Annotated in this window: 49 protein-coding genes (1 of these 49 cut by a window edge); 32 read left to right on the top strand and 17 right to left on the bottom strand. The window is 66.5% G+C overall.

Translation table 11 applies throughout. The features are described 5' to 3' along the window. Positions 1-773 carry the 3' portion of an AraC family transcriptional regulator gene (locus AUP43_RS17925; protein ID WP_232315212.1) on the top strand. The gene continues 43 nt to the left of window position 1, outside the view, so 773 of the gene's 816 nt are visible here — the last part of the coding sequence; its start codon lies beyond the left edge, outside the window; its stop codon occupies positions 771-773. Here the strand turns inward: AUP43_RS17925 and AUP43_RS17920 are convergent, their stop codons facing one another. The 3 genes from AUP43_RS17920 to AUP43_RS17910 form a co-directional block, all read right to left on the bottom strand. Next, positions 774-1,241 (bottom strand): RidA family protein, encoded by a 468-nt coding sequence (locus tag AUP43_RS17920; protein ID WP_067560240.1) that lies wholly within the window; start codon positions 1,239-1,241, stop codon positions 774-776. A gap of 30 nt (positions 1,242-1,271) precedes the next feature. Continuing rightward, positions 1,272-1,892, bottom strand: a complete 621-nt coding sequence (locus AUP43_RS17915; RefSeq protein ID WP_067560238.1) for a DUF2062 domain-containing protein — start codon at positions 1,890-1,892, stop codon at positions 1,272-1,274. A gap of 279 nt (positions 1,893-2,171) precedes the next feature. After that, the gene (locus tag AUP43_RS17910; protein ID WP_067560236.1) at positions 2,172-5,891 is read right to left on the bottom strand and encodes a vitamin B12-dependent ribonucleotide reductase; all 3,720 of its coding nucleotides are present in this window, start codon (positions 5,889-5,891) and stop codon (positions 2,172-2,174) included. A gap of 337 nt (positions 5,892-6,228) precedes the next feature. Between AUP43_RS17910 and AUP43_RS17905 the strand changes: the two genes are divergently transcribed. Genes AUP43_RS17905 through AUP43_RS17885 form a run of 5 tightly spaced genes read left to right on the top strand, consistent with a single transcriptional unit; the run spans position 6,229 to position 8,366 of the window. Then, positions 6,229-6,600, top strand: a complete 372-nt coding sequence (locus AUP43_RS17905) for an NADH:ubiquinone oxidoreductase subunit NDUFA12 (protein ID WP_067560234.1) — start codon at positions 6,229-6,231, stop codon at positions 6,598-6,600. Between the two features lie 31 nt (positions 6,601-6,631). After that, a complete protein-coding gene (mlaD, locus tag AUP43_RS17900) occupies positions 6,632-7,222 on the top strand; it encodes an outer membrane lipid asymmetry maintenance protein MlaD (protein WP_084462907.1) in 591 nt (196 codons plus the stop codon). Positions 7,223-7,264: 42 nt separating this feature from the next. Next, positions 7,265-7,591 carry a type II toxin-antitoxin system HigB family toxin gene (locus tag AUP43_RS17895; RefSeq protein ID WP_067560232.1) on the top strand — a complete coding sequence of 109 codons (327 nt, stop codon included), beginning with the start codon at positions 7,265-7,267 and terminating at the stop codon, positions 7,589-7,591. Continuing rightward, positions 7,578-7,955, top strand: a complete 378-nt coding sequence (locus AUP43_RS17890; RefSeq protein ID WP_067560230.1) for a helix-turn-helix domain-containing protein — start codon at positions 7,578-7,580, stop codon at positions 7,953-7,955. Before AUP43_RS17895 ends, AUP43_RS17890 begins: the two co-directional genes overlap by 14 nt. A gap of 30 nt (positions 7,956-7,985) precedes the next feature. Beyond that, positions 7,986-8,366 (top strand): DUF2155 domain-containing protein, encoded by a 381-nt coding sequence (locus AUP43_RS17885; RefSeq protein WP_067560229.1) that lies wholly within the window; start codon positions 7,986-7,988, stop codon positions 8,364-8,366. On the opposite strand, the gene aat is transcribed toward AUP43_RS17885, so the two are convergent. The 6 genes from aat to AUP43_RS17855 all read right to left on the bottom strand — a co-directional run bounded on the left by aat (position 8,327) and on the right by AUP43_RS17855 (position 13,589). Beyond that, on the bottom strand, positions 8,327-8,977 hold the full coding sequence (gene aat / locus AUP43_RS17880) for a leucyl/phenylalanyl-tRNA--protein transferase (RefSeq protein ID WP_067560228.1): 651 nt from the start codon (positions 8,975-8,977) through the stop codon (positions 8,327-8,329). The two genes, AUP43_RS17885 and aat, sit on opposite strands and share 40 nt — an antisense overlap. Before the next feature lie 21 nt (positions 8,978-8,998). Next, positions 8,999-10,348 carry an acetyl-CoA carboxylase biotin carboxylase subunit gene (gene accC / locus AUP43_RS17875; RefSeq protein ID WP_067560226.1) on the bottom strand — a complete coding sequence of 450 codons (1,350 nt, stop codon included), beginning with the start codon at positions 10,346-10,348 and terminating at the stop codon, positions 8,999-9,001. A 22-nt stretch (positions 10,349-10,370) separates the two neighbouring features. Then, on the bottom strand, positions 10,371-10,826 hold the full coding sequence (gene accB / locus AUP43_RS17870) for an acetyl-CoA carboxylase biotin carboxyl carrier protein (protein ID WP_067560225.1): 456 nt from the start codon (positions 10,824-10,826) through the stop codon (positions 10,371-10,373). Continuing rightward, on the bottom strand, positions 10,827-11,282 hold the full coding sequence (gene aroQ, locus AUP43_RS17865; RefSeq protein ID WP_084462906.1) for a type II 3-dehydroquinate dehydratase: 456 nt from the start codon (positions 11,280-11,282) through the stop codon (positions 10,827-10,829). 84 nt (positions 11,283-11,366) lie between these two features. Beyond that, positions 11,367-12,152: a DsbA family protein gene (locus tag AUP43_RS17860; RefSeq protein ID WP_084462905.1), complete on the bottom strand. Its 786-nt coding sequence runs from the start codon at positions 12,150-12,152 to the stop codon at positions 11,367-11,369. 87 nt (positions 12,153-12,239) lie between these two features. Continuing rightward, positions 12,240-13,589: a M48 family metalloprotease gene (locus AUP43_RS17855; RefSeq protein WP_067560223.1), complete on the bottom strand. Its 1,350-nt coding sequence runs from the start codon at positions 13,587-13,589 to the stop codon at positions 12,240-12,242. A gap of 99 nt (positions 13,590-13,688) precedes the next feature. Between AUP43_RS17855 and AUP43_RS17850 the strand changes: the two genes are divergently transcribed. Beyond that, the gene (locus tag AUP43_RS17850) at positions 13,689-15,272 is read left to right on the top strand and encodes a gamma-glutamyltransferase (protein WP_084462904.1); all 1,584 of its coding nucleotides are present in this window, start codon (positions 13,689-13,691) and stop codon (positions 15,270-15,272) included. A gap of 23 nt (positions 15,273-15,295) precedes the next feature. Beyond that, positions 15,296-16,450: a pyridoxal phosphate-dependent aminotransferase gene (locus AUP43_RS17845; RefSeq protein WP_067560219.1), complete on the top strand. Its 1,155-nt coding sequence runs from the start codon at positions 15,296-15,298 to the stop codon at positions 16,448-16,450. Between the two features lie 65 nt (positions 16,451-16,515). Here the strand turns inward: AUP43_RS17845 and AUP43_RS17840 are convergent, their stop codons facing one another. After that, positions 16,516-19,500, bottom strand: coding sequence for an Rne/Rng family ribonuclease (locus AUP43_RS17840; protein ID WP_067560217.1), 2,985 nt, complete (start codon positions 19,498-19,500; stop codon positions 16,516-16,518). A 505-nt stretch (positions 19,501-20,005) separates the two neighbouring features. Here AUP43_RS17840 and AUP43_RS17835 point away from each other — a divergent pair. The 8 genes from AUP43_RS17835 to AUP43_RS17800 all read left to right on the top strand — a co-directional run bounded on the left by AUP43_RS17835 (position 20,006) and on the right by AUP43_RS17800 (position 29,619). Further along, positions 20,006-21,283, top strand: a complete 1,278-nt coding sequence (locus tag AUP43_RS17835; RefSeq protein WP_067560216.1) for an N-acetylmuramoyl-L-alanine amidase — start codon at positions 20,006-20,008, stop codon at positions 21,281-21,283. A gap of 235 nt (positions 21,284-21,518) precedes the next feature. Then, positions 21,519-23,945 carry a penicillin-binding protein 1A gene (locus tag AUP43_RS17830; protein ID WP_067560215.1) on the top strand — a complete coding sequence of 809 codons (2,427 nt, stop codon included), beginning with the start codon at positions 21,519-21,521 and terminating at the stop codon, positions 23,943-23,945. A 63-nt stretch (positions 23,946-24,008) separates the two neighbouring features. Beyond that, positions 24,009-25,125 (top strand): peptide chain release factor 2 gene (gene prfB, locus AUP43_RS17825; RefSeq protein ID WP_157089417.1). Its coding sequence is split into 2 segments (ribosomal slippage): positions 24,009-24,077 and positions 24,079-25,125, totalling 1,116 coding nucleotides; the frame shifts between segments, so codons are not numbered across the junction. A gap of 73 nt (positions 25,126-25,198) precedes the next feature. After that, on the top strand, positions 25,199-25,528 hold the full coding sequence (locus AUP43_RS17820) for a hypothetical protein (protein ID WP_067560213.1): 330 nt from the start codon (positions 25,199-25,201) through the stop codon (positions 25,526-25,528). Between the two features lie 96 nt (positions 25,529-25,624). After that, the gene (locus AUP43_RS17815; protein WP_067560212.1) at positions 25,625-26,776 is read left to right on the top strand and encodes an extracellular solute-binding protein; all 1,152 of its coding nucleotides are present in this window, start codon (positions 25,625-25,627) and stop codon (positions 26,774-26,776) included. Between the two features lie 73 nt (positions 26,777-26,849). After that, complete coding sequence (locus AUP43_RS17810) at positions 26,850-27,941, top strand: ABC transporter ATP-binding protein (protein ID WP_067560211.1); 1,092 nt, start codon at positions 26,850-26,852, stop codon at positions 27,939-27,941. Beyond that, positions 27,938-28,822, top strand: coding sequence for an ABC transporter permease (locus AUP43_RS17805; RefSeq protein WP_067560210.1), 885 nt, complete (start codon positions 27,938-27,940; stop codon positions 28,820-28,822). Before AUP43_RS17810 ends, AUP43_RS17805 begins: the two co-directional genes overlap by 4 nt. Next, complete coding sequence (locus AUP43_RS17800; protein ID WP_067560208.1) at positions 28,819-29,619, top strand: ABC transporter permease; 801 nt, start codon at positions 28,819-28,821, stop codon at positions 29,617-29,619. Before AUP43_RS17805 ends, AUP43_RS17800 begins: the two co-directional genes overlap by 4 nt. 4 nt (positions 29,620-29,623) lie before the next feature. Here AUP43_RS17800 and AUP43_RS17795 read toward each other — a convergent pair whose 3' ends face one another. Further along, on the bottom strand, positions 29,624-31,084 hold the full coding sequence (locus tag AUP43_RS17795) for an amidohydrolase family protein (protein ID WP_067560206.1): 1,461 nt from the start codon (positions 31,082-31,084) through the stop codon (positions 29,624-29,626). A gap of 113 nt (positions 31,085-31,197) precedes the next feature. Here AUP43_RS17795 and AUP43_RS17790 point away from each other — a divergent pair, with 113 nt between their 5' ends. The 5 genes from AUP43_RS17790 to AUP43_RS17770 all read left to right on the top strand — a co-directional run bounded on the left by AUP43_RS17790 (position 31,198) and on the right by AUP43_RS17770 (position 37,574). Then, positions 31,198-31,707, top strand: coding sequence for a CREC-EF hand family protein (locus AUP43_RS17790; RefSeq protein ID WP_067560204.1), 510 nt, complete (start codon positions 31,198-31,200; stop codon positions 31,705-31,707). A gap of 113 nt (positions 31,708-31,820) precedes the next feature. Next, positions 31,821-32,498: a DUF3047 domain-containing protein gene (locus AUP43_RS17785; RefSeq protein ID WP_067560202.1), complete on the top strand. Its 678-nt coding sequence runs from the start codon at positions 31,821-31,823 to the stop codon at positions 32,496-32,498. 109 nt (positions 32,499-32,607) lie between these two features. Beyond that, positions 32,608-34,308, top strand: coding sequence for a thiamine pyrophosphate-binding protein (locus AUP43_RS17780; RefSeq protein WP_067560201.1), 1,701 nt, complete (start codon positions 32,608-32,610; stop codon positions 34,306-34,308). Positions 34,309-34,507: 199 nt separating this feature from the next. After that, positions 34,508-35,524, top strand: a complete 1,017-nt coding sequence (locus AUP43_RS17775) for a TAXI family TRAP transporter solute-binding subunit (protein ID WP_067560199.1) — start codon at positions 34,508-34,510, stop codon at positions 35,522-35,524. A gap of 85 nt (positions 35,525-35,609) precedes the next feature. After that, entirely contained in the window at positions 35,610-37,574 is a 1,965-nt protein-coding gene (locus AUP43_RS17770) for a TRAP transporter permease (RefSeq protein WP_067560197.1), read from the top strand. Between the two features lies 1 nt (position 37,575). Here the strand turns inward: AUP43_RS17770 and AUP43_RS17765 are convergent, their stop codons facing one another. Continuing rightward, positions 37,576-38,496, bottom strand: coding sequence for a VOC family protein (locus tag AUP43_RS17765; protein WP_067560195.1), 921 nt, complete (start codon positions 38,494-38,496; stop codon positions 37,576-37,578). Between the two features lie 109 nt (positions 38,497-38,605). Between AUP43_RS17765 and AUP43_RS17760 the strand changes: the two genes are divergently transcribed. The 4 genes from AUP43_RS17760 to AUP43_RS17745 all read left to right on the top strand — a co-directional run bounded on the left by AUP43_RS17760 (position 38,606) and on the right by AUP43_RS17745 (position 42,360). Further along, positions 38,606-38,860, top strand: a complete 255-nt coding sequence (locus tag AUP43_RS17760; protein ID WP_067560193.1) for a type II toxin-antitoxin system Phd/YefM family antitoxin — start codon at positions 38,606-38,608, stop codon at positions 38,858-38,860. A 2-nt stretch (positions 38,861-38,862) separates the two neighbouring features. Next, positions 38,863-39,270, top strand: coding sequence for a type II toxin-antitoxin system VapC family toxin (locus AUP43_RS17755; RefSeq protein WP_067560191.1), 408 nt, complete (start codon positions 38,863-38,865; stop codon positions 39,268-39,270). A gap of 49 nt (positions 39,271-39,319) precedes the next feature. Next, the gene (locus AUP43_RS17750) at positions 39,320-40,396 is read left to right on the top strand and encodes a CobW family GTP-binding protein (RefSeq protein WP_067560189.1); all 1,077 of its coding nucleotides are present in this window, start codon (positions 39,320-39,322) and stop codon (positions 40,394-40,396) included. A 101-nt stretch (positions 40,397-40,497) separates the two neighbouring features. Continuing rightward, positions 40,498-42,360, top strand: coding sequence for a hypothetical protein (locus tag AUP43_RS17745; RefSeq protein WP_067560187.1), 1,863 nt, complete (start codon positions 40,498-40,500; stop codon positions 42,358-42,360). A gap of 8 nt (positions 42,361-42,368) precedes the next feature. On the opposite strand, the gene AUP43_RS17740 is transcribed toward AUP43_RS17745, so the two are convergent. Beyond that, complete coding sequence (locus AUP43_RS17740; protein WP_198154963.1) at positions 42,369-42,725, bottom strand: response regulator; 357 nt, start codon at positions 42,723-42,725, stop codon at positions 42,369-42,371. 238 nt (positions 42,726-42,963) lie between these two features. Here AUP43_RS17740 and AUP43_RS17735 point away from each other — a divergent pair, with 238 nt between their 5' ends. The 3 genes from AUP43_RS17735 to AUP43_RS17725 all read left to right on the top strand — a co-directional run bounded on the left by AUP43_RS17735 (position 42,964) and on the right by AUP43_RS17725 (position 47,016). Continuing rightward, positions 42,964-44,829: a potassium/proton antiporter gene (locus tag AUP43_RS17735; protein ID WP_084462901.1), complete on the top strand. Its 1,866-nt coding sequence runs from the start codon at positions 42,964-42,966 to the stop codon at positions 44,827-44,829. 125 nt (positions 44,830-44,954) lie between these two features. Further along, positions 44,955-46,085, top strand: coding sequence for a zinc-dependent alcohol dehydrogenase family protein (locus AUP43_RS17730; protein WP_067560183.1), 1,131 nt, complete (start codon positions 44,955-44,957; stop codon positions 46,083-46,085). A 16-nt stretch (positions 46,086-46,101) separates the two neighbouring features. After that, positions 46,102-47,016, top strand: a complete 915-nt coding sequence (locus AUP43_RS17725; RefSeq protein WP_067560181.1) for an NAD(P)-dependent oxidoreductase — start codon at positions 46,102-46,104, stop codon at positions 47,014-47,016. 123 nt (positions 47,017-47,139) lie between these two features. On the opposite strand, the gene AUP43_RS17720 is transcribed toward AUP43_RS17725, so the two are convergent. The 4 genes from AUP43_RS17720 to AUP43_RS17705 are packed head-to-tail and all read right to left on the bottom strand — an operon-like array spanning position 47,140 to position 53,858. Next, complete coding sequence (locus AUP43_RS17720; RefSeq protein WP_067560179.1) at positions 47,140-49,218, bottom strand: hypothetical protein; 2,079 nt, start codon at positions 49,216-49,218, stop codon at positions 47,140-47,142. Between the two features lie 16 nt (positions 49,219-49,234). Further along, a complete protein-coding gene (locus tag AUP43_RS17715; RefSeq protein ID WP_067560176.1) occupies positions 49,235-51,964 on the bottom strand; it encodes a DUF4159 domain-containing protein in 2,730 nt (909 codons plus the stop codon). After that, positions 51,961-52,821, bottom strand: coding sequence for a DUF58 domain-containing protein (locus AUP43_RS17710; protein WP_067560174.1), 861 nt, complete (start codon positions 52,819-52,821; stop codon positions 51,961-51,963). Before AUP43_RS17710 ends, AUP43_RS17715 begins: the two co-directional genes overlap by 4 nt. A gap of 8 nt (positions 52,822-52,829) precedes the next feature. Then, positions 52,830-53,858, bottom strand: coding sequence for an AAA family ATPase (locus AUP43_RS17705; protein ID WP_067560172.1), 1,029 nt, complete (start codon positions 53,856-53,858; stop codon positions 52,830-52,832). A gap of 115 nt (positions 53,859-53,973) precedes the next feature. Between AUP43_RS17705 and AUP43_RS17700 the strand changes: the two genes are divergently transcribed. The 4 genes from AUP43_RS17700 to AUP43_RS17685 all read left to right on the top strand — a co-directional run. After that, complete coding sequence (locus AUP43_RS17700; protein ID WP_084462900.1) at positions 53,974-54,606, top strand: DUF1285 domain-containing protein; 633 nt, start codon at positions 53,974-53,976, stop codon at positions 54,604-54,606. Next, positions 54,561-55,214: a CoA pyrophosphatase gene (locus AUP43_RS17695; RefSeq protein WP_067560170.1), complete on the top strand. Its 654-nt coding sequence runs from the start codon at positions 54,561-54,563 to the stop codon at positions 55,212-55,214. The genes AUP43_RS17700 and AUP43_RS17695 overlap by 46 nt, the downstream gene beginning before the upstream one ends. Before the next feature lie 6 nt (positions 55,215-55,220). Next, complete coding sequence (locus AUP43_RS17690) at positions 55,221-55,511, top strand: hypothetical protein (protein ID WP_067560168.1); 291 nt, start codon at positions 55,221-55,223, stop codon at positions 55,509-55,511. A gap of 4 nt (positions 55,512-55,515) precedes the next feature. Further along, on the top strand, positions 55,516-56,806 hold a 1,291-nt coding region (locus tag AUP43_RS17685; protein ID WP_067560166.1), incomplete at its 3' end, for a CCA tRNA nucleotidyltransferase.

Raw genomic sequence — 56,806 nt, 5'->3', positions numbered from 1 at the left:
CAACCGTCGCTATCGAGGGGCTGGAGGATGTACCGCGCCCGGTGGTCGCCCTGCCGCTGGACTTTCCCGACGGCCACCGCATCCCGCCGCATATCCACAAGCGCGCGCAACTGATCTATGCCGAACGCGGGGTGATGACGGTCTCGGTGGCGCAGGAGGGCGGCGGGCTGTGGGTGATCCCGCCGCAGCGGGCGCTCTGGATGCCGGCCGGCATTCTGCACCGCATCCGCATGACCGGCGACGTGGCGATGCGCACGCTCTATATCGACCCGGCCGCCGCGCCGACGCTGCCGGGCGATTGCCGGGTGGTGACGGTTTCCAGCCTGCTGCGGGAGCTGGTGCTGGCCGCCATGCGGGTGCCGCCGCTGTATGACGAGGCGGGGCCGGAGGGGCGGCTGATGGGGGTGATCCTGGACCAGCTCCGCGTGCTGCCAATCATGCCGCTGCATCTGCCGATGCCGGGCGACAGGCGGCTGGCCGGCATCTGTACGGCGCTGCTCGACGATCTGGCGGATAACCGGCCGCTGGAGGCCTGGGGCCGGCAGGCCGGGGCCAGCGTCAGCACGCTCGGCCGGCTGTTCCGGGCGGAGACCGGCATGGGGTTCGCCGCCTGGCGCCAGCAGGCCCGGCTGGTGCGCGCGCTGGAGCTGCTGGCGGCAGGCCGGCCGGTGACGCAGGTGGCGCTGGATCTGGGCTATGACAGCGTCAGCGCCTTCATCGCCATGTTCCGGCGCGCCTTCGGCGTGCCCCCGGCCCGCTATTTCCGGGATTGATCAGGCGAGTTCGAAGACGGCTTCCACCTCGGTGGCCACGTTGCGCGGCAGCACATTGGCGCCGACCGCGAAGCGGGCATGGCGACCGGCATCGCCGAACACATCGACCATCAGGTTCGACGCGCCGTTGATCACCTCGGGCTGATCGCCGAAATCCGGCTGGCAGGCGACGAAGCCGCCCAGCTTCACCACGCGCGCGATGCGGTCGAGATCGCCGCCGGCGGCCGCCTTGGCCTGGGCGATCAGGTTCAGCGCGCACAGCCGGGCCGACTCCTGGCCCTGCTCGACGGTCAGATCGACGCCGACCTTGCCCTTGAACTTGATGTCGCCATTCAGCACCGGAATCTGGCCGGAGACGAAGATCAGCTTGCCGCTGACCACATAGGGCACGTAGTTGGCGGCAGGCGCGGCGGCGTTCGGCAAATCGATGCCGAGTTCTTTCAGGCGCGCCTCGATACGTCCGGACATAGCGGAATTCCTCTTCTTGTGGGGCGGGCGTCAGCGCTCGCTATGCAGCGGACCGTAATCCCGACCGGGGCGGCTTTCCAGCCCGTCCTTCACCTTTTTCGCCAGCGCCGATTCGCGCTTGGCGGCTTGGCGTGAGGCGCGGGCGGCGCGATGCCGGATCACGAAAGCCAGTGACCATTTATACCCGAACCAGCCGAACACCACGACGAAAGGCAGGCAGCCGATCAGCATCGACTGGCCCCAGCTCGTCAGCACATCGATGAAATGCAGGGTGGAATCCCACCAGGACAACGTTTCCGCGATGGCGGTCTCAGATTCGTACTGATTGGCGAAGCTGTCATAGGCCGCGACCGTGTGCCAACGGCCGAGCAGCAACTCACCGGTCACGTAGAAAAGATAGTAGGAGGGGATCAGCGTCGCGACATTGGTGATCCAGGTCCAGGCCGCCGCGACGATCAGGCTGAAATGCCAATTGAAGAAACGCTTGGCGACCCACCAGGTGATCAGCACGGTGAACATCTGCATGCCGATCAAGGGGGTGAAGGCCCAGGCGAGGCCCACGCCGACAGCGCGCGCGGTATATTCCGGCGGATGGGTGTGGCTGATGCGTTTGATCGGGATGACGAGCTTCATCCGCGCCAGGCGCGCCATTCTCGTCAGCCAACCCTGCTTGCGGCGGCTCGGCAGGTTCCGTCTCCCCTAATATCGAGTGCGCGACGCGTTCAGCGTTCCTTACTCATCAAGATAGGGGATGACGCTACGGGTGCAATTACCCTTTTGTATTGATTTTTATAATTTTCTTATAAACGAGCGGAATTATCGGGCGGTAGGCAAAAAAGAGGGGATCGCCGTTTTGGCGATCCCCGTCAGTGACGACAGAGGAGGCTTTCCTTTGCAGGGGCTCTGTCGGGCGCGGCGGTCAGCCGCCGGTCAGGAACAACCGGTGGTGCCGCCGCAGGTGTCGCATTTCAGACAGGTGCCGTTGCGCACCAGGGTGAAATTGCCGCATTCCGGGCAGCTATCGCCCTCGTAGCCCTTCATCCGCGCCTCGCGGATGCGTTCGAACTTGGCGTCCACCGCTTCCATCACTTCCTCGGTCACTGCGACCGCCGTGGTGCGGGTGGTGGTGGTGGCGAGGCCGCCATGATCGTGCCCATGCCCGTGGGCATGATGGTCATGGGCGTGACTTTCCGGGGCGTGATAGCCGTTGGTGCCGTTCGCCTTGGCCTGGCTTTGGCCCTGAATGCCGCCGGCCAGCACCACCAGATTATTGCGCACGAAGCCCCGGCTGGTGACCCGCTCCACGGCGGCCAGTGCCTCGTTGGCGGCTTCGGTGCGCGCGCCGTCGCCGGTGCCGCGGCCCACCGTGTCCGGCATCAGGTCGGCCGGGGTGGCGTGCGCCAAATCGTTGCGGCCGAGATAGCTGATCGCCAGCTCCCGGAAGATATAATCCAGGATGGAGGTCGCCATCTTGATCGTGTCGTTGCCCTCGACCATGCCCGACGGCTCGAAGCGGGTGAAGGTGAAGGCGTCGACATACTCGTCCAGCGGCACGCCGTATTGCAGGCCGATGGAGATGGCAATGGCGAAATTATTCATCAGCGAGCGGAAGGCAGCGCCTTCCTTGTGCATGTCGATGAACACCTCGCCCAGCTTGCCATCCTCATACTCGCCGGTGCGCAGATAGACCTTGTGGCCGCCGACCATCGCCTTCTGGGTATAGCCCTTGCGGCGGCCGGGCAGGCGGTCGCGCTTTGCCTTCTCGTAAATGACGCGCTCCACCACCTTCTCGACGATCTTCTCGGCGATGAGCGGCGCGCGGGCGGCGGCGGGCTGCTCCAGCAGCTCCTCCATCTCCTCCAGATCCTCGGCGTCCAGCAGGGCGGCCGAGAGCGGCTGGGACAGCTTGGAGCCGTCGCGATACAGCGCGTTCGCCTTGATGCCCAGCTTCCAGGACAGGAAGTAGGCGGCCGCGCACTCCTCGACCGTAGCGTTGTTCGGCATGTTCACGGTCTTGGAGATGGCGCCGGAGATGAAGGGCTGGGCGGCCGCCATCATGCGGATATGGCTGTCGACCGACAGGAATCGCTTGCCGATGCGCCCGCACGGGTTGGCGCAGTCGAACACCGACAGATGCTCCGGCTTCAGGCCCGGCGCGCCTTCCAGCGTCATGGCCCCGCAGCAATAGGTGTTCGCCGCCTCGATATCGACCTTGGAAAAGCCCAGCGAGGCCAGCATGTCGAAGCCGACATCGTTCAGCTGCGCGGCGTTGAAGCCCAGCGCCTGCTGGCAGAATTCCTCGCCGAAGGTCCATTTGTTGAAGGCGAACTTGATGTCAAAGGCGCTGGTCAGCGCCGCTTCCAGCTTCTCCAGCGCTGCGTCGGTGAAACCCTTGGCCTTCAGCTTGGCGTGGTCGATGCCCGGCGCGCTGTTCAGCGTGCCGTGCCCGACGGCGTAATTGATGATCGCCTCGATGGCTTTTTCGCCATAGCCCAGCGTCTTCAGGGCTTCCGGCACCATGCGGTTGATGATCTTGAAATAGCCGCCGCCGGCCAGCTTCTTGAACTTTACCAGCGCGAAGTCGGGCTCGATGCCGGTGGTGTCGCAATCCATCACCAGGCCGATCGTGCCGGTCGGCGCGATCACCGTGGCCTGGGCGTTGCGGAAGCCATGCGCCTCGCCCAGCGCCAGGGCGTCGTCCCAGGCGCGGCGGGCGGCGCGGATCAGCGCCTGTTCCGGGCAATTGGCGGCGTCCAGCGGCACCGGCGTGACTTCCAGCCCCTCATAGCCGGCGGCCTCGCTATGGGCCGCCCGGCGATGGTTGCGGATGACGCGCAGCATGTGCTCGCGGTTCGGCGCGTAGCTCGGGAAGGCCCCCAGCTCCTGCGCCATCTCGGCCGAGGTGGCGTAGGACCGGCCGGTCATGATCGCGGTCAGCGCCCCGCACAGCGCGCGGCCCTCGTCGCTGTCATAGCCGATGCCCATGGCCATCAGCAGGCCGCCGATATTGGCGTAGCCCAGGCCCAGCGTGCGGAATTCGTAGGAAAGCTGCGCGATCTCCTTCGACGGGAATTGCGCCATCAGCACGGAGATTTCCAGCGTCACCGTCCACAGCCGCACCGCATGCTCGTAGCCGGCGATGTCGAAGCTGCCGTCTTCCTTGCGGAAGGTCATCAGGTTCATCGACGCCAGATTACAGGCCGTGTCGTCCAGGAACATGTATTCCGAGCACGGGTTCGAGGCGTTGATGCGGCCGCTGGCCGGGCAGGTGTGCCATTCGTTGATGGTGGTGTCGTACTGCACCCCGGGATCGGCGCAGGCCCAGGCGGCGTAGGAGACGCGCTCCATCAGCTCCTTGGCGCGCACGGTCTTGTGCACCTTGCCGTCGATCCGGCGGATCAGGTTCCAGTCGCCATTCTGCTCGACCGCCTTCAGGAAGTCGTTGGTCAGGCGCACGGAATTGTTCGAATTCTGGCCGGAGACGGTCAGGTAGGCGTCCGAATCCCAATCGGTGTCGTAGGTGCGGAACTCCATCTCGGTGAAGCCCTGCTGCGCGAACTGGATGGTGCGCTGGATGTAGTTTTCCGGCACCAGGGCGCTGCGCGCCTCGAAGATGGCGCGCTTCAGGGCGCGGTTCTGCTTCGGGTCGAACCGGGCGTCGGTATCGCCCTCATGGCAGGCCTTCATGACCGCCGTCAGATGCTTCTGGTTCACCTTGGAGCCGGTGACCAGGGCGGCCACCTTCTGCTCCTCGATCACCTTCCAGTCGATATATTTCTCGATGTCGGGATGATCGATATCGACGGTCACCATCTTGGCGGCGCGGCGGGTCGTGCCGCCCGACTTGATGGCGCCCGCCGCGCGGTCGCCGATCTTAAGAAAGCTCATCAGGCCGGAGGATTTGCCGCCGCCCGACAGCTTCTCGCCCTCGCCGCGCAGCTTGGAGAAGTTGGTGCCGGTGCCGCTGCCATATTTGAACAGCCGCGCCTCGCGCACCCACAGGTCCATGATGCCGCCCTCATTCACCAGATCGTCGGCGACGGACTGGATGAAACAGGCATGCGGCTGCGGATGCTCATAGGCGGAGTTCGACTTCACCAGCTTGCCGGTCTTGAAGTCGACATAGTGATGGCCCTGCGCCGGGCCGTCGATGCCATAGGCCCAGTGCAGGCCGGTATTGAACCATTGCGGCGAGTTGGGCGCCGCCATCTGGGCGGCCAGCATGAAGCGCATCTCGTCGAAATAGGCGCGGGCATCCTCTTCGGCGTCGAAATAGCCGCCCTTCCAGCCCCAATAGGTCCAGGTGCCGGCCAGCCGGTCGAACACCTGCTTGGCGCTGGCCTCGTGCGTGGTGCGGGCCTCCGCCTCCAGCTTCGCCAGCTTCTTGTCGTCGGCTTTCTTGCGCCACAGCCAGGAGGGAACGGAATTCTCCTCCACCGCCGTCAGGATGGTGGGGATGCCGGCCTTGCGGAAATATTTCTGCGCCAGGATATCGCAGGCCACCTGGGACCAGCCAGCCGGCACCTCGATATCCTTCAACTGGAACACCACCGAGCCGTCCGGATTGCGAATCTCGCTGGTGGTGGTGCGGAAGCTCAGCGCCGCATAGGCGTCCTGACCGGCTTTCGTGAAACGGCGTTCGATCTTCATAAATCCCCCTCGGGTGCCTTGGGCGCCATCGCTTCCATCCGTGCCGTTGGAAGTGCGCGCCCGTGGCGCTATGTCGGTTTGAGGGGGCCGTCAGCCCGCCCCTGGTGTGAGAAGTCGTCGCCGGTGGGGTTCGTGACCCTATATCTAGCGGCGGAAAGCAAGTGTGCCACAAGCCGTGGCGCATTCAACATCATTTTGTGGGTTGACAGTTTTTTAACACATTGACTGGTTTGTCATCTGCGGAAACCCGGCCGCCCTGCCGCGCCGCACTGGACGGATGCGCCTCAGGGTGCAATATTCCCGGCTTCGTTTTTGGCTTAGCGACGGACCCAGCATCATGGCCGATATCGGCACGCGCTTTTTTACCTGGCTGAATGGCGAGAAGGTCGGCGAAGACCAGTTCGGTAATCTCTATTACGTGGCGAAGAAGCGCGCCTCGGATAAGGCCGCCGGGCAGCGCGAGAAGCGCTGGGTGGTCTATAAGGGCGAGCCGGAGGCCTCGAAGGTGCCGCCGGCCTGGCATGCCTGGCTGCATCACACCATTAAGGATCTGCCGGGCGAAGCCGACCTGCGGGCCCAGCCCTGGCAGAAGGAGCACCAGCCAAACCTGACCGGGACCGAACTGGCCTACCGCCCGCCCGGCCATGTGCTGAAGGGCGGCAAGCGCGACCGGGCGACCGGCGACTACCAGGCCTGGCGTCCGGAGTGAGCCGGATCGCGGACGCAGCGGGAGAGTTTCGATGAATCGCAGCCTGATCGAAACCGTCATGGGCGGCGTCGTGCTGCTGGTGGCCGGCATGTTCCTGCTGTTCGCCTTCTCGGCCGCCGATCTGCGCGCGGTCAGCGGCTATACCGTCACCGCCAATTTTGACCAGGCGGGCGGCATCAATACCGGCGGCGATGTGCGCATCAGCGGCATCAAGGTCGGCACCATCGTCGGCCAGCGGCTGAATCCGGAAACCTATCTGGCCGAGATGACGCTGAGCATCGACCCCTCCGTGAAGCTGCCGCGCGACACCATCGCCAAGATCGCCAGCGAAAGCCTGCTGGGCGGCAGCTATCTGCAGCTCCTGCCGGGCGGCGAGGAGGAGATGATCGAGGCCGGCGGCCGCATCATCTACACCCAATCCTCCGTCGATGTGCTCGATCTGCTCGGCCGCTTCGTGTTCAGCGCCAGCACGGGCCAAGGTGGGGGCCAGGGTGGCGGCCAGGGCGGCGAGAGCAGCCCGTCGCCGCAAGGTGGCGCGGCACCCGCAGCGCCGCTGGCCCCGGCGCCTTCCCCCGCACCTTCCTCGGGCGGCGATGCGCCCAAGGGTCCGCTGTCGCAGTAAGCGGCGGCTTGTACCCGTTTTGGGTACATGATATTTTAAGCCATGCGAATCATTGCTCGTAGCACGCTTCGCGCTTTCAGCGATTCGCGCCTCGGGCAGCGCGATCATGCGGCCGTGAAGGCGGCGCTGGAGGCTTGGTTCGCCGAGGCGAAGCAGGCCACATGGCGGAACAGCGCGGACATAAAGCGCGTTTACGCCCATGCCAGCATCGTGTCGGCGGACCGTGTGGTCTTCAACATCAAGGGCAATGATTATCGGCTGGTGGCGGCCATCGATTACGAACGATCCATCGTCTGGATTAAATGGATCGGCAGCCATGGCGATTATGACCGGCTCGATGTGAAAAAGGTGGAGCATGGATCGGATTAGGCCGATCAGGACATCGGCGGATCATGCCGCATTCCTGGCCGAGATTGAGACTCTCTGGGGCGCGCCGGCCGGCAGCGCGGAGGGCGACCGGCTTGATGTGCTAGCGACGCTAGTCGAGGCCTATGAGCAGGCGCATTTTCCGATCGATCTGCCGGACCCGGTTTCCGCGATCCTGTTCCGGTTGGAACAGCAGGGGCTCGGCCGTAAGGCGCTGGAGCCTATTCTAGGGTCTCGGCAGCGGGTCTCCGATCTGATGGCGGGGCGTCGGGGCCTTTCTCTCGCCATGATCCGGCGCTTGCATGAGGAACTGGCAATTCCGCTGGAAATTCTCGTCAAGCCCATCGCCCCTTCCAAGGCAGCCTGATTTTTCCTATCACCGTTCGGATGTTCCCCCATGAAGCGGCTGGCTTTCGCCCCCCTGTTCCTCTGCCTTGTCTCCGCCGCCTCGGCGCAGACGCAGCCGCGCTATAACGACTTCCCCGTCGCGGTGCTGCAGGGGCTGGACAAGGTGACGGCGCGGGTGTCGACCTTCGAGGCTCCGGTGGGGGAGGATGTCAGCTTCGGTTCGCTGCACATCGTCACCCGAACCTGCAAGAAGCGGCCGCCGGAGGAAACGCCGGAGAGCGCCGCCTTCCTGGAAATCTACGACCAGAAACCGGGCGAACAGGCGCAGACGCTGTTCAGCGGCTGGATGTTCGCGTCCAGCCCGGCGCTGAACCCGCTGCATCACGCGGTCTATGATGTCTGGGTGATCGACTGCAAGAAGGCGGGGTAGTGCGCGCGCATCGAGCCGGTGGGGAAATCCGCCGGCCGGATGATCGCCTCGGCCAGCTGCTGCTTGTAGAGGTCGCGCGGAATCTCGATGGTCCCGAAGCGGGTCAGGTGGCTGGTGACGAATTGCGTGTCCAGCAAGGTGAAGCCGCCCATCCTTAACCGCACCACCAGATCGACCAGCGCCAGCTTCGAGGCGTCGGTCGCGCGGCTGAACATGCTCTCCCCGAAGAACGCGCTGCCCAGGGCGAGGCCGTACAGCCCGCCGACCAGCCGGTCCTCCTGCCAGGTTTCCACCGAATGGGCCAGGCCCATGCGGTGGAATTCCAGGAACAGCCGGATGATCTCGTCATTGATCCAGGTATCGCGCCGGCCATCGGTCGATTCCGCGCAACCCGCCAGCACGCCGCGAAAATCGGTGTTGCAGCGCAGCTCGAACTGGCCCTTGCGGATCGTCTTCAGCAGGCTGCGCGGCACATGGAAGCGGTCCAGCGGCAGCACGCCGCGATTCTTCGGGTCGATGAAGAACAGCTCCGGATCGTCCCGGGATTCGGCCATCGGAAACACGCCGATGGCGTAGGCCTGCAGGATCAGCTCCGGAGTCAGGTGGATCATGCGGCGGTCATCGCCTGTCGCTCAGTCCCGCTTGCCGCCATCCATCCAGCGTTCCAGCCAATGGATGTCGTAATCGCCGTCGATGAAGGCCTTCTCGGCCAGCAGCCTGCGGTGCAGCGGGATGGTCGTCTTGACGCCGCCGATTACATATTCCTCCAGCGTCCGGCGCAACCGCATCAGGCATTCCGCCCGGTTGCGGCCATGCACCACCAGCTTGGAGACCAGCGAATCGTAATAGGGCGGGATCGAATAGCCGCTATACAGCGCCGAATCAACCCGCACGCCCAAGCCGCCGGGGGCATGGTAATCCGTCACCTTGCCCGGCGAGGGCTGGAAGGTTAGCGGATCCTCGGCATTCACCCGGCATTCGATGGCGTGGCCATAGAATTTGATGTGGCTCTGGTCGAAGCCCAGCTTCGCGCCGGAGGCGACGCGAATCTGCTCGCGCACCAAATCGATGCCGGTGATCATCTCGGTGATCGGGTGTTCGACCTGCAGGCGGGTATTCATCTCGATGAAGTAGAATTCCCCGTTTTCGTACAGGAATTCCAGCGTGCCGACGCTGCGATAACCCAGCGTCTCGATGGCCTTCACCACCACGGCACCCAGCTTCTCGCGCTCGGCCGCGTTCAGGGCGGGGGAGGGGGCCTCCTCCAGCACCTTCTGGTGGCGGCGCTGCAGCGAGCAGTCGCGCTCGCCCAGATGCACCGCATTGCCGTGATTATCGGCCAGCACCTGCACCTCGATATGGCGCGGCTTATCGAGATACTTCTCGATATAGACCTCGTCATTGCCGAAGGCAGCCTTGGCTTCCGACTTGGCGAGATGTAGCGCCTCGGCGAGCTGGTCGGCCGAGCGCGCGACCTTCATGCCGCGCCCGCCGCCGCCGCCGGTCGCCTTGACCAGCACGGGATAGCCGATCTTGTCGGACAGGGCGCGGGCCTGTTCCTCGCTGGTGATCGCCCCGTCGGAGCCGGGCACGCAGGGCACGCCGGCATCGATCATCGCGCGCTTGGCGGTGATCTTGTCGCCCATCATGCGGATATGATCGGGCGACGGGCCGATGAAGGCGAAGCCATGCGCCTCGACGATCTCCGCGAAGCCAGCGTTTTCCGACAGGAAGCCGACGCCGGGATGGATCGCGTCCGCCCCGGTGATGGTCGCCGCCGAGATAATGGCCGGGATATTCAGATAGCTCTGGCCGGGCGGGGGCGGGCCGATGCAAACGCTCTCGTCGGCCAGGCGTACATGCATGGCGTTGGCGTCCGCCGTCGAATGGATGGCGACGGTCTGGATGCCCATCTCGCGGCAGGCGCGGTGGATGCGCAGCGCGATTTCGCCGCGATTGGCGATCAGGATTTTTTCGAACATTGCGATCCGCTGGTCCCGCCGGCTACTCGATCACCATCATCGGCTCGCCGAATTCGACCGGCTGGCCGTTTTCGATGAGGATGCGGGTGACGGTGCCGTCGCGCGGGGCGGGAATCGGGTTCATGACCTTCATCGCTTCCACGATGGCGATGGTCTGGCCCTTGCGGACGCTGGCGCCATTGGTCACGAAAGGCTCGGCCCCCGGCTCCGGCGTCAGATAGGCGGTGCCGACCATCGGCGAGGGCACGGCGCCCGGATGGTCCACCGCCGGGGCCGCCGCGGGGGCGCCTGGCGCGGCGGCCGGTGCAGGCGCGGCCGCGGGGGCGGCGATGCTGTGCACGGCGGCCGGGGCGGGTTTCGCCACGCGGATGCGCATATCGTCGGTCTCGTACTCGATCTCGCCGAGGCCGGTTTCGTTCAGCAGCGCCGCCATCTCGCGGATCATCGCTGCATCGATCTTGTGTTGCTCGTTCGACATTTACTCGTCCGTTTGGCCGATGAGACGCGCCATCGCCTCCAGCGCCAGCACATAGCCCTGACCGCCGAAGCCGCAGATAACCCCTGCCGCGATCGGCGAGATGTAGGAATGGTGCCGGAAGCTCTCGCGCTTGTAGATATTCGACAGATGCACCTCGATCACCGGCAGTTCCGCCAGCGTCAGCGCATCCAGGATCGCCACCGAGGTGTGGGTGTAGGCCCCGGCATTGATGATGATTCCGTCGGCGCTGTCCCGCGCCTCGTGAATCCAGGAAACCAACTCGCCCTCATGGTTCGACTGGCGGAAATCGACCGCCAGCCCGAATTCCGGCGCGGCCGCCCGGCACGAATCCTCAATGTCGCCCAACGTCTCGGAGCCATAGATGGCCGGCTCCCGCACCCCCAACATATTGAGGTTCGGTCCGTTCAGGATCAAGATTTCGGGACTCTCGGTCACGCGCGACGCAGCTCTCGACTGGTTTCGGAATGCAGGGCGTTTATAGCATGCCTGCCGCCAGAGGCAACGGCGGGCATGTGCGGGCTACAGCTTCGCGCGGGCCTCGTCGATCAGCTTGCGGAATTGCTCCTCGTTGATCGCACCGGGGGCGAGGTTGTCGCCGATGACGAAAGCCGGGGTGCCGCTGATCTCAAGCTGCTCGGCCAGTTGGTAGTTGCGGCGGATCGCCTCTTCCACCGCCGGGGCCTGCATGTCGGCTTTCAGCTTCTCGATATCCAGGCCGGCATCGCCCGCGATCTTGAAGATCGTCTCCTCGTTCAGCCGGCCGCGATGGCCCATCAGCTTCTCGTGCAGAACGCCGTACTTGCCTTGCGCCTGGGATGCGAGCGCTGCGCGGGCGGCGATAACGGAGGGATCGCCCAGGATCGGGAATTCCTTCATCACCACCCGGATATCCGGGTTTTGCGCCAGGATTTTCGCCAGCGTCGGCTTCACGGTCTTGCAGTAGCCGCATTGATAATCGAAGAACTCCACGATGGTCAGCGCGCCGTCGGGATTGCCCATCACCGGGTCGCCGGCCTGGCGTTCCAGGGCCGGACGCAGCGCTTCCATGGTGGATTGGCGGCGATCTTCGGCGGCGGCCTGCTCGCGGGCGTTCAGCGCCGTGGCGACCTCGCGCAGGATTTCCGGATTGGCCAGCAGATAGTCGCGCATGATCTGCTCAATGGCTTGCTTCTGCGCCGGATCGAAAACCGGGGCGGGCTCGGTTGCGGGAGTGGCGGCGGGCGGCGTCTGTTGCGCCAGCGCGGGCGCCAGCGCTGGCGACAGGCCCAGGCTCAGCAGGAACAGGCAGAAAGCGAGACGGCGCATCGGCAAATCCTTTGTGGCGGACCGCCGGTGCGGCGGGAGGAAGCTGGAATATGCGGGCTCGAACTTCCCCTGTCCATATCCGCAGGCTTAGTCATCGTCGGTCTTGCGCGCGGCGTTCTCGATATCCTGGGCGCGCAGCCAGCCGGGGGAGCCGACGGGCAGCAGCGCCTGGGCGCGCTGGGATTGGTGGCGGGCGTCGGTCTTGCGGCCCAGCAGCAGCGCTTCCTCCGCCAGCGCCAGGCCGGCCAGACCGATCTCGCCCAACCGGCCATGGGCGATGGCGAGCTGGCGCCAGCCCCGGCTGAATTCCGGCTCCTGGCGCATCGCCTCCTGCAACTCGGCCAGCGCCTGGCGGGTCAGCGGCTCCTGGTTCAGCGCCAGCAGGGTCTCGGCATGGCCGACACGGGTGAGCGGGGCGTTCGGGTTCAGCTTGACCGCCCGGCCATAGGCTTCCGAGGCCTCGCGCGCGCGGCCATTCTCATAGAGCATCTGGCCCTTAAGCTCGTTGAAGTAGGGATCGTCCGGATTTTCCGCGATCAGCGCATTGATCGCGGTCAGCGCGCGCGGCAGGTCCGGCGTGCGGTAGTAGGCGATGGCCCGCGCATAGCGCGCCGGCAGGCTGGTGTCGCTCTCCGGGTAGATCATCAGCGTGCGGCCGGGCTGCTGCATGAAGCCGTGCAGCTTCGCCACCATGCGCTTGTGGCGCATCGCGAAGCCGGGCGGCAGCGGCGCGTCGGCATAAGGGGAAGTGGCCAGATGGTTGCGCACGAAGGCCAGACGCTCGCTGGTCAGCGGGTGGCTGCGCACATAGGGCGACTGGCGGGCCGTCAGCAGCATTTCCTGGCCGCTGAGCTTGTCCAGGATTTGCAGCATGCCGCGCGAGGATTGGCCAATCGAATCGAGATATTTCGTGCCGGCTTGGTCGGCCGCCTGCTCCTGCGTGCGGCTGTAATTCAGCAGCGACCGGCGCACCATCTCGGTGCCGCCCGCGCCCAGCACGGCCGCGGCCCCGCCCTCGCCGGAAGCCGCCGCCGCCACGCCGCCCAGCACCATCGCCAGAATCTGCGCGATGGAGGCGCTGCGCAGCTGCTCCTGCAGCCGCGCCAGATGCCCGCCGGCGATATGGCCGGTTTCGTGCGCGATGACGCCCATCACCTCATTGGCGCTTTCCGAGCGCACCAGCAGGCCGGTATTCAGGAACAGATTCATTCCGCCGGCCACGAAGGCATTGATGTCGTCGTTATTGACGATATAAATCCGGATCGCGCCGGGCGAGAGGCCGGCGGCGGCGAACAGTGGCGTCGCATAGTCGCGGATGGTATTTTCGATTTCGCTGTCGCGGATCAGGCTCATGCCCGCGGCATCGGCGCGCATCGGCGTAAGCGCCACGCCCAACGAAGCGATCAAGGCGATCAGGCCACGAGCTATGTTAGACACGTAAGATTTCTCCCGGCCCGCATTCGTCTCTGCAACGGCCCCTACCTTCCGCTAAGTAGGCGGCCAGCCCGTTCCCGTCAACGAAAGGTTCCGAGCGTGATGTTCCCTGCGACCGCGAGACTTTACCCGAAAGTCGCGGCCCTGGTGCCCTTGCTTGCGATGCTGGCGGCCTGCGGCAATCCGGAGACTGGCGCGCGGCGGGTGAACCCCGATTTCATCGGCGGCGCGGTGTCGGAGGAGCCCCGCTCGGCGCTGATCGCCCGCGAGGTTCTGGCCGGCGGCGGTTCGGCCGTGGATGCGGTGGTGGCGGGGTATTTCGCCATGGCGGTAACGCTGCCTTCCTCGGTCGGGTTGGGCGGCGGCGGTTCCTGCGCGGTGTATGATCGCGACAAGCGGACCGGGGAGATCATCGAATTTCCCGCCCTGGCCGCGTCCTCGGCGCCGAATGCGGTGGCCATTCCGGCCGCCCCGCGCGGGCTGTACGCGCTGCATGCGCGCTATGGCGTTACTCCCTTCACCAATCTGATGATCCCGGCCGAGCGGCTGGCGCGCTTTGGCGAGCCGGTTAGCCGCAAGCTGGCCAACGACATCGCCTTCGCCAGCCGCGTGCTGCCGCAGATTCCCGATACGCGCGAGATGTTCGCTCCGAACGGCCGGCTGGCGGTGGAGCGGGACATGCTCACCCAGTTCGACCTGGCGGCGACGCTGGGGCGGCTGCGCAGCGTCGGCATCGGCGATCTGTATAACGGCCAGATGGCGCGCGACCTCTCGCGCATGATCGAGGCCAGCGGCGGCGCACTGCCCTATGAGGCGCTGCGGGACTATGTGCCGACCTGGCGGCCCAGCCCGGGGCTGAAGGCCGGCAACAACACGCTGGTGATGGCCAGCACCGATACCGTCTCCGCCGCCTATGCAGAAACGGTGTGGCGCATGCTGACCGAGGTGCGCGCCTACGAGTCCGCCAGCGCGGAGGAACAGCCGCATCTGCTGGCCGAGGCCTCGATGCGCGCGCATGCCGCGATCGCCGCCCTGATCCGCGATAGCGGCACCGTTCGCGCGCTGACGCTGGCGGAGGCGCGCTCTGCCATGGCCGGCTACGATCCGGCTCGTCATCAGCCGGCGGGCACGCCGCCGCTCTCCGCCCCGGCGGAAGGCGGGCCGGGGGCGGCCAGCATCCTGGCCTACGATTCGGCCGGGCAGCTCGTCTCCTGCGCCTTCACCATGAACGCGCCGTTCGGCACGCTGCGCAAGGCGCCGGGCCTGGGCTTCCTGGTGGCCCCGCCGCCGGCCCCGCCGGGCCGCTCCGCGCCGGTCGGCCACGGCATCGTGATGTTCAATGAGAACAGCCGGAACGGCTATTACCTCGCCGCCGGCAGCGGCGGCTTCCCGGCCAGCCTGGCGATTCTGCGCGGCACGCTGGACGTGCTGGACGGCATGGATGTCGCCCAGGCGATATCCCGTCCGCGCCAGCATGTCGGCGGCGCGCCCGATGCGGTCTGGGTCGAGCCCGGCATGCCCGAGGCGGTGACGCAGAGCCTGACCCGACGCGGCTACAGCGTCGATCAGGGCCGCCATTTCGGCCGTGTCCAGGCGGTGCATTGCCCGGTCGGCCTGCCCAATGATTATAGCTGCACGCGGGTGCCCGATCCGCGCGGCAATGGCCTTGCCGTCAGCGGCGACTGATTTTACCCCCGAAAGGATTACCGATGGCTTTGAAGATCGCCCGGCGCGGGCAGATCCCGCCTTTTATCGTGATGGATGTGCTGCGCGCCGCCAATGAGCGCGCGGCCGCCGGCGAGGATGTGCTGCATCTGGAGATCGGCCAGCCCTGCACCGGCGCGCCGCAGGGTGTCATCGCCGCCGCGAAGCGGGCGCTGGACGGCGACCTGCTGGGCTATACCGACGCTTTCGGCATCCTGCCGCTGCGCCAGCGCCTAGCCGGGCATTATCGCGACCAGTATGGGGTGGCGGCCGATCCGGCGCGCATCGTCGCCACGCCGGGTTCCTCCGGCGGCTTCATCCTGGCTTTCCTGGCGGCGTTCGAGCCGGGCGACCGGGTGGCGCTGGCCGCCCCCGGCTACCCGGCCTATCGCAACATCCTGATCGCCTTGGATATCGAGCCGGTGGAAATTCCCGCCGGGCCGGAAACCGGCTATCAGCCGACGCCGGAACTGCTGGAGAAGGCGCGCGAGCAGGGCCGCATCGACGGGCTGATCGTCGCCAGCCCGGCCAACCCGACCGGCACCATGCTGACGCCCGATGCGCTGCGCGACCTCGCGGTCTATTGCCATGACGAGGGCATCCGGCTGATCTCCGACGAGATTTACCACGGCATCGAATATGAGCAGCAGGCGACCACGGCGCTGACCTACAGCGACAGCGCCGTGGTGGTGAACAGCTTCTCGAAATATTTCTCGATGACCGGCTGGCGGCTCGGCTGGCTGGTGTTGCCGGAGGATCTGCTGCGGCCGGTGGAATGCCTGGGGCAGAATCTGTTCATCAACGCCTCCACCCTGGCGCAGCACGCCGCCTGCGGCGCGTTCGACTGCCGCGAGGAGCTGGATTTGAACGTCGAGCGCTACCGTCTCAACCGCGACATCCTGCTCGACGCGCTGCCCAAGGCCGGCCTGACCGAGCTGTCGCGCGCCGACGGGGCGTTCTACGTCTATGCCGATGTGGCCCGGCACACCAATGACAGCGCGGAATTCTGCCGCCGCCTGCTGGCCGAAACCGGCGTCGCCATCACGCCGGGCATGGATTTCGATCCGTTGCGCGGCAACCGCTTCGTGCGGCTTTCCTTCGCCGGCTCGACCGAATCGGTGGAAGACGCCGCCGCCCGCATCGCGCGTTTCATGCGGTAGAGCCGTCTCGGCGCATAGATGTCCTGAAAGAGAAAGGGCGGCTCCGAGGAGCCGCCCTTTTCGTGTTAGCTGACGATCCGGTTCCACCAGCCGCGCTTGGCGGGGGCGTTCGGCTTGGGTTCGGGCGGGGTGCCGATAACCTGAACCCCGGGCTGTGCCGCGACGGGCTCCGGCTCGGCCGGCGCCTCGACTTCCGGCTCGGCCCCGGGCGTCTCGGCCATGGGGGTTTCGGCCGCAGGAGTTTCGGCGACGGGCGTTTCCGGCGCGGCTTCCGGCTTCTTCCGGCTGCGGCTGCGCTTCGGCTTCGCGGCCGCGGCGTCTTCGGGGCTTGTCTCGGCAACCGTCCCGGCTTCCGCCTCACCCGCGGGCGCCGGCTTCTTCCGGCTGCGGCTGCGCTTCGGCTTCGCGGCCGCGGCGTCTTCGGGGCTTGTCTCGGCAACCGTCCCGGCTTCCGCCTCACCCGCGGGCGCCGGCTTCTTCCGGCTGCGGCTGCGCTTCGGCTTCGCGGCCGCGGCGTCTTCGGGGCTTGTCTCGGCAACCGTCCCGGCTTCCGCCTCACCCGCGGGCGCCGGCTTCTTCCGGCTGCGGCTGCGCTTCGGCTTTTCGGCTGCCGCTTCCGGCTGCGGCGCGGCATCCGCCTCGGCGGCGACCGGTTCCGCTTCGGCCGGAGCCTCGGCGGTCACGGTTTCCGTCTCGACGCCGGCCGCCTTGCCACGGCCGCGACGGCTGCGCTTCGGCTTGGCCGGGGCCGCTTCCGCCTCCTCCGCCACGCCGGCGGGCTGGGCTGCGGCGGCCGCAGCCTCGGCCGCCTCGGCGGCGTCCAGCTCGGCATCCTCGCGATCGGCGGCCTCGATCTCGGCCGCCGTCATCTCGCCATCCTGGCCGCCACGACGCCGCCGGCGGCCGCCACGGCGACCGCGCCGACGCCGCTTCCGCTGGCGCTCTTCCTCGCTATCCTCGGGATTGTCGGCGTTATTGTCCGGGCGTTCGCCGCCGGACGCTTCTGCCGTCTCAGCCGAGTCGGTCGAGGCTTCGGCGTCGCTATCCTCGTCCCCCTGATCGGCATCGCCCTGGAGCTGCGACTGGTCGCCGGCCCCATCGCGGGAACCTCGGCCGCGCCGCCGACGGCGGCGACGGCCGCCCTCGCGACCCGAATCGCGCTCGCCCTCGCGACCCGAATCGCGCTCGCCCTCGCGACCCGAATCGCGCTCGCCCTCGCGACCCGAATCGCGCTCGCCCTCGCGACCCGAATCGCGCTCGCCCTCGCGACCCGAATCGCGCTCGCCTTCGCGGTCCGAGCTGGCGGCCGCCTGGTCCTGGGCGTCCTCCTGCTCGGCGATCTCCTCGATATCCTCGTCCTCATCCTCCGCCACTTCGGCGGCGGCGGCTTCGGCCGCTTCCGAGCGGGCGGCCTCGGCCTTCAGCGCGGCCTGCTGCTCTTCCGTGGTGCGGGTCTTCACCCGTTCCAGCCGGAAGTTCGGCGGGATCAGCGAATCATCGTTGCCGATGGTGACGGCGAAGCTGTGCCGCTCCTCGATCTGCGCCAGCGCGGCGCGCTTCTGGTTGAGGATGTAGAGCGCCACCGGGGTGGGCACATAGACCGCGATCTCGGAGGCGCGCTGGCGGATGCCTTCCTCCTCGATAGCGCGCAGCACATGCAACGCGGTCGAATCGGTGGAGCGGATATGGCCGGTGCCGCCGCAATGCGGACAGATCAGGTTCGAGGTTTCGAACACGCTGGGCCGCAGCCGCTGGCGCGACAGTTCAAGCAGGCCGAAATGGCTGATCCGGCCGATCTGGATGCGCGCCCGGTCGACCTTCATCGCCTCCTTCAGCTTGCGTTCCACCGCGAGCTGGTTGCGATTCTCCTCCATATCGATGAAGTCGATCACGATCAGGCCCGACAGGTCGCGCAGCCGCAGCTGACGGGCGACTTCCTCGGCCGCTTCCAGATTGGTGCGGTAGGCGGTCTCCTCGATGTTCCGCTCGCGCGTCGAGCGGCCGGAGTTGACGTCGATGGCGACCAGCGCCTCGGTCTGGTTCAGCACGATGTAGCCGCCGGACTTGAGCTGCACGCTGGGGCTGTGGATCGCGTCGAGCTGGTTTTCGACCTGGTAGCGCTGGAACAGCGGGATCGAGGGATCCTTATATTGCTGCACCTTCTTGGCGTGGCTGGGGATCAGGTCCTTCATGAAGGCCTTGGCGATCTTGTAACCTTCGTCGCCCTCGACCTGCACTTCCTCGATCTCGCTGCCATAGATGTCGCGCAGCGCGCGCTTGATGAGGTTGCCCTCCTCATAGATCAGCGCCGGCGCGTTGGATTGCAGCGTGAGGTCGCGAATGTCGCTCCACAGCTTGATCAGGTAGTCGAAGTCACGCTTGATCTCCGCCTTGGACCGCTCGGAGCCGGCCGTGCGGACGATCACCGCCATGCCTTCCGGCACCTCCAGATCCTCGACGATCTTCTTCAGGCGCTTGCGGTCGCCGGCATTGGTGATCTTGCGCGACACGCCGCCGCCGCGCGAGGTGTTCGGCATCAGCACGCAATAGCGGCCGGGCAGGGAGAGATAGGTGGTCAGCGCAGCGCCCTTGGTGCCGCGCTCCTCCTTGGTCACCTGCACCAGCATGATCTGACGGCGCTTGATGACTTCCTGAATTTTATACTGGCGCGACAGGCGCGGACGCCGACGAGCGACATCCTCGACATCGTCGCCGCCCAGAATCTCGACATTGTCGCCGTTGCCGCTGCCGTTTTCCTCGCGCTCCGCCTCCATCTCGCTGATCAGCGCGGCGCGGTCGGCGATGGGGATGCGGTAATAATCGGGATGGACTTCGTTGAAGGCCAGGAAGCCGTGGCGGTTGCCGCCATACTCCACGAACGCGGCCTGCAACGACGGTTCCACCCGGGTGACCCGGGCGAGGTAGATATTGCCTTTGAGGGGGCGTTTGGCGGCGGTTTCGAAATCGAATTCTTCGAGACGATTACCGCTGAGCACGACCATCCGGGTTTCTTCGGAATGGGTCGCGTCGATAAGCATACGCTTCGTCATATATCCTTCTCCGCGCGCGCCTGGGCTAACCGATGTCCGGATTGCGGATCGTCGGCGCCGGCGCGGCAAAATGACCTGACCCTAATGGGTCCGAGATGGGGCCACCGGCCCTTGCAGCCTCTCCCCGAACGGCGCTTTTCAGCGGCCAGTAGAGGGGCGGCAATGAAACCGTTCCGGCGGGCAAGCACGACGGATGGCCCCTGGGTTCCACATTTTCTTCGCTTTGTTGTCCTGAGCGCCTCGCATCGGGGCCAATAGGAGGCGGTGTTAATCACCTCGGCCGGACCGTCCGATCACGCGACGCCGTCAACTCCAGGGCGGATCGACAGACAGCGAGAATTTGCAACCCCACCATAATCCTCTGGCGCGTCAGGAACAACGTAATTGTCATTGTGTTAACAAAAGGCCGCAACCAGTGGTAAAATAAGGAAGTTTAGGATTTTAACGTTGATCCTCGCCGGGTGATTGCGGTATATCTGGGGGTATTAGGGGTTCAGGACGCAATATGTTCTATCGACCAGCGCCGAGCCATTCTCGTGAAAAGCCCATCGCCGCCCGCGTTGCCGGGCGGTGGCGAACGCTTGCGCCTGCGCTGTTGTTCTGCCTGGCGCTGCTGCACAGCCTGGCCGCGATTGCCGCCCCGGCGGTGACCGGCATGCGGATCGGCAATTACCCCGACAAGACGCGCATCGTCTTCGATATTTCGGAGGAGGTGCGGTTCCAGACGCTGCTGCTGCCCGATCCCTATCGCGTGGTCATCGACCTGCCGGAACTGGATTGGCGCCTGCCGGAGGAGGCATTCTCCAACAAGACCGGCATGGTGCAGGGGCTGCGCTACGGCCTGTTCCAGCCGGGTGTGTCGCGCGTGGTGATGGATATCGGCCAGCCGATGCAGGTGCAGGAGGCCTTCCTGCTGCCGCCAGGCGAGGTGGCGCATCATCGGCTGGTGATCGATCTGGCGCCGACCTCGCGCGAGAAATTCCTGACCGCCTCCAAGGCCAGCATGTCCTCGAAGCGGGCCTTCGCGCCGAACCCGCCGCCGGTTCCCGGCCCCGCGCCCTTCGCCGAGCAGCTGCGCCGGCCGGACGGCAAGCGGGTGGTGGTCATCGATGCCGGTCATGGCGGCGTCGATCCTGGGGCCATCGGCGTCTCGGGCATCTATGAGAAGGAATTGACGCTGGCGATGGCCAAGCAGCTGCAGACCACGCTGCAGCGCACCGGCAAGTATCATGTGGTGCTGACCCGCGACCGCGACATCTTCCTGCGGCTGCGCGAACGCATCGGCATCGCCCGGCGGGAAGGGGCGGAGCTGTTTGTCTCGCTGCATGCCGATGCGATCAAAGACAAGGGGCTGCGCGGCCTGTCGGTCTATTCGCTGTCGGAGACGGCGTCGGACTCCGAGGCCGAGGCGCTGGCCCAGAAGGAGAACAAGGCCGATCTGATCGCTGGCATCGATCTGTCGTCCGAAAGTCCCGAGGTCACCAACATTCTCATCAACCTCGCCCAGCGCGAGACGATGAACGACAGCGCCCGCTTCGCCGCCATGCTGCTGAAGGAACTGGACGCCGTCACCCCGCTGCTCAGGCGCAGCCACCGTTTCGCCGGCTTCGCCGTGCTGAAGGCGCCGGACGTGCCCTCGGTGCTGGTCGAAATGGGTTTCCTGTCGAACGCCACCGACGAAGCGAATTTACGCAACCGGGCCTATCGCGAAAAGATGGCCAAGGCGTTGCAAAAGGGCATCGACGCATTTTTTGCCTTCAAGGACAGCGTCAGCCGCTCCTGATCGGTCGATACCGCCCCTATATTCTGGTGTATAAGGAAACTCTGCGGAGCGTGCTCGCGCCGGCCCGGAGGCCGCCGCGAATTGCCGCATAGACGCCTCATTGGGGAACGATTATCCGATAGCGCGCGTTAGAGATTAAGTGGTATCGGCGCGGTGCCGGGCACCTGTGGGAGAACGCCACGGGCAGCTCAGGACGAAATGAGGGGGGAGCGCGGATGCGCTTCGGAGGGATACGGTGAAATTTCTCGGTTTCTTGGCGGCGACCATCTTGTTCGTCGTCATCATCGGAACGGCGGGGGCGGCCTTCGTGCTGTATCATTACAGCCAGGATCTGCCCGACTATGAGGCGCTCGCCGATTACGAGCCGCCAACGGTCACCCGCGTGCATGCCGGCGATGGCCGTCTGTTGACCGAATACGCCACCGAGCGACGCGTCTTCGTGCCCATCGAGGCGATGCCGAAGCGGGTTATCAACGCCTTCCTGTCGGCCGAGGACAAGAATTTCTACAGCCATCCCGGCATCGACGTGCAAGGCATCATGCGCGCCGTGGTGCAGAATGTCGCCGCGCTGGGCAGCGATCGCCGGCCGGTCGGCGCGTCCACCATAACCCAGCAGGTGGCGAAGAATTTCCTGCTGACCAATGAAGTCTCGCTCGACCGCAAGGTGAAGGAGGCGATCCTGGCCTTCCGGATCGAGAAGGCGTTCAGCAAGGACCGCATCCTCGAACTCTATCTGAACGAGATTTTCCTCGGCTTCCGCTCCTATGGCGTGACCGCCGCGGCGCTGAATTATTTCAACAAGTCGCTGGACGAGCTGACCATCGCCGAGGCCGCCTATCTGGCCGCCCTGCCGAAGGCGCCGAACAATTACCATCCGGTGCGCCAGCACGACGCCGCCGTCGCGCGGCGCGACTGGGTGATCGCGCGCATGCAGGAGAATGGCGTCATCACCGCCGCCGAGGCGGAACAGGCGATAGCCGAGCCGCTGCGCATCAAACGCCGCGACAATGAGGAATTCGTCACCGCCGATTACGTGGCCGAGGAAGTGCGGCGCGAGCTGGTGCAGCGCTTCGGTGAGAAATCCACGTACGGCGGCGGCCTGTCGGTGCGCACCTCGCTCGATCCCCGCTTGCAGCGGATCGCCGATAGCGCGCTGCGCGACGGGCTGGTGGCCTATGACCGTCGGCATGGCTGGCGCGGTCCGCTGGCGCAGATTTCGGCCGAGGGCGATTGGCTGAGCGCGCTGGCCAAGATTGCGCCGCCCGCCGGCCTTGCCCCCTGGCGCATGGCGGTGGTGCTGGAGGTCAAGGGCGACGAGGCGCTGATCGGCCTGTCCGACGGCAGCCGCAGCACGATTCCCTTCTCGGAAATCCGCTGGGCGCGCAAATGGCTGGAGGATCAGCGCTTCGGCAACGCGCCGGGCAAGCCCTCCGACGTGCTGGCGGTTGGCGACGTTGTGCCGGTCGAGGCAAAGCCGGAGAAGGACGGCACGGTCAAATCCTATGCGCTGCGGCAGATTCCCGATGTCGAGGGCGGCATCATCGCGCTCGACCCGCATACCGGGCGCGTGCTGGCGATGACCGGCGGCTGGAGTTTCCAGGAAAGTCAGTTCAACCGCGTGACCCAGGCGGTGCGGCAGCCCGGCTCCTCCTTCAAGCCGTTCGTCTACATGGCGGCGCTGGATAGTGGCTTCACCCCGGCCTCGGTGATCCTGGACGGCCCCATCGTCATCGATCAGGGACCGGGCCTGCCAAAATGGAAACCGTCCAACTATTCCGGCGAGTTCTACGGGCCGAGCCCGATCCGCGTCGGCATCGAGAAGTCGCGCAACCTGATGACGGTGCGCCTGGCCGAGATGGTCGGCATGCCGAAGATCGTCGAATATGCCAGCCGCTTCGGCGTTATCGACAATATGCAGCCGGTGCTCTCCATGTCCTTGGGCGCGGGCGAAACCACGCTGCTGAAGATGGCCGCCGGCTACGCGATGATCGTCAATGGCGGCAAGAAGATCGAGCCGCATGTGATCGACCAGGTGCAGGACCGCAACGGCAGCACGCTGTATCGCTACGACCAGCGCTCCTGCGAGGGCTGCGCCATGCAGAGCTGGGCGGACCAGGACGTGCCGGCGATACCCGACACGCGCGAGGAGGTCGTCTCCCCGGTCACCGCTTATCAGATGACGTCGATGCTGCAGGGCGTCGTGCAGCGTGGCACCGCGCGCTCCATCGCCGAGCTGGGCCGCCCGCTGGCCGGCAAGACCGGCACGACCAACGACAGTTTCGATACATGGTTCATGGGCTTCTCGCCCGATCTGGTGGTCGGTGTCTTCGTCGGCTTCGACCAGCCGCGCACGCTTGGCGCTAAGGAGACCGGTTCTTCCGCCGCGGCCCCGATCTTCAAGGATTTCATGGCGGAGGCGCTGAAGGGCACGCCGCCAATTCCGTTCCGCGTGCCGTCCGGGGTGCAGTTCGTGCGGATCAACGGGGCGACCGGTGCGCTGGCCGGCGGCGGGGGCGGCTATACCATCCTGGAAGCGTTCCGGCCCGGCACCGAGCCGGAGCCGAACCAGCCCAGCATACAGCCTTATCTCGGCGCGGCCTCCACCGGTGGTGGCGGACAGGACGCGCCGCCGGTTGCGACCGGCTTCGGCGGGCTGTATTAAAAAGGCTTCTTGACCCGGGCGGCCCTGTCCGCCCCTTCACCGACTTGACCTTGGAGACACGCGATGCGCGCGGAAATTCAAGCGGTCGCCGACGAGATCAGAGACTCGTTGGCGCTGCTGAGGAGGCATCTTTGACTGGGATCAGGCAGTTTCCCGGCTTGACGAGCTGAACGCCCTCACGGCCGATCCCGCCCTCTGGGAAGATAGCGAAAAGGCCCAGAAGCTGCTGCGCGAGCGCACGCAGCTGGAAAAAGGCATCGAAGGTTACCGCGCCATCGAGCGTGAGCTGGACGACACGCTGGAGCTGATCGAGCTGGGCGAGGCCGAGGGCGACCAGGATGTCGTCGCCGAGGCCGAAAAGGTGCTGGAGCGGCTGCGCGAGATGGCGGCCAAGAAGCAGCTTGAAAGCCTGCTGTCCGGCGAGGCCGACGGCAATGACTGCTATCTCGAAGTGCATGCCGGGGCCGGCGGCACCGAGGCGCAGGATTGGGCGCTGATCCTCAGCCGCATGTATACCCGCTGGGCCGAGCAGCACGACTACAAGGTCGAATGGCTGGAAGAAAGCCCCGGCGAGGAAGCCGGGCTGAAATCCGCCACGCTGCAGATCACCGGGCCGAACGCCTATGGCTGGTTGAAGCATGAGAGCGGCGTGCACCGGCTGGTACGCATCTCGCCCTTCGATTCGCAGGCCAGGCGGCATACCAGCTTCGCCTCGGTCTGGGTCTATCCGGTGGTCGACGAGACCATCGAGGTGGAATATCTGGAAAAAGACCTGCGCATCGATACCTACCGGGCCTCGGGCGCCGGCGGCCAGCACGTCAACAAGACCGACAGCGCCATCCGCATCACCCATATCCCGACCGGCATCGTCGTGCAGTGCCAGAGCGACCGCTCGCAGCACAAGAACCGCGCCACCGCCTTCTCCATGCTGAAAGCCCGGCTCTACGAACTGGAGCTGCAAAAGCGCGAGGATGCCGCCCGCGCGCAGGAGGAGACCAAGACCGATATCGGCTGGGGCCACCAGATCCGCTCCTACGTGTTGCAGCCCTACCAGATGGTGAAGGACATGCGCACCGGCGTGGAGACCGGCAATTCCGCCGCCGTGCTCGATGGCGATATCGACCGCTTCCTGGAAGCCTCTCTCGCCGCCAAGCTGGGCACCGAGGGGCAGGCGGCGTAGCCGTCACTCCTCAGGTGAGGGGCGGCGGGCGCGCAGCATGACAGCAGCGCAGACGGGGCGTAGGCTGGCGCTTATGCCGAAGCCCCGCCCCGTCGCGCCCGACCACCGCACCGCCAATCGCCTGCTGGCGGCGGCGAGCGCGGTGTGGATCGTCGGCGTCTGCATTGTCTGGTTCCTCACCTGGCCGCCGACCACGCAAATCTATGACGCCACCTATTACGCCGGCCAGCGCGACTGCCGGCAGCGCTATGCCGGCGCGCCGGAACGGGTGGAGCGCTGCATCGGCCTGTTCACGCTGCAATATCTGCGCAGCCGCAACGGCCATGCCATCGACGGCGCGCTGGTAGCGCTGCTCCCGCCGCTGCTGGGCTGGACGGTGCTGCATATTCGCCGCCGTCTCTAGATTTCGTAATCGAAATTACACGCAAAGGTCATCGCGGAGTCATCGCTTCGCCCCAGAGTGGCGACGATTCCTGAAGCCCGTTATGGGAGTATGACCATGCGCAAGACCAACGCGGTTCTCGCCGCGACGCCCGCCGTCACCCGCCGCGCCGTTTTGAAGACCGGCGCCGCCCTCAGCCTCGCGGTGGCCGCTCCGGCCATCGTCAGCCGGCAGGCGCTGTCCTCCTCCGGCGAGGTGCGGGTTTATGCCTGGGCCGGCTATTTCAGCGACACGATGCTGGCCGACTTCCAGAAGAAGACCGGCATCAAGCCGGTGCGCGTCGAGTTCGGCTCCAACGAGGAGCAGATCAACCAGATCCGCGCCAACCAGGGCAAGGGCTTCGACCTGGCCATGCCGACCATCGATCGCGTGCCCTCCTATGTGAAGGACGGGCTGGTGCGGCCGCTGGACGAAAGCAAGGTGAAGTGGGACGCCGTGATCGACGGCAATCTGCGCGGCGCCGACCAGGGCGGCGGGATGGTCGACGGCAAGCGTTATGTCGCGCCGACCGACTGGGGCACCGAGGCGCTGACCTTCGATGTCAAGCAGGCCCCGCTGCAATACGGCACCGCCAGCTATGGCGATCTATGGAAGCCGGAATATCAGGGCATGGTCACGCTGCGCGGCCATTCCGGCCTGGTCGGCATCGGCCTCTATCTGCAGGATGCCGGCAAGCTGCCGCACAGCATGAAGGAAGCCTTCGCCGATCCGGACAAGATGGTGGCGAATTACGACATCATCCTGAAGACGGCAATCGAGAATAAGAAGTCCATCGCCCAGTTCTGGACCAACGAGAACGAGGCACAGGGCGCGTTCCGCACCAATGGCTGCGTCATCGGCCAGACCTGGGATTCGACCGGCGCCCGCCTGAAGGCCGAGGGCATGCCGATCGGCTATATCGCCCCGAAGGAGGGCGCGCTGGCCTGGATCGAAGGCTTCGCCATGCTGTCGGGCGCGGAGAACATCGCCCAGGCCTACGAGTTCATCAACTGGTACTACACGCCGGAAGTCGGCGCGATGTACGCCAACGAAACCAAGATCAACACCACCGTGAAGGGTGCGGAGAAGCACCTGGAAGCCTTCAACCGCGACTTCTTCGCCGCCGCCTATCCGGGCGACGCGCTGGGCAAGCTGTGGTCCTGGCCGATCCAGAACGAGTGGTTCATCACCAAGCGCAACGAGTACCAGGAAAAATTCCTGGCCGCTTGATCGGCTGAGCGACACGCGCCCCGCGCCGGCTTTCCGCCGGGCGGGGCCGGTCGTCATTGGGGAGCGGGCAGGCATGAGCCAGGGCGTGGAACTGCGTGGCGTGACGATGCGCTTCGGCGATTTCGCCGCCGTGAAGGGTGTCGAGCTGGATATCGAGGGCGGCGAGTTCTTCTCCTTCCTGGGGCCGTCCGGCTGCGGCAAGACCACGCTGCTGCGGCTGATCGCCGGTTTCAACGATCCGACCGAGGGGCAGGTGCTGATCGGCGGCAAGGATATGCGCGGCATCGGCCCGAACGGCCGGCCGACTGCGATGATCTTCCAGAATCTGGCGCTCTTTCCGCTGATGAAGGTGTGGGAGAATATCGCCTTCGGGCTGGAGGTGCGCGGCGTCTCCAAGGCCGAGCGGCGCAAGCGCGCCGAGGCGCTGCTGGAACTGATCGCGCTGCCCGGCCAGGGCGACAAGCAGGTATCCGAACTGTCGGGCGGGCAGAAGCAGCGCGTCGCCATCGCCCGTGCGCTGGCCGTCGAGCCGCAGGTGCTGCTGCTCGATGAGCCGCTCTCTGCGCTGGATCTGAAGCTGCGCCAGCATATGCGGCAGGAATTGCGGGAAATCCAGCGCCGCACCGGCGTCACCTTCATCTACATCACGCATGATCAGGGCGAGGCGCTGACCATGTCCGACCGGGTCGGCGTCATGTCGGCCGGCCGGTTGCAGCAGGTGGCCGACCCGCAGACCATTTATGAACAGCCAGCCACACCGTTCGTCGCCGGTTTTGTCGGCGAGAATAACCGCCTGCTTGGCCGTATCGGGCGGGTCGAGGGCGGCGCGGCAGTGCTGGACAGCGCAATCGGGCCCTTGCGCGGCCGTCTCGGCGGCGATCTCGCGGTCGGCGCGCCGGCGGCGCTGTTCGTCCGGCCGGAGCGGCTGGGCGTGCAGCCGGCGAGCGGCACGCCGGGGCAGGGGGGGCATATTCCGGCCACCATCGTCAGCCGGGCCTATGAGGGCGCGTTCCTGCATCTGACGGCGGAAGCCGCCGGCGGCACGGTGCTGACGGTGCATCTGGCCAACAGCGCCGGTCTGCCCGATTTGCAGCCCGGCGCGGCGGTGGCGCTGATCTACCGGCCGGAGGATGCGATCATCCTGCCGGCGGAGGCGGCGGCGTGACGGCGCTGTACCGGCGCTACGGCCCTGGCCTGACCGGCCTGATCCTGGCGCTGACCGGTTTCTGGATTATCTTCCTGGTGACCCTGCCGCAGCTCGACATGGTGGATTATTCCTTCCGGCCGAACCTGTCGATGAGCGAGCGCGGTGGCCCGAACGACGTCTATACGCTGCAGAATTACGCAACGCTGGCGGATAACGCGATCCACCGCGCGATCTTCCTCAAGACCATCTGGGCCAGCGCCCTGGTGACTTTGACGACGCTGATCGTCTGCTACCCCATCGCCTATCACCTGGCGCAGGGCACGACGCGGCGGCAGGCGGCGCTGCTCATGCTGCTGCTGCTGATCCCGTTCTGGATCAACGAGATATTGCGCACCTTCGCCTGGTGGATCCTGCTCGCCTATGCCGGGCCGTTGAACAACATGCTGGTGGCGCTGGGGCTGATCGAGCGGCCGATCCGCTTCCTGTCGGGCGATGGCGGTGTGATCGTCGGCATGGTCTACGCCTACATCCTGTTCATGGTCATGCCGATCTATAACGCCATCGAGAGCCTGGATCGCAACCAGATCGAGGCGGCGCGCGATCTGGGCGCGTCGCCCTGGCGGATTCACTGGCGTGTGGTGATTCCGCACGCCAAGCCGGGCATCGCGGTGGGCTGCATCATGACCTTCATGCTGGCCGCCGGCTCCTACGCCGTGCCGGCGCTGCTGGGCTCGCCGGGCAGCCGCTGGTTCACCCAGATCATCTATAGCTGGTTCTTCGAGGGCGGAAACTGGAACCAGGGGTCGGCTTATGCCTTCATTCTGCTGCTGCTGTGCATCGGCTTCATCTTCGGCGTGATGCGGCTGGCGCGCATCGGCCTGGCGGACATCGCGAAATGATCGACGACCGTTTTGCCCGGCTGCTGACCCGCGCCTATCTGGGGCTGTTCTTCGCCTATCTGTTCCTGCCCTTGGCGGTGATGGGGGCGGCGACATTCAACGAAAGCCGTTTTCCCACTGTCACGCCCTGGACCGGCACCACGCTGAAATGGTTCGCCGCCTTGTGGGCCGACGGCCAGATGTGGAATGCGCTGGGCACCAGCTTCGCGGTCGCCCTGGGCGTAATCTGTCTTGCCGTGCCGATCGGCGTGGCGGCGGCGCTGTTCCTGTCCGACCTGCATTCCAGGGCGCGCAGCCTGGTCTATGGCATCATGGTCTCGCCGCTGCTGACGCCCGGCGTCATTATCGGCATCTCGACGCTGATCTTCTGGCGGCCCTACGGCGTCACCGGCGGCATTCTGCTGACCGTGCTGGCGCAGGCCAGCTTCATCGCCGCCTATGTGATGCTGCTGGTGCTGGCCCGGCTGCAACGCTTCGACCGCACGCTGGAGGAAGCGGCGCTCGATCTGGGGGCGACGCCGATGCAGGCCTTCCGCCGGGTGACGCTGCCCTTCCTGATGCCGGCGATCCTGGCTGCCTGCCTGATCGCCTTCCTGCAATCCTTCGAGAATTACAACACCACCGTCTTCGTGCGCGGCTTCGACACCACGCTGACGGTCTATATCGCCTCCAAGGTGCGCACCGGCGTCACGCCGGCGCTGAACGCGCTGGGGCTCATCCTCATCGCGCTCACCATCATCGGCGCGGTGACGCATGAATTGTTGCGCCGCCGCGCCGCTGGCCGGAAGGCGGCCTGACCTCCTAACCCCGCGCCAGCGACAGCGGCGAGACCTGCTCCGCGCTGCGGCCCAGGCGGTCGCGGCCGGATACCGCCTGCAGCATGTCGGCCTGGACCTTCTGCAGCGTATCGGCGGCCTCGTCCCTGTCCACCGTCAGCACCTTGCCGTCGCGCACAAGCTGGCGGCCATCGACATAGACCTCCTTCACCGCGCGGTCGGCCGCCGAATAGACCAGGCTGCGCAGCGGGTCGCGCAAGGGCCGCATGATCGGATGTGCGGCATCGACCAGCACGATATCGGCCTTGGCGCCCACGGCGATGCGGCCGATATCGTCACGCCCCAGCGCCTCCGCGCCGCCGATGGTGGCGGCGTGGAACACCTCGCCGATATTCGTATCCTCGACATGGCGGCCGCCGATCCGGCCCAGCGTGGCGGCGAGGCGCATCTCCTCCAGCATGTTGTGCGGCTGGGTGTCGGTGCCGATGGCCATCGACACACCGGCCTTCACATACTGGCCGAAGCTTTCCATCATCTGGCCGTAGCGGCTGAACACCAGCGGGCAGTGCGCGACGCGCGCGCCGGTTTCGGCCAGCAGCGGCACATCGCGGTGTGTGTGCCAGCGAATCCAGGAGTGATGATCGAGGAAGATGGCGTGCGCCAGGATCATGCGGTCCGACAGCACGCCGATATCGCCCAGCCATTGCACGGGGGTGAGGCCATGCCGGCGGGTGATCTCCAGATGGTCCCACACGCATTGGCCGGTATGCAGGGTGATCGGCCAGTTGCGCTCCTTCGCCAGATCGTTGCTGTCGCGCAGCATCTCCTCGGAACAGGTATCGACCTGGGCCGGGCTGATCATGGCGGACAGAAGCCCGCTGGGATGCTGGACGGCGAGGTCCATGGTGCGGAAGGCCGCCTCCATCGATTTGCGGCCGGCCTTTTCGTCCCAGGCATACTCGACCGTGTGGCCGGTGCGCGCGACCCAGGCGGCGGAGCGGTACATCGGCGCGGCCACGGCGCGGATGCCGGTATCGGCCAGCGTATCCAGCCAGCCCTCATAGGGAATCGCCAGGTCGACGATGGTGGTCGTCGCGCTGAGCAGCAATTCGGAGATTGCCATGCGGGTGGCGGCGCGCAGCCCCTCGGCGGCCAGCGTGTCGCTATCCATCGAATGGCCGGGCAGGAATAGCGGCTTCGGGTCGGCGACGCCGCTCATATACAGCGCCGGGTTGCCGATCTCTTCGGTGACGCCCCGACCGACATTCTCCGACAGCAGGTGGGAATGGATGTCCACGAGGCCCGGCATGACCATCAGGCCCTTGCCGTCGATGGTCTTGTCGACCGGCTCCGTATAGCCGGGGCCGATATGGGAGATGCGGTCGTCGGTGAAGACGATGTCGATGCCCTGCTTGTAGACATGGCGCTTGGCCGCCGCGTCCCAGATGATGGCCCAGCCGATATCGGCGATGCGTGTCGTGGTCATATACGGATCCCCTATTCTGTTTTGCCGCCATTGCAGCGCGAGGACAGGGGCATGCGCAACCTCTTATGTGCGCCTGCCATCATCTTGCCGCGAAGTGCTGGGAATCTATGTGCATGAAAAAGCTCGCCGCACTCTCGATGCTCTCCCTTCTGGCTGCCGGCGCCGCCGTGGCGCAGTCGGATTCCGCTGTGCTGGAGAAATTCGTCACGCAGTCCCGGCCGATCTGCGAAAGGCAGCCGGCGCAGAAATGCGTCGACGCCTTCTGGGGCTATGCCGATGTCGACCGCGATGGCGGGCTGAACCTGTCGGAGGTGGAGCGCATCCGCTCCGTTACCGAGAGCTGGGTGGTGGAGAATGGCAAGACGCTGCACCCGAAGGATCGCAGTTCCATCGTCATGGGCATCATGATGGTGGATTCCGCCGGCCTGCCGACCCTGTTCAAAAATTACGATCTGAACGGCGATTCCAAGCTGAGCCAGCAGGAGTTGCTGGCCGACGTCAAGCTGGACAGCCGCCCGCTGCCGCAAATCCTGGCCGACCGCAATGCCGTGGACATGCAGGCCAGCAAGCGCAAGCTGGGCGCGCTCGGCCCGCTGCTCGACGGCATGCTGGCGCGGCGCTAGAGCCGCTTTTTTATCAAACCATTGCCGCCGCTTATGCCCTTGAGGGCCGGTTCTGCCAATGGCCAAATATGACGGTCTTGCGAAGCTATTGTGAAAGGCCCTTCTATTAGGGCATGCGGATCGTTCGCCTGTTGCTGATCATGCCTTTGCTGTGGGCTGTCCCGGTGGTTGCCGAGACGGTGCATCCGGCCTTGGCGGCGGCGGGCTGGAAGATGTTCACCTTCCCCGATCACGCGCCCGCGCAGTTCCGTCCCACCGAGGAGGGCGGCGTGGAGGTGGAGGCCCAGGGCGGCGTGGCCGGACTGTTCCGGCTGGTGAAGCCCGAGGACGCCTTGCGGCCGGTCGTTTCCTGGCGCTGGCGGGTGGACCGCGCCGATATCCGCATCGTCGATCTGTCGCGCAAGGCGAATGCCGACCGGCCGGTGGCCGTGCATGTCGGCTTTGAGCAGGACGAGACGACCGGCGGCTTCTTCCGCAACCTGGCCGCCTCGATGATGGGGCTGCCGCCGCCCGGGCGGGTGCTGACCTATACCTGGGGCGGCATCCATCCCACCGGCACCAGCTTCGAGAGCCCGCATATGGGCGCGGATGGGGAGGTGATTATCCTGCGCCCCGGCAACGCCCCGTTGCAGCAATGGTACGAGGAAACCGTGGATGTCGATGCCGATTTCCGCCGGTTTTTCGGCTATCGGCCGCCGCCCATCGCCTATATCGCCATCTCCGGCGACGCCGACGACCAGCCGGGCCATACCCGCGCCCGGGTCGCCGATATCCGCCTGAAGGATCGTTGACGATCCGCGTCCCGCCGACGGTTGAACGCTTCCGGTGGCGGAAAAAGGTTTCCTCTCGCGAAAAGCTGACTAGAGTGCGGACAACTTTCGAGAAGAAACCGGAGGGGCGATGACCACGAACCAGATGAATGGCGCCGAAGCTTTCGTGCGCATGCTGCAAGAACACAAGGTCGAGATTGTATTCGGCCTGTGCGGCGATACCAGCCTGCCGCTGTACGATGCCTTTTACCGGCTGGACCATGGCATCCAGCACATCCTGACGCGCGACGAGCGCTCGGCGTCCTACATGGCGGACGGCTATGCCCGTACCTCCGGCAAGGTCGGCATCTGCGAGGGGCCGAGCGGCGGCGGGGCGACCTACATCCTGCCCGGCGTGGTCGAGGCCAATGAAAGCTCGATCCCGATTCTGGCGGTCACCACCGATATCGCCGTCAGCTCGCGCGGCCGCTACACGCTGACGGAGCTGGACCAGAACGCGCTGTTCCGCCCGCTGTCGAAATACAACACCGTCATCGACCGGGCCGAGGATATTCCGCGCACCCTGCGCGCCGCCTTCCGCGAGATGACCACCGGCAAGCCGGGCGCGGCGCATCTGGGCCTGCCCTTCGACGTGCAGAAGGGCCCGGTCGATGAGAGCGACGTGTGGGCCGAGCCGGAGATGGGCAGCTACCCGTCGCGCCGCTACGGGCCGGATCCGAAGGACGTCCAGAAGGCGGCCGAACTGATCCTGGCGGCGAAGAAGCCGCTGTTCGTGTGCGGCGGCGGCATCGTCATCGCCGGGGCCGAGGCGATCCTGGAAAAGCTGGCCGTTGCGCTGGGCGCGCCGGTCGCCACCACCATCAGCGGCCAGGGCTCGATCGGCGAGGGGCATGAATTGTCGCTCGGCGTCGTCGGCTCCAATGGCGGCGTGGTGGAAACCCGCGAGATTGTGAATGCGGCCGATCTGGTCATTTTCATCGGCTGCCGCGCCGGCTCCGTCACCACGGAGCGCTGGCGCTATCCGGCTCCGGGCTCGACCAAGATCGTGCACATTGACGCCGATCCGATGGTGCCGGGGGCGATCTACCGCACCGACGCCACGCTGATCGGCGATGCGCGCCTGGCGCTGGAAGCGCTGTATGACGCGCTGGCCGGCGAGTTCAAATCCCGCAAGCCGACCCAGGCCTGGGGCAGCGCCGTCGCCGACGCCAAGCGCAAGAAGTTCGAGGCTTTCCGTGCCCTGGCCGAGCGCAACGACACGCCCATCCTGCCCGAGCGGGTGGTGGCGACGCTGAACGAGATCCTGCCGGAGGATTCCATCATAGTCTGCGATCCGGGCACGCCGTGCCCGTATTTCTCCGGCTATTACGAGTTCATGAAGCCGGGGCGGCATTTCATCTCCAACCGGGCGCATGGCGCGCTGGGCTATTCCATGGCGGCGTCGGTCGGCGCGCATTATGGCCGGCCGAGCGCCAAGACGGTGGCGGTGATGGGCGATGGCAGCTTCTGCTTCACCGCCGGCGAGATGGAGACCATCGCGCGTATCGGCGCGCCAGTGACGATGATCGTCATCTCCAACTCGGTCTATGGCTGGATCAAGGCCGGCCAGAAGACCGGCTTCGGCCAGCGCTATTTCTCGGTCGATTTCTCGCAGACTCAGCATGCCAAGGTGGCGGAAGCCTTCGGCATCAAATCCTTCCGCGTGGAAGATCCGGCCGAGCTGAAGTCGGTGCTGGCCAAGGCCATCGAGCATCAGGGGCCGACCCTGGTCGATGTGGTCTGCCAGCCGCTGCACGAGGCCCGCGCGCCGGTCAGCGAGTGGGTTGCCTGACGAGACAAGGCAAGGTTTTCGGCCCTCTGGGGCGCCTTATCCGGGAAACGGGTTGACAGGTGTGTCGGGGGGCCAAAGACTTGCCGCCTCGAACGGCCAATAAAAATCAAGGTTGGGGTGGCAGGAATTCCCAATTTCTCAACCGAATATTAACCAGGGAACGCCGTGATAGGCGCTAGGGTAATAACTGGAGGACGACATGAAAGACATCACTAAGATTGTAAATAGCGTCGAGATTTCGCGTCGCGGCGTAATGGCCGGCGCGGCCGGCTTGGCGGCGGCGGCGAGCATGATGGGCGTCAGCTCCAGCGTGCTCGCGCAGCAGGTCAATCGTTGGGGGTCGTCCTCCATCGGCTCGACCGGCTATGTGATCATCGAGGCGCTGGCCTCGACCGTGAACAAACATTCCAAGACCCGCAATTCCTCGATGGCGACCAGCGGCGGCGCGGAAAACATGGCGCTGATCGGCGAGGGGCAGCTGGAGTTCTGCCAGACCACCTCGACCGACTGGCAGCCGGCCGTGAATGGCGAGCCGCCTTACGGCAAGAAGATCGACGTCAACCAGGTGCTGGCCTACACGGTGTTCAACTGCAGCCCGATGGTGCGCGCCGACAGCCCGATCAAGACGCTGGCCGACCTGAACGGCAAGCGCTGCATGCCGTCCCCGGCGGGCAGCTCGACCGCGGCAATGTGGAAGGTGCTGTTCGAGGCGGCGGGCATCAAGGTCAACTGGACCTACGGTTCCTGGCGCGAGAGCTATGACGCGCTGCGCGCGGGCGCGGTGGATTGCATCCCCTCGCTGCTGACCAACGGCCGTCCCTCGCCGATCCTCACCGAGCTGGAAGCCACCACTCCGGTGCGCATGCTGCCGATCCCGGCCGATGTGATGAAGAAGGCCCAGGACATCAATCCGGGCGTCGTCTCGGGCGAGCTCAATCCGAAGGATTGGAAGGGCGTCAGCGAGGCGATGGAGGTCGCTTCCTTCTCCGGCATCCTGGCATGCCATCCGAAGATGAGCGAGCAGCTTGTCTATGACGTCTGCAAGGCCGTGTTCGACAATGCCGCCGAGGTGCAGGCCATCGGCAAGCAGTTGCAGGACATCGACCCGAAGTTCGGCGCGCGCTATCTGATGACCGGCTTCAAGGTGCATCCGGGCGCCGCCAAATACTTCAAGGAAAAGGGCCTGTGGCGCGACAATCTGACTGTCGCGGGCTAAGCCTTTCCTAGCGATCCAAGCGGGGCGGCCACAGGCTGCCCCGCTTTCTATCCAGCTTCTTCCTTCGGACAGAAAGAACCCGACCGTGCCGACCTGGACATCGCGCCTCGCCAGCTATTTCGTGCCCGACGAAACCCCTCATGCTGGCCTGATCGTGCTGGCCGGGCTGTTGTCCCTGGCGTTCGTACTGCTGCATGTCGTGCAGCTCTCCGCCTATCTGCTGCCCTCCGGGCAGTTCAAGGTGGTGCATATCGCCGGCGGCATCGGGCTGACCTTTCTGGCCCTGGCGGTGAAGACAGGTCAAGGCCGGCTGGGGCGCTGGCATTTCGTGCTGATGGCGCTGCTGACGCTGATCCCGCTGGTCTACATCCTGGTGGAGCACGACGCGATCACCACCCAGCGCCAGTTCATCGTCAGCAATGTCGATATCGGCGTCGCCGTCGTTTTCCTGGCGCTAGCCCTTTATGCCGCCTGGCGGGAATGGGGCTGGATCATGAGCGCGCTGGCGATCGCCACGCTGCTCTACGGCTATTTCGGCTATCTCATTCCCGGCGAGCTGTTCTTCCATGCCGGCATCGGCCTGAAGCGGCTGATCGGCTACACCTCGATCCCTTATTTCCAGGGTCTGCTGGGCGGCTTGGCCGAGCTGTCGGCCGGCACCATCTTTCCCTTCATGCTGTTCGCCGCGGCGCTGGAGATGACCGGCTGCGTCGACTACATCATGGGGGCCGCCTATCGCGTCGGCGGCAAGACCCGCGCCGGCCCGGCGCAGATCGCCGTCATCGGCAGCGGCATGATGGGCATGGTCTCCGGCTCCTCGGTCGCCAATGTGGCGTCGACCGGCGCGCTGACCATCCCGCTGATGAAGCGCTTCGGCTTCAAGCCGGAATTCGCCGGCGCGGTGGAGGCGGTGGCGTCGACCGGCGGCCAGATCACGCCGCCGATCATGGGGCTGGCGGCTTTCCTGATCGTCGGCATCACCGGCATTCCCTATGTCGAGATCGTCAAGGCGGCGGTGTTCCCGGCGCTGATCTATTACGGCTATCTCATGGTCGCGGTGCATATCCGCGCCATCAAGCGCAATATCGACGTGCGCGACCGGGCGGAGGAGCTGCAGAAGGAATTCCTGCCGGAGCCGTTCCTGAAGGCGACGCTGCGCAACTTCCCCTTCTATGTGGCGACCACCTATCTGGTGGTGGTGCTGATCTCCGGCATGTCGCCGGGCGCCATCGCCATCGAGGCGACGGGCATCCTGATCGGGCTGAGCATCCTGCGCGACTGGGTGGTCAAGTGGGACAGCTTGGCCGGGCGCGTGAACTATACGCTGGAGCTGCTGGGCCGCATCGCCTATTCCGGCGCGCTGCGCGGCGCTCAGGTCGCCATCGTGGTCGCGGTGATCGGCGTGCTGGTCGATATTCTGGTGGTCACCGGCTTCGCGCAGAAACTGTCCTTCGCCATGCTCGACATGGCGGGCGGCGAGCTGTGGCTGCTGCTGATCATCGCCGCCGTCTCCTGCCTTGCCTTCGGTCTCGGCCTGCCGACATCGGCCGCCTATATCCTGGTGGCGCTGCTCGGCGCGCCGGCGCTGGTGGAGATGGGCGTGCCGCTGCTGGCGGCGCATATGTTCGTGTTCTTCTTCGCCAACATCTCCTCGATCACCCCGCCGGTGGCGGTGGCCTCGCTGATCGCGGCGAAGATCGCGGGCGCCTCCTACTTCAAGACCGGCTTTATCGGCGTGCGGCTGGGTCTGCCGGGCTTCCTGCTGCCGTTCCTGTTCGCCGTGCACCCGGAAATCCTGGGCATCGACAGCACCCTGCCCTATGTGGCGCTGGTATCGGCGATGGCCTTCGTCGGCGTGGTGTCGTTGAACATCGCGCTGGAAGGCCATTTTCTGCTGCCGGTGACCTGGATCCAGCGTCTGCTTCTGCTGCCCGCCGCCGCCGGCCTGCTGATGCCGGGGCTGACCAGCTCCTTCATCGGGCTGGGGTTCTTTGTGGCGGTGGCCGGCTGGCAATATTGGGACAGCAAGCGCCAGCCGGCGGTCGCCTAGCCTAGCGCCAGGGCATCCTGGCGCCTTCCGCGCAGACGATCTGCGTGCCGCCCAGTGCTGCAGGCAGGTCGAGGCGCAGGCGGGTATCGTCCAGCCGTTCGACAGTCATGCCGGCGGCGCGGAAGCAGCGCTCGCTCTCGTCCAGGTCCGCGCTCTCCAGGCCATAGGCGGCGATCACCGGCGCTGCCGGCGCTTCCAGCCCCGGCAGCAGGCCGGGCAGGGTGGCGGGCGGCACAAAGGTCAGGCAGCCGCGATCCGTCTCCAGCTGCCAGCGGCCGGCTGTATCCTGCGCCGGTTTGCGGCCGAGGAAGCGGCCGAAACGGCCGGCGGCTTCCTGCGGGTCGCCGACGGCCAGCAGAATATCGGTGAGCGCCACGATGCGGTTGGGATGGGCCATCCAGCGTTCCTGCCAGACGATGCTCTCCGTATGGTGCGTCAATATCTGGATGCGGCCTTCCGGCATCACGCCGGGGGCGACGCGCACGACGGAGAAGCGCGCCTCCGCGCTGCCGCCCTCCGGCAGGCCGACGGGACGCTCCAGATGCACCAGCGGCGTCGGCGCGAAGCCGGCTTCGTCCAGCCGCTTCCAGGCGGCCTCGGCATCGTCGGTGGCGAAGGCCAGCAGATGCACGCCGACATAGCGCGCCACGGCGGCGCGGAGCTGTTGTGCCAGCGGCGTGTCGACCACATCGGTCAGAAATTCCAGATAGCCCCGGCGCAGCATGACCAGCCGGTTGGCCGTGCCCGCCGGCACCGGCTTCTCGCCCGCCTTCAGGCTGTTCTGCTGGTGGGTGAAGGGGGTGAGCACATAGCCCATCCGCTCCAGCGCCGCCCCCGCGGTCGCCATATCGGGCACGAAATGCGCGATATGATCGAGAAAAAGCTCGCCCGCGTCGGGCAATTGCCGATAAGTGCCGGTCATTCCGTCCTCCTTTTTATCGGCCGACTATACGGGGCGGGGACCGAGATGCTATTGCGAAAACAACGCTCAGGTCTGATATAACTGGTCATTCAACTGGTCAGGTGAGGACATGGCAATTTGGCGCGTCCAGGATGCGAAGGCACGCTTCAGCGCGTTCGTTCGGGCAAGCCTGACGGAAGGCCCGCAGGTCGTAACCTTGCGTGGCGTGGAGACGGCCGTGCTGGTGCCGATGGCGGAATGGCGGCGGCTGACGGAAGCCCGGCCGACCCTGAAGGATTTGCTGCTTACGGATGCAGCGCGGACCGACACGCTGGCGCCGCCGCGCGGTAGGGCGCGCCGTCGCGCCGATCTGACATTCGAGTAGCGATGTATCTGCTCGATACCAATGTGCTGTCGGAACTGCGGCGCTTAAAGCCGCATGGCGGCGTTGTCGCCTGGCTGGAAGATGTCGAGGATACGGATTTATATCTATCGGCCGTCTCGGTCGGTGAAATCCAAATCGGCATCGAATTGACACGTCGGCAGGATCAGCCAAAAGCGGCGGAACTTCAGGATTGGCTTAATGCCATCATCGCGACGCGCCAGATATTGCCGATGGATGCGCCGGCTTTCCGGCGCTGGGCGCAGCTGATGCATGGACGCTCCAATACGCTGATCGAGGATGCGATGATTGCCGCGACCGCGCTTGTGCACGGGCTGACGCTGGTCACCCGCAATATTCGTGATTTCCAGGATTTCGGCGTGGCCTTGATCGATCCTTTCTCTGCCCGCTAGTCTGTTACAACATAACAATTCTGTTTATCGGTTTTCGAAGGTTCTCCTCATGTCCTCCTCCATTCCCGTCTCCGTGCTGACCGGCTTTCTGGGCAGCGGCAAGACGACCTTGCTGTCGAATCTGCTGCGCCATCCCGGCATGGCGGATACCGCCGTGGTGATCAACGAGTTCGGCGAGGTCGGGCTGGATCATCTGCTGGTCGAGAAGAGCAGCGAGAACATGATCGAGCTAAGCAGCGGCTGCCTGTGCTGCACGGTGCGCGGCGATCTGGTGAATACGTTGCGCGACCTGCACATCAAGCGCGCCAAGCAGGAAATCCCGAACTTCAAGCGGCTGGTGATCGAGACCACCGGCCTGGCCGACCCCGCGCCGATCCTGCACACGCTGATGACCGATCCGATGCTGGCCAGCTACTACCGGCTGGACGGCGTTGTCACCGTGGTCGACGCGGTGAATGGCGAGGCGACGCTGGATAATCATATCGAGGCGGTGAAGCAGGCCGCCGTCGCCGACCGGCTAGTCATCACCAAGACCGACCTGGTGCGCGACCCGGCCTCGGCGCGTGATCTCGACGCGCTGGAGGCGCGGCTGCAGACGCTGAACCCGGCCGCCCCGCGCCTGCACGCCGTGCAGGGCGAAATCGAGCCCGACCAGCTGTTCAACGCCGGCCTGTACGATCCCACCCGCAAGACCGCCGACGTGCTGCGCTGGCTGAAGGAGGAGGCCTATGCGGACTCCCACGCCCATCACGGGCACGGGCACGATCACGGGCATCATCACCATCCCGACGTGAATCGTCACGACGACCATGTCAGCGCCTTCTGCGTGGTGCTGGACCAGCCGATCGACGCGATGGCGTTCAGCCTGTTCGTCGAGCTGTTGATCGGCACCCGTGGCGAGAATCTTTTGCGGGTGAAGGGGATTTTGAACATTGCCGACCGGCCGGACCAGCCGGCGGTGATTCATGGCGTGCAGCACGTCTTCCACCCGGTCGCCTGGCTGGAGGCCTGGCCGAGCGACGACCGGCGCAGCCGTATCGTCTTCATCACAAAAGACATTCCGCGCAGCGACATCGAAAAGTTGCTGGAAGGTCTGGGCATCGGCCAGGCAGCCGCTGCACAGTAATCGGAACGGATGTTGCAAATCGTTGTTAATCAGTTCTTTACGCGGATGCGATAGGCTTCTCTCGACTGTCACAGAACAAATTAGTGATAGCGGGGGATATAATGAGCGCCTGGACGAAACTGAAGAAGCTGTTTGCCGCCGATGACGTTTCCGACAGCCAGAACAAGCTGGACCAGAACCCGTTTCAGGGGTTGCTGACAGGCTTGGATTCCGAGGCGGCGGCGGCATCGGAATCGGGGTTCGAGCAACTGACGGTCGATTTATCCGCCATGTTCGGCAGCCGCCCGGCGGTCGCGCATGAGCGGCTGTTCATCCTGACGCTGAAGGAGGTTCGCCAGCGCCTCGGCGTCCGCTGGGCGGCGACGCAACGCAACATCATGAAGCTGTGCGAGGCGGCGGCGAAGCGGCATCTGGGCGCCGGCGACATTTCGATCAAGTATGGCAGCGACTGCCTGGTGATTTTCACCCGCGGCGATGTGCGCGCGGCGCGCCGGCGGGTGCAGGCGGTGGCGGAAGAGGTGTTCTCCACCATCGTCGGCGAGGATAGCGACCTGGTCCAGCAATCGCTCTACTACGCCATCGCGGATGCCCAGAACCGCTTAAGCTTTCGCCTCGTCGATGCGCTGGATCCCTTGAAGGGGGTGCTGGCGGAAGCCTTGCCGTCGGCATCCATGACGGCCGGCGCCGACCCGTTGGCCGCCTTTGCCCGGCCCAGTGGGGGGGGCGGTGGAGGGGCGGGTGGAGGTGGAGGAGACGCCGCGCCGCAGGGGGGGCTGGTCTCGTCCGCCGACGGCAATGGGGCGGTGCTCGATATCTTCCGGGGGTTGGAGGAGAAGCTGCTGGCGCAGATGGCGAACGTCGCCTCCGTCGATGGCCAAGGGCAGCACCTGGCGCATCAGTTCGAGCGGTTGGAGCAGGATATCGGGCCGGTTGCCGTCGCGCCCACCCTGGGCCGGCAATTCGAAGAGGCGCTGGGCTTCGCCACCGATGGGGATATCGGCCATCCCGATGAACCCGCCACCGGCCGGCCATGGACCGCCGTGTCGCCCAACCCCCTGCCAGGGCCGACGATCACCAGCTACCTCGACAAGGTGCCGCAGGTCGCGGCGGATTTCGATTTGGGTAATTTCCCGCTGATCAAGCCGGCGCCGCGCGCCGGCGCAGCGCCGGCATTTCCGATGGGCCGCGCCGGTCAGGGGCTCTCCGGCGATCTGCCGCCGGCCATGCCGCGGCAGATCGACTACCGCTTCATCCCGGCCTGGCATGCCACCAAGCAAGTGGTTTCCGCCTATTGGTTCGAACTGGTCATACAGCAGGACGGGTTGAACGCGACGGAAGCGGAGATCATTCCCCCGGGCAGCGACCCGACGCTGGTGGCGCTGATCGACCGGGTGGTGCTGATGAGCGCCCTGACGGCGCTGCGCAAGGCGTATCTGCAGAATCTGCGCAATGTGATCTGCATTCCGGTGCATCACACCACCTTGAACGCGACGACGCGGCTGCAGGCCTATCTGGGCATTTGCCGGTCGATCCCGCCGGAGATGCGCCGCTATATCGTCTGGGAGCTGATCGGCGCGCCGGCCGGGGCCTGGCAGTCGCAGCTTTTTCAGGTGATCGCGGCGTTGCGCCCGTTCGGCCGTGCCGTGCTGCTGCGCGACACGCTGGAAGATATCAATATGGGCGCGTTGAAGGGGCTGGGCGTGTTCGGCATCGGCGTCGACCTGGCCTGTTACCAGCAAAAGGAAGCGGTGCTGATCCGCAAGCTGGATAAGTTCATCGAAAAGGCGAACGAGGCGGGGCTGCGCACTTTCATCCGGCATTGCCCGACGCTCAGCCTGGCGAGCTACGCGGTCAGTGCCGGGGTCGACTATATCGACGGCCCGATGATCGCGAGCCCGGTCATGGCGCCGCTGGGCATCCGGCGGTTCGCCGTGCGCGATCTCTACATGCTGAAAGCCGGCTGACGCGGGGCCTATGCGCGTAACAGCTGATCGATTTCGTCGACCAGCTGTTGCGCGCGCAGCGGCTTGGCCATGGTGCTGTCGGCCCCGGCCTGGCGGGCGACCTCCAGAAAATCCATGTTGCGCGTCCGCCCACCGCCGGAAATCGCCATGATCGGCAGTTGGGGATGGCGTCGGCGGGCTTCTATGATGGTCTCGATGCCTTCCTTTTCCGGCATGATGATGTCGGTGATCATCAGGTCGATATGCTGCTGCTCCAGCTTCGACAGGCCTTCGCCGCCGTGATCGGCTTCAATCACAACATGGCCGGCGCGTTCGAGGATTTGACGCAAGGTGGCCCGTACCATCAGGTCATCCTCGATCAGCAACAGGGTAGCCATTTTAGCGAATCCGCAAAATAGAGAGGCGTTGTGCCTGTCAGGCACTATCGAATTCGAACGTTAATACCACGTTAAGCCGCAGGGGTTTGGCGGCATCGCTGCCGTGCGCAATCGTATCAAGCTACCATCATTCGGCCGCAAAACCTTGTTATTCCTCCATCGGTGACAATAATGGCGTAGCGGTTCCGGTATCGTGCCGGACCGACCCCAGCGACCATCGGTGCGAATGGAACTAGCAAACCAACTGATCCTGTTGGGCAGCGCCCTGCTGCTCTTAAGCATTCTGGCCGGTACGCTTTCCTCGCGGATCGGCGCGCCTTTGCTGCTGGTCTTCCTTGGGCTCGGCATGCTGGCCGGCGAGGATGGGCTGGGCATCCAGTACGATAATTTCCAGGGCGCCTATCTGATCGGCAGCCTGGCGCTGGCGATCATCCTGTTCGATGGCGGGCTGCGCACGCCGATACGCTCGATCCGGCTGGTCTGGGGGCCGGCCTCGGTGCTGGCGACGCTGGGCGTGGTGCTGACGGCGGCGATTACCGGCGGCGCGGCGATCTATCTGCTGGATCTGGACCCGATAGCCGGGCTGCTGACCGGGGCCATCGTGGCCTCGACCGACGCGGCCGCCGTGTTCCTGCTGCTGCATCAGCGCGGCATGGAACTGCGCCGCCGGCTGGGCGCCACGCTGGAGGTGGAATCCGGCGTCAACGATCCGATGGCGATCTTTCTGACCATCACCCTGGTCGAGCTGGTGGCGGGCACCGGCGGCGACATGACCTTCACCGTGCTGCACGGCTTCCTGCTCCAGCTTGGGCTGGGGGCCTTGATTGGCATCGCCGGCGGCTTCCTGCTGGCCATTCTGGTCAATCGCCTCGATCTGGCGCCCGGCCTCTACCCGGTCTTCGTCATCGCCGCCGCCTGCGCGGTGTTCGGCGGCACCCAGGTGATCGGGGGCAGCGGCTTCCTGGCGGTCTATCTGGCCGGCATCGTTGCCGGCAACCGCCGGCTTCGGGCCAATCAGCTGATCCGTCGCTTCCATGACGGGATGGCCTGGATCAGCCAGATCGTCATGTTCCTGATTCTCGGCCTGCTGGTCACGCCCAGCACCATGGTCGACGATATCCTGCCGGGCACCATCATTGCCCTGGTGCTGATCTTCGTCGCCCGGCCGGTGGCGACCTTTCTCTGCCTGATCCCGTTCAATTTCTCGCGCGCGGAAAAGCTGTTCATCTCCTGGGTCGGCCTGCGCGGCGCGGTGCCTATTTTCCTGGCCATCATCCCGATCCTGGGCGGGATGGAAAACGGCATGCAGTATTTCAACATCACCTTCATCGTGGTGCTGCTGTCGCTGCTGCTGCAGGGCTGGACGGTGCCCTGGGTGGCCCGCAGGCTGGACCTCGAACTGCCGCCGGTGCAGGAGGCGGAGGGCCGCGTCGACCTCGATTTGTCGGCGCAGATCGACCGCGACCTGATCGGCTACCGCCTGACCGAGACCTCGCCGGGGGCGAACCGGCCGTTCCGCCAGATTCAGTTGCCGCCCCGGGTGCGGCTGATCGTGGTGCTGCGCGACGGCTCGGTGGTGCCGAAATACAAGATCGAGGCGCTGCATCCCGGCGATTACGTTCTGCTGCTCTGCCCGCCGGAACAGGTGCTGGCGGCCGACAAGCTGTTCTCAAGCCGGTCCAAGCGCGCGGGCCGCGAGGTGCGGCTGGGCGATTTCGTGTTCGACGGCGCGAAGAAGATGGGCGTTCTGGCGGACGAGTACGATCTGCCGGTCAGCCGCCAGCAGCGCGACCTGACCGTCGGGCAATTGCTGACCGACCTGCTGCCCAATTCGCCGAATGTCGGCGACCGGGTCGCCATCGGCTCGGTCGAGCTGGTGATCCGCGACATCCGCGAGGAGGAAATCGCCGAAGTCGGCCTGGTGCTGGAGCCGGAGCATCCGCACCTGCTGCCGCCCGGCGCGCTCGGCCGGGCCGGGGCCTTGTTCTCCCGCCTGCGTCGCCGGCCGGTGGTGATGGATGGCAACGACATGCCGTTGGGGCCGAAAGCCGGCCTCTGGGAACGTCTGCGCCGCCGCGCGTCAAAATCGTAAACCGGGCGCTTGCAGGCCCGGTCCTCCCCAAAGCCGCGTCTTGCGGCCTGGGGCGGTTAAAAGAGCTTCTCAGCCTTGCCGGCTGGTCTATGATCCCGGCAACAAAGGCGAAAAGGGAGGATGCCATGCAGGTGAAAGCCGCCGTGCTGCATGAGATCGGGCTGCCGCGCCCCTATGCGGACAGCCGCCCGCTGCATATCGAGACGCTGCGGCTGGACCCGCCGGGGCCTGGGGAAATCCTGGTCCGGGTGCGCGCCGCCGGCCTGTGCCATTCCGACTTGTCGGTAATCAACGGCGACCGGCCGCGCCCGATGCCGATGGCGCTGGGCCACGAGGCCGCCGGCGAGGTGCTGGAATGCGGGCCGGGCGTCGAGGATCTGCAAAAGGGCGATCATGTCGTCATGGTCTTCGTGCCGTCGTGCGGCCAGTGCCTGCCCTGCGCCGAAGGACGGCCGGCCTTGTGCGAGCCCGGGGCGGCGGCGAACGGCAAGGGCGTGCTGCTGTCCGGCGCGCACCGGCTGCATGATGATCACGGCCATGCGGTGAACCATCATATCGGCGTTTCCGCCTTCGCCGATTACGCCGTGCTGTCGCGCGCCTCGGTGGTGAAGATCGACAAGGACCTGCCGTGGGAGCAGGCCGCTCTGTTCGGCTGTGCGGTCCTGACCGGCGTGGGGGCCGTGGTGAACACGGCGCAGATGAAGCCCGGCACCAAGGCGGCGGTGATCGGGCTGGGCGGCGTCGGCCTGAACTCCCTGCTGGGCGCCATCCTGTGCGGGGCGGAGCAGATTGTCGCCATCGACCTGCTCGACTCCAAGCTCGATCTGGCGCGCCAGCTGGGCGCGACCGACGCCTTCAACGCCAAGGATGCCGATATCGTCGAGGCGGTGAGGGAGGCGACCAAGGGCGGCGTCGACTATGCCTTCGAGATGGCGGGCTCGGTGCCGGCGCTGGAGCTGGCCTACAAGATCACCAAGCGCGGCGGCATGACCGTCACCGCCGGCCTCGCCAATCCGGGCAAGAGCCTGAGCCTGTCGCCGGTGGTGCTGGTCGCCGAGGAACGCACGCTGAAGGGCAGCTATGTCGGCGGCTGCGTGCCGCTGCGCGACATACCACGCTATATCCAGATGTTCCGGCGCGGCCGCCTGCCGGTCGACCGGCTGCTGTCCGAGCGTATCGAGGGTCTGGAGGGGCTGAACGCCGCCTTCGACCGGCTGGCCGATGGCCTGTCCATCCGCCAGGTACTGATTCCGTAAAGGGGGAAACGAGAAAATGGATCGTATTGGTTTCATCGGCCTGGGCCAGATGGGCTGGCCGATGGCCCGCCGCCTGGTCGAGGCCGGCTACAGCGTCACCGTCGCCGACGCCGCGCCCGGCACGGCCGAGCGCTTCGCCGCCGAATTCAAGGCGACCGCCGCCGCCGACCTGGCGGCGCTGGCCCGGCAAAGCGACATCGTTGTCACCATGCTGCCGGACGGCAAGATCGTGCGCAATGTAGTGCTGGAAGGCGGTGTCGCCGCCAACATGCCGAAAGGCGGCGTGGTGCTGGATATGAGCTCATCCGCCCCCATCGGCACGCGCGAGCTGGGCGAGGCGCTGGCGCAGCAGGGGCTGGCGCTGGTCGACGCTCCGGTCTCCGGCGGCGTGCCGAAGGCGAAGGACGGCACGCTGGCGATCATGATCGGCGGCGAGGACAAGGCCGCCATCGCGCGGGTGAAGCCGGTGCTGCAGGCATTGGGGCAGGGGCTGTTCGAGACCGGACCGCTCGGCTCCGGCCATGCCATGAAGGCGCTGAACAATTACGTCTCCGCCGCCGGCCTCATCGCTTCCGTCGAGGCGTTGCAGATCGGCGCGCGCTTCGGCCTGTCGCCCGATGCGATGGTCGATGTACTGAACGCCTCGACCGGCCGCAACAACTCGACCGACAAGAAGCTGAAGCAATATGTGCTCTCCCGGCAGTTCAATTCCGGCTTCGGCCTGGCGCTGATGGAAAAGGACGTCCGCACCGCGCTGGAGCTGGCGCACGAAACCGGCATCCAGGCCCCGTTCGGCGATGCCTGCGTGGCCCTGTGCCAACAGGCGAACGAGCTGCTCGGCAAGGGCGCCGACCACACGGCGGTCGCGCAATTCTGGGAAAAGCTGAACGGGCTGGAGCTGTTCCCCGACGCCAGGAAGGCCGCGGAGTAGGCGGCGGGTTTCCCCGTCGCCCTGGCAATAACGATGGAATAAAGAACCCCCTCGCTCCTTCCGGGGCGAGGGAAGGCTGGGGTCGGGTAGTGCTTTGGTGACAGGCTCCTGACCCAGCGGGTTCTACCGCGATTCCCGCAGCCAGCCGGCGAGCAGGGCGCCCAGCGCCAGAAGCAGGGTCAGCAGCGCCGGCAGCAGCGGCAGGTTCAGCACGCCGGTGACGACATAATCGCCATTTTCGCGCAGCGCGATCCAATCCTGGCCGGATGTCCGGCGATCGGGGGCGACGCGGCGAATATCGGGCATTCCATCCTCGGCGATCCAGGCCAGGCCGCCGCCGGTCGCCTCGGCGATGGGGCCCATGCGGGTCGCCGTGGTGCGCACATCGGCATATTCCAGCGGATTGACCGCGCCGACGGTGACCAGCCGCGTGCGCTCCCCATCCGTCAGCCGATACAGGCCGGCTTCCTCGACCGTCAGGCTGCCGGTGGCGCGGCCCTGGCCGCCCTCGGTCAGCGCTACCTCCACGGTTTCGCCGGAGGGCAAAGTAACGCTTACCGTCTCCGCCGCAGGCTCCAGCGAGCGACGCTCGATCATCAACTGGTCGCCCTGCACATGGGCGCGCAGGTCGTTCTCCTCCAGCTCCGGCTCCTTCATCAGCCAATGGGCGATCCGGCGCAGCAGCTCGGCCTGCGGCCCGCCGCCCTCAAAGCCGCGCGCCCAGAGCCACATATGGTCGCTGTTGATCTGCGCCACCCGGCCCTCGCCGACGCGGTCCAGCACGACCAGCGGCCTGCCGCCGCCTTCCATCACCACCGTGCCGCTGCGGGGGGCGGTATCGATGACCCGGAACCAGCGGCCCCAACCTGGCTGTTCGCCGGGGCGGCCGGCGCCCGACAGTTCGGCGGTCACCGGATGACGGCGGCCCAGCTCGGAGATTATCGGCCGGAATCCTTCCTCGGTGGTCTGGCCGGTCGGCTCGGCCGGCAGCACGTCGCCGATCGGCGTCTGGAACAGGCTGATCGGGGAGGCGAAATCCGGCCCGGCGGCGATCAGCAGCGCGCCGCCCTGGCGGACATATTCAGCGATATTGCCGAGATACAGCCGGGGCAGCACGCCGCGCCGCTTATAACGGTCGAAGATGATCAGGTCGAACTCGTCGATCTTCACCTCGAACAGCTCGCGGATCGGGAAGCTGATCAGCGACAGCTCGCGGATCGGCGTGCCGTCCTGCTTTTCCGGCGGACGCAGAATAGTGAAATGCACCAGATCGACCGAGGGATCGGCCTTCAGCAGGTTGCGCCAGGTGCGCTCGCCGGCATGCGGCTCGCCGGAGACCAGCAGCACCCGCAGCCGGTCGCGCACGCCGTTGATGCTCAAGACCGCGCGGTTGTTGATCAGCGTCAGCTCGCGCGGGCCCTGCTCGGCGTCGATCTCGACGATGCTCTGGCCGCCGCGATCCAGCATGACGGCGACTTCGACCTCCTCGTTCGCCGGCACCTCGGCGGTCTGCGCCGCCTCGCCATTGCGGCGCAGCGTCAGGGTGACGGGCGTGCCTTGGGCGACGCTTTCATCCTCCACCGACAGACGGATCGCGACTTCCTTGCCGACCATGCCGAAGGTCGGCGACTGGTGGATGACCAGCCGCCGGTCGGCCTCCCCGCGCTGGCCGGTCAGCAGGGTGTGCACCGGCGCGCCCGGCAGCTCGCCGGCATCCTGCGTGTCATGCACTTGGCCATCGGTCAGCGCGATCACCCCGGCCAGCCGGCGGCGCGGGATATTGGCCAGCGCCTGCTCGGCCGCGGTCATGAGCTGGGTGCCCTCGCGATCGCTCGACAGGCCGCCGCCGGTGCTGCCGGTCTCGACCTCGCGCACTTCCAGATTTTGCATGCGGGCCAGGCGGTTGCGGATTTCCACCAGCGCCGCGTCGGTTTCCCCCATGCGCTCGCCGATGCGCTGGCTGGGCGAGCGGTCGACCACCAGCAGCGCTATATCCTTCTGCGCCTCGCGCTGTTCGGCGATGACGGAGGGGTTGGCCAGGGCCAGCAGCAGGATGCCCAGCGCCGCGAAGCGCCACCAAGCGCCCCGTGCGCGCCGCCACAGCGCTAGGCCGACGATCAGCAGGCTGGCAACGCCCAGCGCCGCGATGCCCCACCAGGGCAGCATCGGCGCGAAGGCGATATCGAGGCCCGACGGTATCATCTGGACTGTCCCCCGCTCATTGGCCCAGCCGTTCGAGGATGGAGGGAACATGCACCTGGTCGGCCTTGTAGTTGCCGGTCAGCGCGTACATGACCAGATTGACGCCGAAGCGATAGGCCCATTCGCGCTGTGCCTCGCCGCCAGGCACCACGGGGTAGCGGTAGCGTCCGGCCTGATCCACCGCCCAGGCCGCCGCCCAATCGTGGCTGCCGACGATGACCGAGGAAACCTCGTCATTGCCGCGCCCGCCGGGCCGCTCGACCCATACCGTCCCGCCGGTGAAGCGGCCAGGGAAGCTGTCCATCAGATAGAAGGTCTTGGTCAACACATGCTCGGGCGGCACCGGTTCCAGCTGCGGGATGTCCAGGCCGTGGGCTATCTGCTGCAGGCGCTGCAGGCCCGGGCCGCCGCCGCCGAAGCCGACCTCGCCCTGGTCGCGGGTGTCGAACACAATGGTGCCGCCGGTACGCAGATAGGAATTCACCCGGCCGATCGCCGCCGGGCTGAGGCCGCCCTGACTGGTCGCGACCGGCCAATAAAGCAGCGGGAAGAAAGCCAGCTCGTCGGTTTCGATATCGACGCCCATCGGCTCGCCCGGCTCCACGGCGGTGCGGCGCTCCAGCGCGCGGCTGAGGCCGGTCAGCCCTTCGCGGCTGGCCTCGTCCACGGTCGAATCGCCGGTGCGCACATAGGCCAGCACCGTGTTCAGGCTGGCGGCCAGCGCGAAACGGTCGTCGGATTGCGCTTGCGCTGGCTGGGCGAGGCCTCCGCCGGCCAGCAGCGCCAGGATGGCCGCCATACCGCGGGCCCGGCGCATCGGCAGCAGCCCGCGCAGCAGCAGCGACACCAGCAGATCGAGCAGCAGCAGGATCATCGCGCCGGTAAACAGGAACGGCCGAAGATCGACCTCCTCCCCACGCTCATAACCCAGCCGCGCGATGCCGGAGGGCAGTTGCACCATTGGCGTCACCGCGGCGATGGCGGGGGCCAGGTTCACCGCCACGCGCGATTGGTCGCTGCCGTAGAAGCCGGGCGGCAGGGCGGGGCCGAAGCGCGGCTCCTCCAGCCCCGGCGGCAACGCCTGGGTGGCGGCGGACGGCGCGGTCAGCCGGCCGAAGCCGTCCAGCGTCTCGACCGGCGGCAGCGGCTGGTCGCCGCGCGCGCCCTGCACGCCCTGGCTGAGCGCCACGACGCGCTGGAGCATCTGCACGAACAGGCCGGACAGCGGCAAATTGGTCCAGTCCGGGCTGGCGGTGGTGTGCACCAGCACCAGCCGGCCCTCGCCCTCCGCCCCGGCCGTCACCAGCGGCGTGCCATCCTCCAGCGCCGCCCAGGTGCGCTCGCCCAGATCGAGCGAGGGTTGCGCCAGCACCTGGCGCTGCACCGTCACATCCGCCGGAATGGCGAGACCGTGAAACGGGCTGGCGGCGGAGAAGGGGGCCAGCCTGGCTGGCTGCGACCAGGACAGCGCGCCGCCCAGCAGCCGGCCGCCCTGGCGCAGCGGCACGGGCACCAGCGACTGCTCGCCGCCTTCCTCCACGGCGGAGGAGAGAATCGGCCCGGCGAAGCGCAGCAGCACGCCGCCATTGCGCACCCAGCGTTGCAGGGCCTCGCGCTCCGGCCCGGCGAGCGCGCCGCTGTCGGGCAGCACGATGACCGCCAGATCGCGCTCCAGCAGCGCCTCGATGCGGCCGCGCCGAACCTCGCTGAACGGGCTCAGCGCCTGGTCCAGATAATGCAGCTCGGACAGCAGCGGCTGGGAGGCCTGGAAGCTGGTCTCGGAGACCAGGCCGACCGGCCGTCGCCGCCAGCGCTCGTCGATCAGCGCCACGCTGCCGGCGGTGGAATCATTTTCGATCTCCAGCCGGGCGATCTCGTTGCGCAGCTCGGTCGGCAGCACGATACGCTTTTGCGCGGCGACCTCGCCGACGGGGAAATCGACCTGCTCGCGCGCCAGGATGCGTCCGTCGGCGGCGACCGCGCGCAGCCACAGGCTGGACGGGCCGATGCCCGGCGCGCGGGCGACCGTGGCAGTCAGCCCGTCGACGCCGCTTTCCGGCGGGAAGGCCAGGCGCGGCAGGCTGCCGCCCTCCGGCTCCAGCACGGTCAGCGCGCCGAGGCGTTGCAGGCGGGTCGCCAGCGCCGCGACGCCGGGGCCGTCCAGCCCGTCGCTGAGCCAGAAGCTTTCCGCGCTGGACGGCAGGGTCTGACTCTCCAACCAGTCGGCCAAGGCCTGCCGGTCGGCCGGCCAGGGCTTCGGCAGCAGCGCCTGCACCTGGCTGCGCGCCTCCTCCGCCCGCAGCCGGTTGAGCGTGCCGGGCGCGCCGTCGCGGTTGGGCGCGGTGGTCAGCAGGATGACCGGGCGGTTGGTGCGGTCGGCCTGGGCCAGCAGCTCGTCGGCGGCTTCCTGGCGCGCCTGCCAATCATGGCCGGCGGCCCAGCCATCGTCGATCACCAGCACCATCGGCCCGCCGCCGACGAGCTGCGCGCGCGGGTTCAGCAGCGGATGCGCCAGCGCCAGGATGACCAGCGCCGCCAGCAGCACGCGCAGCAAGATCAGCCACCAGGGCGTGGTCGCCGAGGTTTCGTCGCGCGGCTTCAGATCGTACAGCAGCCGGATCGCCGGAAAGGACAGCCGCTTGGGCGCCGGCGGCACCACGCGCAGCAGCCAGATCAGCACCGGCAGCACGGCCAGCGCCAGCAGCACCCAGGGGGTGGCGAAGGCGAGGGGGCCGAGGCTCATCATCGGCGGTCTCCCGCCTGCGACAGGCCGATATACAGATCCATCAGCGCCTTTTCCGGCCCCTGGTCGGTGACATGCGCGCTGTAATGCCAGCCGGCGAGCTGGGCCAGCGCCTTCAAGCCGTCCTGATGCGCCTGGAAGCGGCCGCGATAATCGTCGCGCACGGCGTCGACGCGGGTGATCAGGGTCGATGCCTCGCCTTCCATGCCATCGAAGCGCACCCGGCCGTTGAAGGGCAGGCTGGCTTCGGCCGGATCGAGGATCTGCAGCATGTAGCCGCGGATGCCGCGCCCGGTATAGCGGGCCAGCGCCGCCTCGATCTCCGGCAGGGGCGACAGGAAATCGCCGATCCACACGGTGGCGCCGAAGCGCGGCAAGGCAATGTCCGGCGGCAGGCTTTCGTCATGCGCTGTGCGGCCCAGCTCGTCGATCAGGCGATCAAGCACGGCGCGGCCGCGCGCCGGCGCGCGCAACCCGCCCAGCAGCGCCACCTGCTCGCCGCTATCGGCCAGCAGGCTGGCCAGCGCCAGCAGCACCAGCTCCGCCCGTTCCGCCTTCTCTGGCAGGGACCGGTCGGAGCGGTAGCGCATCGAGGCCGAGGCATCGCGCCAGAGCCACACGCTCTGCGCCGCCTCCCACTCCGTCTCGCGAACATAGACATGATCGCTCTTGGCCGATTGCCGCCAGTCGATGCCGCGCGCCGAATCGCCGAAAGCGTAGTGCCGGAACTGCCAGAAACTGTCGCCCTGGCCGACGCGCCGCCGGCCGTGGACGCCCTGCGCCACGGTGGAGGCCACGCGTTCCGCCGCAACCAGCAGCGGCGGCAGGGTGGCGGCGAGCTGTTCGGCGCGTTGCCGCATGCGGGCGCTTAGGCCAGCGGCGCGGCGATCTTATCGATCACCGAATCGAGCGTTACGCCTTCGGCGCGGGCGGCGAAATTCAGCGCCATGCGGTGCCGCAGCACCGGCTTGGCAATGGCCAGCACATCGTCGATGGAGGGCGACAGCCGGCCATCCAGCAGCGCCCGGGCGCGGATCGCCAGCATCAGCGCCTGGCTGGCGCGCGGGCCGGGGCCCCAGGCGACATGGCGGCGCACCGAGTCGATATCGCTTTCCTCCGGTCGGCCGTTGCGCACCAGGGACAAGATCGCCTCGATCACGCTGTCGCCGACCGGCACCCGGCGCAACAGGCGCTGGGCCTGCAGCAAATCGGCGCCGTTCATCACCTGCACGGCGGGTTCCTCGTCGGCGCCCGTGGTGGCGATCAGCATGCGGCGCTCCGCCTCGCGGTCCGGATAGCCGACATCAACCTGTAGCAGGAAACGGTCGAGCTGGGCTTCGGGCAGCGGGTAGGTGCCTTCCTGCTCCAGCGGGTTCTGGGTCGCCAGCACATGGAACGGGCTGGGCAGCGGGTGATACTGGCCGCCGACCGACACGCGGCGCTCCTGCATCGCCTGCAGCAGCGCGGACTGGGTGCGCGGGCTGGCGCGGTTGATCTCGTCGGCCATCAGCAGCTGGGCGAAGACCGGGCCCTGGATGAAGCGGAAGGCGCGGCGGCCATCCTGGCCCTCCTCCAGCACCTCGGAGCCCAGAATGTCGGCCGGCATCAGGTCGGGCGTGCATTGGATGCGCTTATCGTCCAGGCCGAAAACGGTGCCCAGCGTCTCCACCAGCTTGGTCTTGGCCAGGCCGGGCACGCCGATCAGCAGGCAATGGCCGCCGGCCAGAAGGGTGATCAGCGTCTGCTCGACCACCGCCTCCTGGCCGAAGATGACGCGGCCGACCCGTTCGCGCACCAGACGCATCCGTTCGGCCAGGGTTTCGATCTCGGCGACCAGCCGGTCGTCCGATCCCGCCGCGGGGGAGCCGGAAAAAGGGGTGGGATCGGTCACGCTCATGCCAATATTCTCCTCATCCTTAAGAATATCGCCCGTAACGCTGCAGCCGGCGGATATGCCATTCAGTCAGGCGCCTCCGCTCAACCGCGCAGACAGGCAGAGAGGACAGGAGAAGATGATCGATCCATCCGGCCCTGCCCGACGCATCCAACCAGATGCCGGGTTCGACGATAGCCCTACGAATTTACTTAGGGGTCTCGGTGCCCCGCGCCCAGTCTCCCCCGCAGAAAAACCGGCCTTATCGCAAAGCGGCGACGGTCCGGAGGAGAGTTGCGGAGATTTCGGCATTCGGATCGCCCGCGATGGCACCTGGTACTATCTTGGCTCGCCTATCGGTCGTAAGCCACTGGTAAAATTATTCTCCACTGTATTGCGGCGAGAAGATGACGGCAGCTACTGGCTGGTAACGCCGGTGGAGCGCGGCCGGATCGAGGTGGAGGATGCCCCCTTCACCGCCGTCGAGCTTGTTGTGGAGGGCGCGGGCGAGGACCAGATTCTGCGTTTGCGCACCAATCTGGACGAATGGATCGAGGCCGGGCCGGACCATCCGATCCGCGTCGAAACGAATCCGGCGACCGGCGAGCCGAGCCCCTATATAGTGGTGAGGGACAGGCTGGAAGCACTGATCTTGCGGCCGGTATTCTACCAGCTTGTCGAAATGGGCGTTGAACGGGAGAGGGATGGCAAACCGTCCCTAGGCATATGGAGCAAGCGGCAATTCTTTCTGCTGGGGTCGCTGGAGGGCTGAGCTTCGATCGCCCGGCCCTGAAGTCGATCTTTCGGGGCGGCATCGACCATACCGGCCTGATGATGGGCGACGGCGATATGAGCCCGGGGCTGGAGATGCCGCCGCCGGGCCGCCCGGCCGCCGTGCTGGTGCCGCTGGTGGACCGCGCCGAGGGTATGTCGGTGCTGCTGACCAAGCGCACCGATCATCTGCAGCATCATCCCGGCCAGATCAGCTTTCCCGGCGGCCGGATGGAGGAATGCGACACCGATCCCGTCTCCTGCGCGCTGCGCGAGACCGAGGAGGAAACCGGCATCGACCGCTCCTATGTCGAGGTGCTGGGCCGCATGGACGCCTACCGCACCCGCACCGGCTTTTCCGTGACGCCGGTGATCGGCCTGCTGACGCCGCCCTTCGATACCCGGCCCGACCCGTTCGAGGTGGCGGAAATTTTCGAGGTGCCGCTGTCCTTCGTGGTCGATCCGGTCAATCATGAGGTGCATAGCCGGGAGAAGGACGGGGTGAAGCGCTCCTTCTACGTGCTGCCGTATCGGGATTATTATATCTGGGGAGCGACGGCCGCGATGCTGGTGAACCTCTCCAGCATTCTCCGCCGCGACCGGCTGTAGGGCCGTATGCTGCGCGTGGCCCTGCTCGTGGCGCTGCCGATCCTGGCGCCGACCCTGCTGTACCTCCTCTGGTTCCAGCTTGCCCGCCGCCGCGCCGTCGCCGCCGGCGCCACCCCGCCGACGCTGGGCGAAGCGCCCTGGGTGTTCCTGGCCGGCATCGGCGTCGGCCTTGCCGTTCTGGCGCTTGGGGCCAGCATGCTGTTCTTCGAGGAGAATGGCGCGCCGGGCGACCGGTATGTGCCGCCGCATGTGATCGACGGGCGGGTCGTGCCCGGCCATTCCGACCACAAACCCTGATCCGATGCAGCCGATCCGCCGCCTGGACGCGCCCTTCCCCTGGATGCTGGACGCGGCGACGGTCGCCATCCTGGACGCCGTGCAGGCCGAGGGGGCGACCATCCGCTTCGTCGGCGGTTGCGTGCGCGATTCGCTGCTGGGCAAGCCGGTGGGCGATATAGACGCCGCCACCGACGCAGCGCCCGATCGTATCGTCGCCGCGCTGGAGAAAGCCGGCATCCGCGCCATCCCCACCGGCATCGAGCATGGCACGGTGACCGCGCTGAAGGCGGGGCGGCACATCGAGATCACCACGCTCCGGCGCGATGTCGAGACCGACGGGCGGCGCGCGACGGTCGCCTTTACCGACGATTGGGCGGAGGATGCCAAACGCCGCGATTTCACCATGAACGCGCTGTTCCTGGATATGGACGGCGCGCTGTACGATCCGGTCGGCGGGCTGCCCGACCTGGAGGCGCGGCGGGTGCGCTTCATCGGCGATGCCGAGCAGCGCATTCGCGAGGATGTGCTGCGCATCCTGCGTTTCTTCCGCTTCCATGTGCAGCATGGCCGGGGCATGCCCGATGCCGACGGGCTGGCCGCTTGCGCGCGACTGGCGTCGCTGCTGCCCGGCCTGGCGGGCGAGCGCGTCTGCGCCGAGATCATGAACCTGCTGGCCGCAGAGGACCCCGCGCCGACGCTGCATCTGATGCGCGAACAGGGCGTGCTGACGCCGATCCTGCCGGAAGCGCGCAATTTGCCCCGGCTGGCCGCGCTGGTGCGGCTGACCGGCCATCGCGAAGAGGCCGACCCCGATCCGTTGCGCCGCCTGGTGGCGCTACTGCCGGATGCGCCGGCCGGGGCGGCCGTGGCCTGGCGGCTGCGGCTGTCGAACGCGGCGCGCGACCGGCTGGCCGCCATGCTGGCCCCGGCCGTGATCATCGACCCGGCAGCCGATGCGCCGGCGCGCCGGCGCGCGCTCTATGCGGTGGGGAAGGAGATTTTTCGCGATTTGGTGCTGCTCGACTGGGCGCAACGCCTGGCCGACCAGGGCAATTCCCTGCCGGACTGGGTTTCCGCCGGCTACCGGGTGCATCTGGCCGCCGCCGACCATTGGCGGCGGCCCAGCCTGCCGGTTACCGGGGCCGACCTGCTGGCGCTGGGGGTCGCACCCGGCCCGGCCATGGGACGCTTGCTGAAACGCCTGGAAGCCTGGTGGGTCGCCGCCGATTTCGCCCCCGACCGGGCGGCGTGCCTGGCCCAGGCGCGGGAATGGGGCGGCGGGGAGGGGGAGGGTCTCCCCTCACCCAGCTCCG

The sequence above is a fragment of the Oceanibaculum pacificum genome (assembly GCF_001618175.1).
GTDB classification, from domain to species: Bacteria; Pseudomonadota; Alphaproteobacteria; order Oceanibaculales; family Oceanibaculaceae; genus Oceanibaculum; species Oceanibaculum pacificum.
Note: the sequence above shows the minus strand (reverse complement) of the source record. Positions and strands in the feature narration are given on the sequence as shown.

Excerpts from the sequence above, each read along its gene's own strand:
- AUP43_RS17885 (WP_067560229.1), top strand. The coding sequence starts at position 7,986 with ATGAAGCGGCTGGCTTTCGCCCCCCTGTTCCTCTGCCTTGTCTCCGCC.
- AUP43_RS17695 (WP_067560170.1), top strand. The coding sequence starts at position 54,561 with ATGGAGCAAGCGGCAATTCTTTCTGCTGGGGTCGCTGGAGGGCTGAGC.
- AUP43_RS17895 (WP_067560232.1), top strand. The coding sequence starts at position 7,265 with ATGCGAATCATTGCTCGTAGCACGCTTCGCGCTTTCAGCGATTCGCGC.
- AUP43_RS17720 (WP_067560179.1), bottom strand. The coding sequence starts at position 49,218 with ATGATACCGTCGGGCCTCGATATCGCCTTCGCGCCGATGCTGCCCTGG.
- AUP43_RS17845 (WP_067560219.1), top strand. The coding sequence starts at position 15,296 with ATGGCTTTGAAGATCGCCCGGCGCGGGCAGATCCCGCCTTTTATCGTG.
- AUP43_RS17790 (WP_067560204.1), top strand. The coding sequence starts at position 31,198 with ATGAAAAAGCTCGCCGCACTCTCGATGCTCTCCCTTCTGGCTGCCGGC.
- AUP43_RS17760 (WP_067560193.1), top strand. The coding sequence starts at position 38,606 with ATGGCAATTTGGCGCGTCCAGGATGCGAAGGCACGCTTCAGCGCGTTC.
- AUP43_RS17915 (WP_067560238.1), bottom strand. The coding sequence starts at position 1,892 with ATGGCGCGCCTGGCGCGGATGAAGCTCGTCATCCCGATCAAACGCATC.
- AUP43_RS17750 (WP_067560189.1), top strand. The coding sequence starts at position 39,320 with ATGTCCTCCTCCATTCCCGTCTCCGTGCTGACCGGCTTTCTGGGCAGC.
- AUP43_RS17785 (WP_067560202.1), top strand. The coding sequence starts at position 31,821 with ATGCGGATCGTTCGCCTGTTGCTGATCATGCCTTTGCTGTGGGCTGTC.
- AUP43_RS17905 (WP_067560234.1), top strand. The coding sequence starts at position 6,229 with ATGGCCGATATCGGCACGCGCTTTTTTACCTGGCTGAATGGCGAGAAG.
- AUP43_RS17705 (WP_067560172.1), bottom strand. The coding sequence starts at position 53,858 with ATGAGCGTGACCGATCCCACCCCTTTTTCCGGCTCCCCCGCGGCGGGA.
- AUP43_RS17920 (WP_067560240.1), bottom strand. The coding sequence starts at position 1,241 with ATGTCCGGACGTATCGAGGCGCGCCTGAAAGAACTCGGCATCGATTTG.
- AUP43_RS17810 (WP_067560211.1), top strand. The coding sequence starts at position 26,850 with ATGAGCCAGGGCGTGGAACTGCGTGGCGTGACGATGCGCTTCGGCGAT.
- AUP43_RS17715 (WP_067560176.1), bottom strand. The coding sequence starts at position 51,964 with ATGATGAGCCTCGGCCCCCTCGCCTTCGCCACCCCCTGGGTGCTGCTG.
- accB (WP_067560225.1), bottom strand. The coding sequence starts at position 10,826 with ATGTCGAACGAGCAACACAAGATCGATGCAGCGATGATCCGCGAGATG.
- AUP43_RS17765 (WP_067560195.1), bottom strand. The coding sequence starts at position 38,496 with ATGACCGGCACTTATCGGCAATTGCCCGACGCGGGCGAGCTTTTTCTC.
- AUP43_RS17850 (WP_084462904.1), top strand. The coding sequence starts at position 13,689 with ATGTTCCCTGCGACCGCGAGACTTTACCCGAAAGTCGCGGCCCTGGTG.
- AUP43_RS17730 (WP_067560183.1), top strand. The coding sequence starts at position 44,955 with ATGCAGGTGAAAGCCGCCGTGCTGCATGAGATCGGGCTGCCGCGCCCC.
- AUP43_RS17700 (WP_084462900.1), top strand. The coding sequence starts at position 53,974 with ATGATCGATCCATCCGGCCCTGCCCGACGCATCCAACCAGATGCCGGG.
- AUP43_RS17835 (WP_067560216.1), top strand. The coding sequence starts at position 20,006 with ATGTTCTATCGACCAGCGCCGAGCCATTCTCGTGAAAAGCCCATCGCC.
- AUP43_RS17910 (WP_067560236.1), bottom strand. The coding sequence starts at position 5,891 with ATGAAGATCGAACGCCGTTTCACGAAAGCCGGTCAGGACGCCTATGCG.
- mlaD (WP_084462907.1), top strand. The coding sequence starts at position 6,632 with ATGAATCGCAGCCTGATCGAAACCGTCATGGGCGGCGTCGTGCTGCTG.
- AUP43_RS17745 (WP_067560187.1), top strand. The coding sequence starts at position 40,498 with ATGAGCGCCTGGACGAAACTGAAGAAGCTGTTTGCCGCCGATGACGTT.
- AUP43_RS17725 (WP_067560181.1), top strand. The coding sequence starts at position 46,102 with ATGGATCGTATTGGTTTCATCGGCCTGGGCCAGATGGGCTGGCCGATG.
- AUP43_RS17795 (WP_067560206.1), bottom strand. The coding sequence starts at position 31,084 with ATGACCACGACACGCATCGCCGATATCGGCTGGGCCATCATCTGGGAC.
- AUP43_RS17690 (WP_067560168.1), top strand. The coding sequence starts at position 55,221 with ATGCTGCGCGTGGCCCTGCTCGTGGCGCTGCCGATCCTGGCGCCGACC.
- AUP43_RS17815 (WP_067560212.1), top strand. The coding sequence starts at position 25,625 with ATGCGCAAGACCAACGCGGTTCTCGCCGCGACGCCCGCCGTCACCCGC.
- AUP43_RS17840 (WP_067560217.1), bottom strand. The coding sequence starts at position 19,500 with ATGACGAAGCGTATGCTTATCGACGCGACCCATTCCGAAGAAACCCGG.
- AUP43_RS17860 (WP_084462905.1), bottom strand. The coding sequence starts at position 12,152 with ATGCGCCGTCTCGCTTTCTGCCTGTTCCTGCTGAGCCTGGGCCTGTCG.
- AUP43_RS17800 (WP_067560208.1), top strand. The coding sequence starts at position 28,819 with ATGATCGACGACCGTTTTGCCCGGCTGCTGACCCGCGCCTATCTGGGG.
- AUP43_RS17755 (WP_067560191.1), top strand. The coding sequence starts at position 38,863 with ATGTATCTGCTCGATACCAATGTGCTGTCGGAACTGCGGCGCTTAAAG.
- AUP43_RS17820 (WP_067560213.1), top strand. The coding sequence starts at position 25,199 with ATGCCGAAGCCCCGCCCCGTCGCGCCCGACCACCGCACCGCCAATCGC.
- AUP43_RS17780 (WP_067560201.1), top strand. The coding sequence starts at position 32,608 with ATGACCACGAACCAGATGAATGGCGCCGAAGCTTTCGTGCGCATGCTG.
- aat (WP_067560228.1), bottom strand. The coding sequence starts at position 8,977 with ATGATCCACCTGACTCCGGAGCTGATCCTGCAGGCCTACGCCATCGGC.
- AUP43_RS17710 (WP_067560174.1), bottom strand. The coding sequence starts at position 52,821 with ATGCGGCAACGCGCCGAACAGCTCGCCGCCACCCTGCCGCCGCTGCTG.
- AUP43_RS17735 (WP_084462901.1), top strand. The coding sequence starts at position 42,964 with ATGGAACTAGCAAACCAACTGATCCTGTTGGGCAGCGCCCTGCTGCTC.
- accC (WP_067560226.1), bottom strand. The coding sequence starts at position 10,348 with ATGTTCGAAAAAATCCTGATCGCCAATCGCGGCGAAATCGCGCTGCGC.
- AUP43_RS17890 (WP_067560230.1), top strand. The coding sequence starts at position 7,578 with ATGGATCGGATTAGGCCGATCAGGACATCGGCGGATCATGCCGCATTC.
- AUP43_RS17775 (WP_067560199.1), top strand. The coding sequence starts at position 34,508 with ATGAAAGACATCACTAAGATTGTAAATAGCGTCGAGATTTCGCGTCGC.